Below are 56442 nucleotides of genomic sequence, written 5' to 3'. Positions count from 1 at the left end.
CAGGGCCGCCACGCCACCCGCCGCTCGCCCAGATGTGCCAGCACCGCGTGGTTCGCCTCCCAGCCGTCAGGGAACTTCACGACCGTCCCCAGCTGCACCGGCTCGGTCGACGGATACTCGTCCAGCAGGTCGCTCACCCCGGCCCGGCAGACCACGATGCAGGCGTGCCGGTGGCGGGAGGTGAGGACGCAGAGCCGTCCGGTCTCCAGATGGAACGCGGTCGCGTCGGGGCGCCCGGACAGGGGATGGAGGATGACTGTCACGTCGTACTCCCGCCCCTGGAGCCGGTTCGCCGTGTCCACGGTGACGTCGGCGACGCCCAGCTCGCCCAGCGCCGCCCGTACCGCCGCCGCCTGGTCCCGGTGTGCCGTGCCGACCGCGATCCGGTCGGCGGTCAGCGGCGCCGGTCCGTCCGACCGCTCCGACGTGGCCGCACCGCCCCGGTCCAGCAGCCGTCGTACGACCGTCGCCACCGCCCGTACCGCCTCCGGATCGGTGCGCGGAGTGCGCCGGGCGGGCAGCTCCAGCAGGCCCCAGCCCGATGCGGCCGCCTCGTCGATCACCCGGTCGGGGCCGGAGCCGTCCGAGGGGACCGCGAAGCTCAGCCGCCGGTCACCATGGTCCGTGCCGCTGCGGAACGGCGTGTACGGGTAGAAGGCGTCCGAGACCAGGGGCGCGGCGGATGCCGGGAGCCGCCAGGAGACCGGGAGGCGGTGTTGCGGCAGCTCGGGGTTGTGCGCGAGCAGTGTGGTCACGGCTGAGCCGGACGGGTCGTACGACAGGCCCGCCCACTGCTCACTGCCCACGATCGAGAACGGGTCCAGCTGCCCCGGATCGCCCACGAACAGCGCCCGCTCGAACAGCCCGGCCACGGCGAGCAGCGCGTCCGAGCGCATCTGGTACGCCTCGTCGACGATCGCGTGCCGCCACGGCTCGTCGGCCTTGACGTGCGCCCACTTGGCGGCCGTCGAGATCACGACCGGGAAGCCGGTCAGCTCGGCCGCCTTCGCGGACTTCCGTACCTGCGGCAGATCGTCCAGCGCCTTGTCGTACGGGTCGGTGTCGCTGCTGTGCAACCGGCCGACCGGCAGCTCGGGGTTCTTCTCGGCGAGCCTCAGCACCAGGTCGTCGACCTGGGCGTTCGTCTGCGCCACCACCATCAACGGGCGCCCGGCATCGGCCAGTTCAAGCGCCGCACGGACGACGAGCGTGGACTTGCCGGCGCCGGGCGGGGAGTCGACGACGACGCCCCGAGCGGTGCCGTGCAGGGTGTCGGCGAGGATCGCGTCGGTGGCGCGGGCGGCCTCCGCACCGGGGTCGAAAGCGGCCTGGGCCGTCACAGCACGTCCTCCGCGGTCATCGGGTCGGCCTCGGGGAGGACCACCTCGCCGGGCGGCCCGCCATGGGTCCAGGGCGTCTGCTCCGGGTCGGGCAGCTTGGCGCCGCCCCGCTGTTCGTGCTCGAAGAGCGTGAAGCAGACCGCGTCGCCCTTGTCCGGCACCGAACCTTCCTCCGGCACCTTGCCGCGGCCCATCTTGTCGACGATCCGCAGCACGATCAGATCGTCCCCCGCGCGCTCGACGAACTCCGCCGCCTGTGGCTTCCCGCCCAGCGACCGGTACACCCTGACCCGCTCACCGAGATGCGGCCGGTCGCCGGTGCGGACCGTGATCAGCGGGCGCGGGCTGGGGCGCTTGCTCTCGCTGTACGCCATGACGACGTCCGTGACCTCGCCCGCGAACGCCTCTCCGGACAGCCGCCGCCCGGCCATCACCAGCGGATCGTCGAGCGCCTCCTGGGCCTCCAGCCGTGCCTGTTCCCGCTCGCGCGCGGCGAGCTTGTTGGCCGCGGTGACCGCGTCGTCGCGGCGCGGCTGCGGGGGTTCGCCGGCCACGATCCGGTCGCGGTGGGCGGTGAAGGACCAGCGGTCGCGCGTCCACCGCTCCTCGGTGTGCGCGCCGGCGGGCAGGGCTCGCAGCAGGTCGAGGCCCTGCCAGACCTTCTGCCAGGTGGGCAGCGTACGGCTCAGCACCAGATCACGGATCTGCCGCTCGGCGGCGGTGAGTTCACCGAGCCTGTCGTCCGCCTCCAGGCCGTCCTCGGCGGTGGCGAGGGCGGTGCGCGCGCGGTCGTAGCGCTCGATGGCGGGCGCGAGCAGCTTGTTGTCGAACGCCGGGTCGGTGGCCGGACCGGCGGGCGGGCACAGCAGCTGGCCCTGCCGGTCCCGCGCCAGCTCGGCTCGCAGCGCGGCCTCGGCTCCCGATTCTTCGTCCTCCGGGGGGTCGATCCACGCGAGCAGCGCGCCGAGGTGCTGGTCCTCGAGGCTGGACTGGCCGGTCGCCCAGTGCCGGGCCAGCACGTCCGTCATGGCGAGCAGCAACGAGGAACCGGGAACCCGGGCTCGCTCCCCGAAGTGGGTCAGCCACCGGCCGAGCAGCGGGACCCGGGGCGGCGCGGGGTACGGGGTCTCCGGGTCCTGTTCCGCCGTGCGCCGAAAGCGCATGGAGCGCCCCAGAAGTCGTACGAAATCGACGCCCGCGCGGCTCGGGACGATCAACTGCGGGGCGTCCGCGCACAGTTCGACCTCGACCTTGACCCGCTTGCCGGTCTCGGGGTCCGTCTCGGAGCGCTCGGCGGCCTCGACCGCCTCGGCGTACCCGTCGACATACGGCAGCACGACATCCGCCAGCTCCGCCAGGAACGCGAACCTGAGGTCGCGGTCGCGCGGCTGCGGTACGACCAGCAGGCGCGGCGCGTCCCGGTCGGTGCCCACCAGCGCGCCGAGCGGGGCGCCGGCCTCACCGGCCGTGGTGAGCGGCACGAAGACCAGGGGACGGTCGGACAGCTGCCGGTGCCGGACCGTGGCGGCGGGCTGGGCGTGACCGGTGGCGACGGCTTCGAGGCGGGCGAGGGTGGAGATCAGCGACACGGGGCGGCCTCCCCCACACGCCGGTCGAGCGCCTCCGCCCGCAGCTCCGCCGCCCGGCGCAGCGCCGCCACCGCCGGGTCGTCCGGGTCGCCGGCGTCTCCGTAGGCCGCCGCGAGCACGTCCCCGACCGTCGTCAGACCCCCCAGCTCGGCCCGCACCGAGCGGCCGAGGGAGGTCACCGCTCCGGCCGCGCGGGAGCGGTCGCGGCAGTGGAAGGCCAGCTCGCAGGCGGACAGGCACTCGGGCGCGTAGGTCGCCGGAACCGACTCGACGGCCGCGGTCAGCTCGGCGGCGGGCAGCTCGGGGGAGAAGCAGGTGTTCTCGGGGAGCGCGTCGGCGATGTCCTGGATGCGGGTGAGCCGGGCCAGCTGGCGGCCGGTCACCGCCCGCTGCTTGCGTACGTCGACGGCGGACGCCGTGGGCAGGTTGGAGAAGTCCTTCGGGCAGACCAGCAGCACCCGATGGCGTACGCGCGGGACGGGGGTGAGGCGGGCCGCGACCTGCTCCAGCGCCAGTACGTACACCGCGGCCTGGCGGGCTGCCGCGCCCACCTTCGCCGGGTCCGCCGAGCCGTCCAGCATCGGGAAGGACTTGATCTCTACGACCGTCCAGCTGCCGTCCGGGTGCACGACCACCGCGTCCGGCTCCAGGAAGGCGGGCGACCCGGCGACGTCGAGGGCGAGCATCGGATGGTCGAGCAGCGTCCAGTCGCCGGCTTCCCCGGCCTCGCGCAGCGCCAGCGCCGTACGCGCGGACCGCCCCTCGGGGCCGATCGCGGACAGGTCGGGCACGTGCGCGCGTGCGGGCGGTTCGGCGCCTCGGTCCAGTTTCTCGTGCACCAGCCGCAGCAGCTCCGCACCGCCGTCGGCCTTGACCTTCGCCTCGAACGCGTTGCCCCGGACGAACGCGAACTGCGACTGCCCGAAGGCCGACGGGGCGCCCAGCGCGCTCGCCAGCGCCGCCTTGTTCACCCCGGCGCCGTCGAGGATCGCGCGCCGCTTGCAGCCGGGGTTGGCGGCGAGTGCGGCCAGGGCACGGGCGTCCAGTGCCTTGGCCGGTACGTCGGGGCCGCGCAGCTCAGCGAGCCGGTGCCGGAGTGCTGTCCCCCGCGTCCTGGGGGGCGGCACTCGGCTCGGCTCCGGATCCGATCCGGGACTCGCGCTGCCGTGGAATTCGCTCACCCGTGGAAGTCTGGCATCCGCCACTGACAATTGAGGCCGGTGCGTCGGCAGTGCCCGCTGTGGCGGCCACGACCCGCGCCACCAGCCGGGTCCGGACCAGGTCGGCGACCCGCAGCACATACGGCGTCAGCAGGAACCCGGCGCCCATCACGGCCGCGCCCGCGACCGCGTCGAGGAAGTAGTGGTTCGCGGTGCCCATCACCACGATCGTCGTCACCAGCGGGTAGACGACGGCGGCGACCTTGGTCAGACGCGTCCCGCCGTACCGCCAGAGGATCACGCCGCACCACAGCGCCCAGCCGCAGTGCAGACTCGGCATCGCCGCGTACTGGTTGGTCAGGCCGCCCAGCCCCTTCGGCGCGCTCGCGTCGCCGCCCCACCAGCCGTACGAGCTGTACTGCGCCATCGTGTCGATGAAGCCGTGGCTGGCGTCGAGCAGACGGGGCGGGCAGGTCGGCATCAGGGTGAAGCCGATCAGGCCGATGAAGGTGGACGTCATCAGCCAGGTGCGGGCCGCTCGGTAGAGCCGGGAACGGGACCGGAAGAGCCAGATCAGGATCGCGGGCGTGACGGCGTAGTGCAGCGACGCGTACCAGAAGTCGGCCGGGACGCCGAGCCAGGGCTCGCGGGTGAACAGGCGGTTGAGCGGATGCTCCGCGTTGAGATGGAGGACCTTCTCGATCTTCAGGATCGCCAGGCCGTGGTCGACGGCCTTGGAGACATCGCCCCCGACGAGCAGCCGGCCCGCGGAGTAGCAGGCGTACACCAGCACAATCAGCGGCAGTTCGGTCCACCAGCGCAGGCGGGGCCGTGAGGCTGCCTCGGTGCCCAGTGTCTCGGCGTGCGGCATCCGATCGCCCTCCCCCTTCTCGTCGCGCGGCCCGCGCTCCGGACGTGCCACTTTACGGTGTATGCGCGAGCCCCCGAGGGGCGCCCCCGGCCCTGATAGACGCAGAGATCGCCCTGCGGGTTGCCCCTGTGCGCCGTAGGCGATGATGAAGGGGTCCGCCTCGATTCCTCCTGGAATCCCTCTGGAAAGGTCTTCCATGGCACCGCGCATCCTGCTGGCCCGGCACGGACAGACGGCGTGGTCGCTGTCCGGCAAACACACCGGCAGGACCGATGTCCCTCTGCTCGAGGAGGGCCGCCGCGGCGCCAAACTGCTCGGCGAACGGCTGCACCGGGCACCGTACGACGGTCTCCCCGGCGTCGAGGTGCGCACCAGCCCACTGGCACGCGCGCGTGAGACATGCGAACTGGCCGGGTTCGGGGAACGCGCGCGTGCCTGGGACGTGCTCATGGAGTGGGACTACGGCGCCTACGAGGGCATGACGCCCGACGAGATCCAGGCCGGCCGGCCCGGCTGGCTGATCTGGCGCGACGGGGTGCCCGACGGGGAGAGCCTCGCCGAGGTGACGGCCCGTGCGGACGAGGTCGTCGCCTGGGCGCGGGCGGCGGACCGGGATGTGCTGGTCTTCGCCCACGGGCACATCCTGCGGTCCATCGGCGCGCGATGGCTGGGCCTGCCGCTCGATTTCGCGGCTCGGATACGGCTCAATCCCACGTCGCTGTCGGTGCTCGGGTGGGCGTACGGGGAGCCGGCGATCGAGAGCTGGAACGACCTGGGGCACCTGGGCGGGTAGGGCCTGCGGGGCTGCTCATGCCGTACGCGGGAGCGACGCGTGTCGCTCCAGGAAGGTCGACACCTCTGAGGCGCGGCGGTGCGGGAGCAGCACGCGCGCGGTTCCCGCCAGCATCGTCTGGATCCGGGACGACTGGACCTGGTTGAGGAGGTCCAGGACGCGCATGCCGGCCAGGGCCGCCTCGTCGGGGTGGCCGCCGCGGGCGAGGTCGTCGGCCAGTTCGGCGGTGTACAGGGCGATGTTGCGGGTGAAGTGCGGGTCCTGGAGCTGGGCCGCGCGCCGGGCGTGGCGGGCCGCGCGGGGCCAGTCGCCCAGGGTGGACCAGCACTGCGCCTCCAGGCCCTCCAGTTCGGCCTCTCCGTAGAAGCTCATCCACTCGGGGTCGTCCTCCGAGGGGCCGCGCTCGTACAGGGCCTGCGCGCGGGCGAGTGCCTGCTCGCAGCCGGTGCGGTCGGCGAGCCCCGCCCAGCCGCCTGCCTCACGCAGTGCGAGCAGCGACATCAGGCGGGCGGAGCCCAGTGGGCGTGCGACGCGTTGCGCGGCCTGCGCGGCGCGCAACGCCTCCCGCGGCCGTCCCGCGTCCCGCGCGAGGAACGCCGTGTTGCAGAAGGCGTGCGCCTCAAGGCCGGGGTCGCCGGACATCCGGGCGGTCGCGAGCGCCTCCGCGTAGTGCGAGCGCGCGTCGTCGAACCGGCCCGAGTCATGGGCCAGCCAGCCCACGGAGATGGCCAGCTCACCGGCGCCCGAGTGCAGGCGGTCCGCGGTCGTCTGCCGGGTCGCGCCGGCGTCGAGCAGCGCGTACGCGGCGCGCAGCGGGGCCGCCGCGCGCTGGTAGAGGCCGTCCGCGCCGTGCCGGTCGTCGAGCAGCCGGATTCTGCGCACGGCTGCCTCCAGGGCATCCGCCTCGCCCGCTCCGGAGCGGCGGGCCGGGCGCTGTGCGGCCGATGCGTCGACGGCGAGCCCGATGGGGCCCAGGGCGGCGGCCACCGTGGCGCCACCGCCGGTCATGAATGCGCGACGTAGCACGTCGCTCTCCTCGTCGTTCTCGTGCGTCTCGTAGGGGTTCTGCGGGTCATACGGCTCGTACGCCCTCTCCGTCTCACCGGGTTCGTACGCCGGGCTTGTGGTGTGCAAGGGGGGCGTGTCCTCAGGGTTTCGCGCCCCGCGTCCGCGCACGGATGCGCGGGGCGCGAAGCCCAGGTCGGTGAGCGTGCGGCCGGGGAACATGTGCAGGAACACCCGCTCGTACGCGTAGTTGGGGCAGCGGATCTCACCCGCCTCGACCCGACCGATGTAGCGCGCGTCACAGCTGACCCGCTCACCGATCTCGCGGGCGGCTCGCCGGACCGCCGCGGCGAACTCGGCCGGCGAGCGCTGGGCGCGCAACTGCCGGAACGCGAGATTCGGCCGCGGTGGCCGGGGAGACTGAGACGAGGTCACCTTTGACGACGCCATGGCCGGGTCCTCTCGTGCGAACCGTCGAACCATGCCGGATATAGGGCTGGTTGTCCGTGAGGCACCCCTGTGTCCGGCGGGCAAGAACGTACCTGCTGTGTCGGAGCCAGTACGCAGTGTTTGGCTACAAACCGGATATCTCATCCGTGATCTGCCATGAACTGCCATCCTTTGCGGCTGACTTCTCGCGTAGCCGTTGACGCGGCGACGCGTTGGACTCTGTGGACCGGGAGCCGCCCGACTCCCGACCTGCTCGTCCTAGGAGGGGTTCCGTGGTGGAGGCCGGGATGGAGACCAGCCAGAGCGTCGAACCGTGTGTGCCGTGTGTGCCGAGTGCCCTGGTGACGACGGCGGGGCATGCACCGACTCCGGAGAGCAGCGCGACGCCGTTCGCCGCCGACGCGGACGGATGCGACCTGGTGACCGTGCCCGCTCGGCAGGGGCTGGAGGCGGTCGACATCCTGCGGCGAGGGGCCGGGGACTCGGTGGGGCCGGTGCTGCACGACGACGGCTGCGACACCCTGGGCTTCGTGGTGCCGGCCGGGACCGCGGCGGGCTGGGATGTCCCGGGAAGTACGTGTACGGAGACGGACGGGCGGGGGTCGTGTCTGAACCCCGAGCCGCCGGTGGAGGGGTCGGACTGGCTGCTGCCGCCGGGGGAGGCCGACCTGGCGACGGATCCCGCGGTGCTGCGGGCGGCGCTGGGGGAGGCGGCTCGGTTGATCGAGGCGGCGGACAACTGTCGGTGACGGGCGTTGTGCCCGCAGGCTGGGTGGGTCGAGTGCGCCGATAATGGCCCAATGGGAAAGTCCAGGAGCTCGCGGCGGCGTGGTGTGGGGGATGCGGCTGTCGTCGAGGCCGTGGACGGAGGGCTGGCCGAGCTCATACCGGATCGGGATCGCACCCGGGGCTGGACGTTGCTCATCGACGGGGCGCCGCAGTCGTATGTGGACCTGGACGACCCCGCCCATCTCTCCTTCGAGTACCAGCGGCGGCTCGGACACGTCGTCGACCTGGTCGCCCCGCCCGGCAGCCCCGTTCACGTCGTGCATCTCGGCGGTGGGGCGCTGACGCTGGCCCGCTATGTCGCGGCCACCCGGCCCCGGTCGACCCAGCAGGTCGTCGAGCGGGACGCCACCCTCGTACAACTGGTGCGCAGGCAGCTGCCGTTGGAGCCGGGGGCCCGTATCCGGGTGCGGTCCGTGGATGCGCGGGAGGGGCTGGCCAAGGTGCCCGACGGATGGACCGACCTGATCGTGGCCGATGTGTACAGCGGGGCCCGCACACCCGCCCACCTCACCTCGACCGAGTTCCTCGACGAGGTACGCAGGGCGCTCAGACCGGGAGGCTGGTACGCCGCCAACCTCGCGGACGGCCCGCCGCTGACCCATCTCCGGGGCCAGATCGCCACCGCCGCCGCCCGTTTCGCGGAGCTGGCACTGGTGGCCGACCCAACGGTGCTGCGGGGAAAGCGCTTCGGCAACGCGGTGCTGGTCGCCTCCGACCACCCCCTCCCGATCCCCGAACTGACCCGCCGAGCCGCCTCCGACCCCCACCCGGCCCGAGTCGAACACGGCAAACCCCTGACCGACTTCACAGGAGGAGCCACACCGGTGACGGACGCGGTGGCGGTAGCGTCTCCGGCACCACCGCCTTCGGTGTTCCGCTGAACGCCGGTGAGGTAAAGCGCCCCGATAGGGGCGCGGGGAACTGCGCGACAAGCCCCCACGAACCCGCAGACGAACCAGCCCAACCAGCGGAGCTAATACGTACCGATTTCCACCCGAGGCGCACTGTCGTGCCAAGTACAGAACACCGACACCCGATCCGCCCCCTTCGCGAACTCCACCCGAATCCACGTCTCCGTCTTCCACACCTGCATCGACCACCCCGCGGCCGGCGAAGCCGACACCAGCGTCGCGGAAGAATCCCCCAGGTCGAAGACCGCCCGCCCGCCCTCGGTGTCGTAGCTCTTGACCCGGCCGGAGGCGGTGGGCGACGGGCTGGGCGCTTGCGTCGACGCCGAAGCCGAGGGCGTCGCACGCGGCTTCGGCGTCGACGGCTGCTCGCTCGACGGAGTCCGCGTCCGCTCCGCCCGCGCCGTCGAGGAGGCCAGCGGCTTCGACTCCTGCGTGGTCGCGTCGCCGGACGTGATGGGGAGGGCGCGCGGCGGGTCGTACGCCGTGCCCGCCATCACCGTGTGGACACCCCACCACGACAGCGTGACCGCCGCGCCCGTGGCGAGCGTCCACGCGAGTACGTGTATGAGACCCCTGCGCATCGCGGGCCATACTGCCTCACGCGCCCCACCGGTGTCGCCCGGAGGCACACCGCCTGGAGTTATCCACAGGCGCCGGACCGGTGTCCATCGCATGGCGTACGGTGCGGCGCATGGCAAGTGTGCTCGTGGTCGAGGACGACCAGTTCGTACGCTCGGCCCTCATCCGGCATCTGACCGATGCCGCGCACACCGTGCGCAGCGTCGGCACCGCGCTTGAGGCGCTGCGCGAGGTCGCCCATTTCCGTTTCGACGTGGTCATCCTCGACCTCGGTCTGCCCGATCTGGACGGGTCCGAGGCGCTGAAGATGCTGCGCGGCATCACCGATGTCCCGGTGATCATCGCCACCGCGCGGGACGACGAGACGGAGATCGTCCGGCTGCTGAACGCGGGCGCGGACGACTACCTGACCAAGCCGTTCTCGGTCGACCACCTCTCCGCCCGGATGGCCGCGGTGCTACGGCGGTCCCGTGCGGCGGCGGGGGAGGCACCCCCGTCCACCGTGATCCGCGTCGGCGGGCTGACCGTGGATCCGCTGCGCCGCCAGGCAGAGCTGGACGGCGTACGCCTCGACCTGACCCGGCGCGAGTTCGACCTGCTCGCCTTCCTGGCCGGGCGGCCCGGTGTCGTCGTCCCGCGCAAGGAGCTGCTCGCCGAGGTGTGGCAGCAGTCGTACGGCGACGACCAGACCATCGACGTCCATCTGTCGTGGCTGCGCCGGAAACTGGGGGAGACGGCGGCGCGACCGCGTTATCTGCACACCCTGCGCGGGGTCGGTGTGAAGCTGGAGCCACCAGGGGTGGAGCCGTGAGGTGGGCACTGGTCAAGGTCTCGCTGGCGGTCACCGCGATGGTCGTGGTCGCCTTCGCGGTGCCGCTGGGCCTCGTGATCAAGGAGATGGCCCGGGACCGCGCGTTCTCCAACGCCGAGCGGGAGGCCGCGGCCGTGGCCCCGGCGCTGTCCATCACCACCGACCGCGACCAGCTCGAGCGCGTCGTCGCCTCCGCGGGCTCGGATGCCGGGATGGCCGTGCACATACCAGCCTCCGACGGTGCCGCCGCCGTCGGCCTGGGCAAGCAGCGCGCCGCCGACGAGGACATCGCGACCGTACGGAAGCTGGGCCGCGCCTCCACCACCGAGGTGCCCGGTGGCTCCACGCTGCTCCAGCCGGTCGCGCTGAGCTCCGGTGAGATCGCCGTGGTCGAGGTGTACGTCCCCGAGTCCGAGGTGACGAACGGCGTCGACACCGCCTGGGCCGTGCTCGCCGCGGTGGGCGTCGCGCTCATCGTCGGCTCGGTCGCGGTCGCCGACCGGCTGGGCGTACGCATGGTGCAGCCCGCGCAGCGGCTGGTCGAGGGCGCGCATGAACTGGGGGAGGGGAAGCTGGGCTCCAGGGTGCCGGAGGAGGGGCCGACCGAACTGCGGCTGGCGGCGGTCGCGTTCAACTCCATGGCCGACCAGGTCGTACAACTGCTGGCGAACGAGCGGGAGTTGGCGGCTGATCTGTCCCACCGGCTGCGCACGCCGCTGACCGTGCTCCGCCTCAACGCCGCCTCACTCGGGGACGGGCCCGCCGCCGAGCAGACACGGGCCGCCGTCGCGCAGCTGGAGCGGGAGGTCGACACCATCATCCAGACGGCACGGGAGGCCAAGCCGCAGACCGCGGCGCCAGGTGCCGGGGCCGGGTGCGACGCGGCCGAGGTGGTGCGGGAGCGGATGGGGTTCTGGTCGGCGCTCGCCGAGGACGAGGGGCGCAAGGTGCGGGTGGCCGGAGTCGACCGGCCGGTGCGGATACCCGTGGCCCGGGCGGATCTGGCGGCCGCGCTGGACGCCCTGCTCGGCAATGTCTTCCGGCACACCCCCGAGGGCACGGCCTTCGCGGTCGACGTGCACAACGGCGAGGACGCGGTGATCGTGCTCGTCTCCGACGCGGGCCCCGGCATCATCGACCCCGAGGCCGCGATGGCCCGCGGGCGCGGCTCGGGAAGCGCCGGCTCGACCGGCCTCGGGCTCGACATCGTGCGGCGCCTCGCCGAGTCGACGGGCGGCGATGTACGCATCGGCTCCTCGGTGCTCGGCGGCACGGAGGTGCGGATCTGGATCCAGCTGGACGGGCGGGCGCCGGAGCGGAGAGGGCATCGGGGGACGGTACGGCGGCGGAGGCGGTCGGCTTCCGTGAAGTGAACGTCCGTCGGCTCTCATGGGGACGGGCTGGCTTGCCCTTTGGGGGTGGGTTGGCCTTGTCCTTGGGGGGTGGGTGGTCTCGGCCTTCAGGGCCGGATTGGTCTCGACCTTTAACCGTCCCCGATCCCCTCCTTAAGCGAGTCCTAAGATCCCCAACCCCCGTCCGGATCAGGCGCTTTGCCCGATTCCGGATCGCTAGCGTGCTGCCGCACCCCCACCCCGTGAACAGCGAAGGCAGGCACGCGCATGAGCAGCACGCACCGGCGCAAGATCAGTGGCAGGAACAAGGCGATCGGCGGTCTGGTCGCGGCGGCCGTGGTCGGTGGCGGCGCGGTCCTGTTCACCGGGACCGCGCAGGCGGCTGGTGTCGGCGCTGCCTACACCAAGACCAGCGACTGGTCGACGGGCTACACCGCGCAGTACGTCGTCACGAACAACAGCGGCGAGGCGAAGAGCGACTGGGCGCTGGAGTTCGACCTGCCGTCCGGCAGCAAGCTCAGCTCGCTGTGGAACGCCGAGTCGAGCGTGAGCGGTCGGCGCGTCACCGTGAAGCCGCCGTCCTGGGACAAGGACGGGCTCGCGGCCGGCGAGTCGATCACCGTCGGCTTCGTCGTCAACGGCACCGGCGCCCCGACCGGCTGTCTGATCGACGGCGCCAAGTGCTCCGCGGACGACGGTGCCACGCCCGAGCCGAGCGGACGCCCGACGCAGACCTCCACCCCCACGCAGAGCCCGACCCCGACGGCCAAGCCCACCCAGACCGCCACCGCCACTGCCTCCCCCTCGCAGAGCACCGGCAACGGCACCACCGCCGGCTCCGGTTTCGCCCCGTACGTGGACACCTCCCTCTATCCGGCCTTCGACCTGGTCGGCACCGCCGAGGCCACCGGCGTGAAGGACTACAACCTCGCCTTCATCACCGACGGCGGCGGCTGCACACCCAAGTGGGGCGGTGTGAGCGACCTGGCGAGCGACGCGGTGGCCGCGCAGATCGGCGACCTGCGAGCGAAGGGCGGCGACGTCCGGGTCTCCTTCGGCGGCGCGGCGGGCTCCGAGCTGGCCACGACCTGCTCGTCGGCGGACGCACTGGCGGCGGCGTACGGCAAGGTCGTGGACGCCTACAAGCTCACCAAGGTCGACTTCGACGTGGAGGGCGGCGCGCTGCCGGACAAGGCGGCGAACACGCGCCGCGCCCAGGCCATCGCCAAGCTCCAGCAGGCCCACCCCGACCTGGACGTGTCCTTCACCCTCCCGGTGATGCCCGAGGGCCTGACCCAGCCGGGCGTCGACCTCCTGTCCGACGCCAAGCAGAACGGCGTCGACATCAACACGGTCAACATCATGGCAATGGACTACGGACCGGCGTACAGCGACGACATGGGCACCTACGCCGAGCAGGCCGCCACCGCCACCCAGGCCCAGGTCAAGAGCGTCCTCGGGCTCTCCGACAGCGCGGCCTGGAAAACGGTCGCCGTCACCCCGATGATCGGCGTCAACGACGTCGTGTCCGAGATCTTCAAGGTCGACGACGCCACCCAGCTGGTGAACTTCGCCCAGTCCAAGGGCCTCGGCTGGCTGTCGATGTGGTCCGCGACCCGCGACAAGCAGTGCCCGGGCGGCGCCAAGCCCGCCGCCGACGCGACCTGCAGCTCGATCGTCCAGGACGAGCACGCGTTCTCGAAGGCGTTCGCCGCGTACAAGTAGCGGTTCGGTCAGGAAAACACCGGCGTGATTTCACGGGCGCGGCACTCCACGGGGTGCCGCGTCAGGGTGTGTGCACCAACGGTGCGCACCTGGGGGAATCGCTGGGTGCGGCGGGTTGTGGGAATTCCTCCGCCTCCTTCACCCCGACGTTCGCTCCGGTGACATTCACGCTCGACGGCTCCGGAAAGATCACCGTTTCGGTGGCGAAAAACTTCGTGCAGGGCGGCATTTTCCGCCTTGACGCCACGGACACCGAGCCGGGCGAGACCACCGAGCTGGAGCTGCCGGAGGTGTCGGCCGGGGACGCCGTCGCGGATACCGTGGCCGAGCCGGAGGACGGGACGGTCGTACGCGTGGAGATCCGCGCGGGCGGCCACGGTCCATGTGGCGGCCACTCCCCAGGAGCCGTCCCCGACGGACACCGCCACCGCTCCGCCGCCGACAGAGACCGCCCCCACCGCGCCCACGGACTCCCCGCCCCCCTTGCACCACGACCGTCCACGGCGCGGCCTATGCCCCCGTGCGCTCGGACCCCAGTCGCACCGGCGTTGAGGTGAGCAACATCGACGCGGGCTTCGACTACGACGCCCTGTGCGCCCAGCGCGGCGAAAACGTCACCGCGCACGGCAGGACCAGCGACATCTGGATCAAGCTGCTCCGCACGAACGGGGAGACGGGCTGGGTCACCGCAACGGCACTGACCGGCGACGCCGAGACGGTCGTCACGACTGCGTGCTTAGCCGCGCGTCCCATACGTCCCCCTATGGGTCCCCTGTCGGTCACCCATGGGGCGCCCGGTGATGTCGATTACGTTTCGACAACTGGGGCCACAAACCCTTGACGCATGACCGGACATACGGCTGTTATTACGCCACCCATGTTCGGTCAAGTTGGTTTCTGAGTGATTACGACGGAACTCGATGCGGCTCGCTCATGGTCGAACCCTCACCCCTGGAGCCGTTCATGCACGATCTCTCCCCCTCGGGCCTCGCCCTCCCCACGCCCAGCCGCCGCACCCTGCTGCGCGGCATAGGCGGCGCGGCCGTGCTCGGTGCCGGCATACCCCTGCTCAGCGCGTGCGGCGGCAGTGGTACGGCCGCCGACCCGAAGACGGTGTCGTTGGGCTCGAAGGCGTCGGACCCGGTGCCGAAGAAGGCGTTCGCCGACATCTACGCGGCCTACAAGAAGAAGTCCGGCATCACGGTCGACGTGAACACCAAGGACTCCAACACCTTCCAGGAGCAGATCAACTCCTACCTCCAGGGCACGCCGGACGACGTGTTCACCTGGTTCGCCGGGTACCGGATGCAGTTCTTCGCGGCCAAGGGCCTCGCCACCCCGATCGACGACGTGTGGCAGACCATCGGGGCCAACTTCCCCGAGGCGATGCAGAAGCTCAGCAAGGGTGAGGACGGCAAGTACTACTTCGTGCCGCTGTACTCGTACCCCTGGGCGGTCTTCTACCGGAAGAGCGTCTTCCAGCAGTACGGCTATGAAGTCCCCACCACCTGGGACGACTTCGTCGCGCTGTGCAAGCAGATGCAGAAGGACAAGCTGGTCCCGATGGCCTTCGGCGACAAGGACGCCTGGCCCGCGCTCGGCACCTTCGACCAGATCAACTTCCGCCAGAACGGCTACGACTTCCATGTCGAGCTGATGGCGGGCAAGGCGTCCTGGACCGATGCCAAGGTGCGCAAGGTCTTCGACCTGTGGGCCGAGATCCTCCCCTACCACCAGGAAGGCGCCGTCGGCCGCACCTGGCAGGACGCCGCCCAGACCCTGGCCTCCAAGAAGGCCGGCATGTACATCCTGGGCACCTTCGTGGCCCAGCAGTTCACCGACAAGGCCGCCCTCGACGACCTCGACTTCTTCGCCTTCCCGGAGATCGACCCGGCGTACGGGCAGGACACCGTCGAGGCGCCGACCGACGGCTTCATGATGAGCAAGAGCCCGAAGAACAAGGCCGAGGCCGTCAAGCTGCTGGAGTACCTGGGCACCCCGGACGCCGAGGACATCTACCTCAAGTCCGACCCGAGCGTGGTCCACGCCTCCACCAAGGCCGACACGTCGTCGTACACCGCCATCCAGAAGAAGGCGTACGACATGATCTCCGGCGCCAAGTCCCTGACGCAGTTCATGGACCGCGACAGCCGCCCGGACTTCACCTCGACGGTGATGCAGCCCGCGCTGCAGAAGTTCATCCGTGACCCCAAGGGCGTCGACAGCCTGCTGTCCTCGATCGAGCGCCAGAAGAAGACGATCTTCGCCCAGTCATGACAACCGAAACCACCAAGGAGATCCCGGAGGCGGCCGCCGTGCCGCCTTCGGGCGTTGCCCCCGCACCCCCCAAGGCCCCCCACGGCCACCGCCGTCTGCTCACCCGCCGTGACCGGATCACCCTCGGTTTCATGGCGGGTCTGCCGACGATCCTGCACATCGCCCTCGTCTGGGTCACCGCCCTCGCCTCGATCGCGCTGGCCTTCACCACCTGGGACGGCATCGGCTTCGACTCGATCCAGTGGGTCGGGCTGCAGAACTTCAAGGAACTGTTCGAGCAGAACCCGCAGTTCTGGCCCGCCGTCCAGCACAACGTCATCTGGTTCGTCGTCCTGATCGCGATCCCCACGCCGCTGGGCCTGTTCCTGGCCGTGCAGCTGGACAAGAAGATCCGCTTCAGCCGCGTCTACCAGACGGCGTTCTTCCTGCCCGTCGTCATGTCGATGGCCGTGATCGGCTTCGTCTGGCAGCTGATCTACAACCCCGACACCGGCCTGATCAACAGCATCATCGGGGCCAACGAGCCGGGCAAGTACATCGACTGGATCGGCGACCCGGACCTCAACCTCTGGGCCATCCTCATCGCCGCGTCCTGGCGCCACACCGGCTACATGATGATCCTCTACCTGGCCGGCCTGAAGGGCGTCGACCCCTCCCTGCGGGAGGCGTCCGCACTGGACGGCGCCAACGAGTGGCAGACGTTCAAGAACGTCATCTTCCCGACCCTGCGCCCCACCAACACGGTCGTCCTCGTCGTCACCATCATCGAGGCCCTGCGCGCCTTCGACCTGGTCTTCGTCTTCAACAAGGGCGCCGAGGGCACCGAGCTGCTCTCGATCCTGGTCACCAACAACATCATCGGCGAGTCCAGCCGTATCGGGTACGGCTCCGCGATCGCGGTCGTGCTGCTGCTGATCTCCCTCGTCGTGATCATTCCGTACCTGGTGGCCACCTTCCGGAAGGAGCGGCGCGCATGAGCACCACCGTCGTGACCAAGCCCCGTACGCCCATCCGCCCCGCCCGGATCCTGCTGCACCTGTTCCTCGCGGGTGCCTCCCTGGCCTGGCTCGCGCCGCTGCTGTGGGCGCTGTACTCGGCGATGCGGCCGTACGCGGAGACGAGTGAGAAGGGATACGTGTCCTGGCCGGACACGCTGAACTTCGACAACTTCACCAACGCGTTCACGCAGTCGGACATGGGCCACTACTTCGTCAACACGCTGATCATCGCCGTGCCGGCGGTGCTGGTGACGCTGTTTTTGTCGTCGATGGTCGCCTTCTACGTCAGCCGCTTCGACTTCCGCCTCAACATCGCGCTGCTGCTCGTCTTCACGGCCGGCAACCTGCTCCCGCAGCAGGTCATCATCACCCCGCTGTACCGGCTGTACCTGCTCATCGACCTGCCCGGTATCACCATGTCCGGCAAGCTGTACGACTCCGCGCTCGGCCTGGTCCTCATCCATGTCGCGTTCCAGTCCGGCTTCTGCGCCTTCGTGCTGAGCAACTACATGCGCTCGCTGCCGCACGAGCTGACCGAGGCCGCGCTGGTCGACGGCGCCTCGGTGTGGCGCATGTACTGGCAGATCGTGCTGCCGCTGTGCCGTCCCGCGATGGCGGCCCTGGCGACCTTGCTGTCCATCTGGATCTACAACGACTTCTTCTGGGCCCTCGTCCTGATCTCCACCGGCGAGAACATGCCGATCACCTCGGCGCTGAACAACCTCACCGGGGCGTACTTCACCGACCCCAACCTGGTCGCCGCCGGCGCCCTGCTCACCGCGATCCCCACGCTGATCGTGTACTTCGTGCTCCAGCGGCAGTTCGTCAGCGGCCTCACCCTCGGCGCCAACAAGGGCTGACCCCCTCCCGAAAGAGAACCCCGTGCACAACCCCTTCACCCCGGTCGCCACCGTCCCCGTGGACCCGCGCACCGCCCGCGTCCACGAGGAGGGCTGGCAGTCCTGGAGCCCCAGCGGCGCCTACGCCCTCGGCGACACCCCCCACCGCCCGACCAACGACAACTGGGCGACGGTCTGCTACCGCCCCGGCGTCACCGTCCCCGCAGGGACCTTCCAGGGCGAGGGGCTGCTGGCGCTCGACCCGGGCGACGGACCACCGGTCCGGCTGTGGGCGGCGCCGGACCCGCAGCACTCGGTCCCGTCCATCCGGCTGACCGTCCAGGGCGACCAGGCGGAGATCAGCGCCGACGGCCCGGTGAAGCTGCTGACCGGGACGTCCATACAGTCCGTGCTCGCCGACTGGGCCGAGGGTCTGGACGTACGGGCCCCGCGCCCGGCGCCGACCGTCTGGTGCTCCTGGTACGAGTACTTCACCGACGTCACCGAGGACGACATCCACGAGAACCTCCGTGCGATGGACACCCTCGACCTGCCCATCGACGTCGTCCAGATCGACGACGGCTACCAGAGCAAGCTGGGCGACTGGCTCACCCTCTCCGGCCGCTTCCGCTCCCGCGAGGGCATAGCCGACGCGATCCGCGCCCGGGGCCGCCGGGCGGGCATCTGGACGGCACCCTTCCTGGTGGACCCGAGCAGTGAACTGGCCACCACAAAACCCCACTTGCTGGTGCGCGACGCGGACGGCGCGCCCCTGCACGCGGGCGTCAACTGGGGCCACGACCTGTACGTCCTGGACGTCACCCACCCGGAGGCGGCGGCCTACCTGATCGACGTGTTCACCACGCTGCGCGCCGAGGGCTACGACTACTTCAAGGTCGACTTCCTCTACGCGGGCGCCCTGGACGGCGTACGGCACTCCGGCGCGGACCCGCTCACCGCGTACCGCGAGGGCATCACCCTCATCCGCGAGGCGATCGGCAAGGAGGCATACCTGCTGGGCTGCGGCGCCCCGATCCTCCCCTCCATCGGCCTGTTCGACGCGATGCGCGTCAGCGCGGACACCGCGCCGTACCGCCGCCCCAAGGCCGACGACTACAGCCAGCCCGGCCAGGACGCCGCCGAGTTCACCGGCGTCGGACGGCAGTGGCAGCACGGCCGCCTGTGGATCAACGACCCCGACTGCCTGATGGCCCGCCCGGCGGTCGAGACCCGCGAACGCTGGGCGGCGCACGTGGAGGCGACGGGCGGCCTGATGGCGTCCAGCGACCGGCTGCTGTCGCTCGACGAGTGGGGCGTGACCACAACACGCCGTCTCCTGGGCGGAGTTGCCCGATGACCAAGCGTGCACTGAACGTCCCGGGCATCGCCTACGGCGGCGACTACAACCCCGAGCAGTGGCCCGAGGAGGTCTGGGCCGAGGATGTACGTCTGATGGGCGAGGCCGGCGTCAACATGGTCAGCGTCGGCATCTTCTCCTGGGCGCTGCTCGAACCGTCCGAGGGCGTGTTCGACTTCTCCCGCATGGACAAGATCCTCGACCTGCTCCACGCGGGCGGCATCGCCGCCGACCTGGCGACCCCGACGGCCGCACCCCCGGCGTGGTTCTTCCGCAAGCACCCGGAGACGCTGCCCGTCGACAAGGACGGGCGCAGGCTGTCGTACGGCAGCCGCCAGACGTTCTGCCCTTCGAGCCCCGCCTACCGTGAGGCCGCCCTGCGGATCGCGGGCGCGCTGGGCGAGCGGTACGCCGACCATCCGGCCGTGGTCATGTGGCACGTCCACAACGAGTACGGCTGCCACAACGCGGAGTGCTACTGCGACGGGAGCGCGGCGGCGTTCCGCGTATGGCTGCGGGACAAGTACGACGACGACCTGGCTGCCCTCAACCACGCCTGGGGCACCACCTTCTGGAGCCAGTGGTACTACGACTGGGACGAGATCATCCCGCCCCGCGCGACGGGCGCCGTCCCCAACCCGACCCATCAGCTGGACTGGCGTCGCTTCTGCAGCGACGAGCTGCTGTCGCTGTACAAGGCGGAACGGGACGTCCTGCGGGAGGCAGCCCCGTCCCTGCCGGCCACCACCAACTTCATGGTGATGTACAACTTCGACGCCCTGGACTACTGGCGCTGGGCCCCGGAGCTGGACGTGGTCTCGAACGACCACTACCTCCGCTCCACCGACCCCGAGTCGGAGATCGACATCGCCCTCAGCGGCGACCTGATGCGCTCCCTCGCGGGCGGCCCCTGGCTGCTGATGGAGCACTCGACGGGCGCGGTGAACTGGCAGCCGGTCAACCGGGCCAAGACCGCGGGCGAGTCGCGCCGCAACGCCCTCGCCCATGTCGCCCATGGCGCCGACGGCATCGCCTACTTCCAGTGGCGGGCCGCCAAGGCGGGCGCCGAGCAGTGGCACTCGGCGATGCTGCCGCACGCGGGCACGGACAGCCAGATCTGGCGTGACGTCGTCCGGCTCGGCGCCGACCTCAAGGCACTGGCGGAGGTACGCGGCAGCACGGGCACGGCGGACGTGGCCGTCGTGTGGGACTGGGACGCCCGCTGGGCCCTCGAACTCCCCTCCCAGCCCAGCGAGATGGTCCGCCATCTCGACCTCGTCCGCTCCTGGTACGAGCCCCTGTGGCGGGCGAACGTCGCCGTGGACTTCGTACGCCCGGACGCGGACCTGTCGTCGTACCGCCTGGTCCTCGCCCCCAGCCTCTACCTGGTCGACGACGCGGGCACCGCCAACCTCACCGCCTTCGCCGAACGCGGCGGCACGCTGGCCGTCGGCTTCCACAGCGGGATGGTCGACGAGCACTGCCATGTACGGCTGGGCGGTTACCCCGGCGCGTTCCGCGAGGCCCTCGGCGTCCGCACGGACGAACTCTTCCCGCTGCTGCCGGGCGAGAAGGTCGGCCTCGGCGGCGACGCGACCGCCACCCTGTGGTCGGAACGCGTCCGCCTGGAAGGCGCCGAGGCGGTGGCGTCGTACGCGGACGGCGCCCTGGCCGGTGTCCCGGCGGTGACCCGCAACTCCCACGGCACGGGGACGACCTGGTACGTCTCCACCCGCCCCGACCCCGACACCCTCGCCGCCCTCCTGGACCGCATCCGCGACGAGGCGGGCGTACGGCCGGTGCTGGACGCCGTCCCCGAGGGCATCGAGGCGGTGCTGCGACGGGGCACGGACGCCGACTACCTCTTCCTCATCGATCACGCTGGAAAGGGAGCCGACGTCCCGGTCTCCGCCGACGCCACCGAACTCCTCACGGGGAAGCCGGTCACATCGGGCACGGTCGAGGTGCCGCCGGGAGAGATCGCGGTGGTACGGCAGCCCCACTGAAGGCAGCCCCACTGAACAGACCGGGGCGCGGCATGCCCCCACCGCATGCCGCGCCCCGCCCCCCCCGCTCAGTCCCCCTGTATGGCCGGCAGGCTCCCCGTGCGCGCCGCTTCCCCGTACCACAGGGCGCTCGACTTGGGCGTCCGCTCCAGCGTCGAGTAGTCCACGTAGACCGCGCCGAAGCGCTTGCCGTAGCCGTAGGCCCACTCGAAGTTGTCCATCAGGGACCACAGGTAGTAGCCGCGGACGTCGGCGCCGGCGGTGATCGCCTGGCGTACGGCGGTCAGGTGGCCGTGGAGGTAGGCGATCCGCTCGGGGTCGTGGACGCGGCCGTCGGGGTCGGGCTTGTCGTCGTACGCCGCGCCGTTCTCGGTGACGTACAGGGGCAGACCCGGTGCCTCGCGCGTGTAGCGCATGATCAGGTCGTGCAGGCCGGTCGGGTCGATCGTCCAGCCCATCTCCGTGCGCTCGCCCGGGGTCTGGTGGAAGGCGACGTCGTCCGCGGCCGGCCAGGGCGAGAACGAGCTTGCTCCGTGGCCGTCCGCGCGCGGGCCGCTCGCGTCCGCCTCCCTGGCCGAAACCAGCGCCGGTGTGTAGTAGTTCAGGCCCAGCGCGTCCAACGGCTGGTTGATCAGGGCCAGGTCGCCGTCCAGGACGTACGACCAGTCGGTGAGCGACGACGTGGCGGGGAACAGCGTCTACGGGTAGGTGCCGTGCAGCATCGGGCCGTGGAAGACGCCGTTGGCCAGGTCGTCGATCTTCTGCGCTGCCGCCAGGTCGGCCGGGTCCTCGGACACCGTCCTGACCACCGAGGAGTTGAGGCTCACCGCCACCGAGTTGCGGGCGGGCATCGCCGTACGCAGAGCGGACGTACCCAGGCCATGCGCCAGGTTCAGGTGGTGCGCCGCCTTCAGCGACGCCGCCGCGTCCGTGCGGCCCGGCGCGTGGACCCCCGACGCGTAGCCGAGGAACGCGCTGCACCAGGGCTCGTTGAGGGTGATCCACTGCTCCACCCGGTCGCCGAGCGCCTCGCCGACGATCTGCGCGTACTCGGCGAACCGGAATGCCGTGTCCCGCTCCGGCCAGCCGCCCGCGTCCTCCAGCTCCTGCGGCAGATCCCAGTGGTAGAGGGTGAGGGCCGGTTTGATGCCGGCCGCCAGCAACTCGTCCACCAGCCGGCGGTAGAAGTCCAGGCCCTTCTGGACGGCCGGGCCCCGGCCTGTCGGCTGCACCCTCGACCAGGACACCGAGAAGCGGTACGCGGTCAGGCCCAGGTCGGCCATCATCGCGACGTCGTCGCGGTACCGGTGATAGTGGTCGACAGCGATGTCACCGTGCTCACCGCCGGCCGTCTTGCCCGGCGTATGACTGAACGTGTCCCAGATCGAGGGCGTGCGGCCGTCCTCCCGCACCGCCCCCTCGATCTGATACGCGGAGGTCGCCGCGCCCCAGAGAAAGGCGGGAGGAAAGGAGACGGGCGTTTCGGGCTCAGGCATGGAAGCGCTCCCAAGACGGGTCGTGAGACCGGAGTAGGGGGAAGGGGGGAAGGGGGTCGAGACGGCGGTGACTCGGCCCCCGAGCTGAGCTGTAGCGCCCCGTCAGGGGCGCGGGGAACTGCGCGACAAGCCACGACGGCGCCGCAGGCGAAAAACGACACATCCCGGCACCACCCAGCGGAGCGTTACCCCTTGATCGCGCCCTGCATGATGCCGCCCACGATCTGCTTGCCGAACAGCAGGAAGGCGATCAGCAGCGGCAGCGTGCCGAGCAGCGCGCCCGCCATGATCACTGCCTGGTCGGGGACATAGCCGGTACCGAGGGAGTTGAGGGCGACCTGCACGGTCGGGTTCTCCTGGTTGAGCGCGATGATCGGCCACAGGAAGTCGTTCCAGGCGAACACGAAGGTCAGCAGGCCGAGTACGGCCATCGCGGGCCGCGCCGCCGGGAAGACCACGTGCCACACCACCCGCAGACTGCTCGCCCCGTCCACCCGCGCCGCCTCGATCAGCTCGCTCGGCAGCGCCTGCACCAGGTACTGCCGCATGAAGAACGTGCCGAACGCGGTGCACAGCGTGGGCAGGATGACCGTCTGCAGCTGGTTCGACCAGCCGAGGTCCGCCATCCACAAGTACAGGGGTACGACCGCCAGTTGCGGCGGGATCATCATCGTGCCGATGGTCAGCAGGAGCAGCACACCCGAGAACTTGAACCGCAGCTTGGCGAAGGCGAACCCGGCGAGCGTGGAGAACAGCACCGTGGAGACGGTGATCGTGCCCGCCACGAACGTCGTGTTGAACATCGCCGTGCCGAGACCCGCCTCCTCCCACGCCGTCTCCATGTTCTTGAACAGGTTCCCGCCGAACCACAGCGGCGGCGGGGTCTCCGCGAGCCGCCGGTCGGTGCGCGAGGCGGCGATCGCCGTCCACACCAGCGGGGCCAGCGAGACCAGCGCGAAGACGGTCAGGACGATGTAGGTGACCGGCCCCGCGTGCAGTTGCTTGCCGGCGCCCATGATCCGGGAGCGCCTTCGCCCGTCGCTCTTCACCGGTGTCTGAGGTCGCGTCAGTTCACTTGTGGTCATTGGGACTTCCTCAGACGTCGGGTGATCAGCAGGTTGATCACGGCGATGATCACGAGGATCAGGAACATCGACCACGCGATGGCGGACGCCTTGCCGAGGTTGCCGATGATCCAGCCCTGGTCGTACATGTACAGACCGAGCGTCTGGTACTGGTGGTCGGAGCCGCCCTTGGAGCCGCTGACCCCGCCGAAGAGCAAGGGCTCACCGAAGAGCTGGGTCGCGCCGATCGTGGAGACGACCACCGTGAACAGGATCGTCGGCCGCAGCTGCGGGATCGTCACATGGATGAACTGCTGCCAGCGGTTCGCGCCGTCGATCGACGCCGACTCGTACAGGTCGGCCGGGATCGCCTGCATCGCGGCCAGGTAGATCAGCGCGTTGTAGCCGGTCCACCGCCAGATCACGATCGACGACACGGCGAACTGCGAACCCCAGTCCGACTCACGCCAGTTGATCGGGTCGATGCCGATGCCGCCGAGCGCCCAGTTGATCGCGCCGCCGTCCCAGGAGTACAGCAGCACGAACACCAGCGTCGCCGCCGCCACCGAGGTGGCGTACGGGGTGAGCATCACGACCCGCCACATCGTCGAGCCGCGCAGCCGGTAGTTGAGCAGGTGCGCCAGGCCGATCGCCATCATCAGCTGCGGCACGGTCGAGATCACGCCGATGGTGAAGGTGTTCCACAGGGCGTTCCAGAAGAAGTCCGAGGACAGCAGGTTCTGGTAGTTGTCCAGGCCCGCCCACTTCTGGTTGTCCAGGTCGGACAGCTGCACGTTGTGCAGGGAATACCAGGCCGTGTAGAGCAGCGGGATGAGGCTGAACGCCCCGAAGACGATGAAGAAGGGGGCGATGAACGCGTACGGCGACGCCTTCATGTCCCAGCGGTACAGCCGGCTCCGCCAGGAACCAGGGCCCGGGGGCGGCGTACCGCGACCGTGAGCGCCCCGGGCCGCGCCCGGCTTGTCGCCGGGCGCGGCCTCGGCACTCGACGCGGTGTGCGCGAGAGCCTGCTTGGAGCTTGTCACTGGCCGAGCACGTCCTTGATCTCCTCGGACGCGGCGTCCCAGCCCTCATCGGGCGAGGCGCCCTTCTGCTCGACCTGGAGGATGCCGATGTCGGTCAGCGCGGTGTTGATCGGCTGGTCCTTGACGCCGAAGATCTGCGTCGGGATGGTCTCGGCGGAGGCCGAGAAGATGTCCGTGATCGGCGCGCTGGAGAAGAACGCCTGGGTCTCGGCGGCCGGCTTCAGACTCGAGTACGCCGACGGGGTCGACGGGAAGCTGGCCTGCTTGGCGAAGACCTTCGCCTGCTGCTCGGGCGCTGTCAGCCACTTCGCCAGCGCGACGGCCTCCTTCTGGTTCTTGCTCGCCGTCGGTACGCCGATGAACGAGCCGCCCCAGTTGGACGCGGTCGGCGCCGCCGCCACGTCCCACTTGCCCTTGCCGGAGTCACCGGACTTCTCCTGGATGTAGCCGATCATCCAGGCCGGGCAGGCCACCGTCGCGAAGGTGCCGTTGGCGTAGCCCTGGTCCCACGGCTTGTCGAACTGCTTCAGCTTCGCCGACATGTTGCTCGTCGCCACCTCCATGGCGACGTCCCAGGCGTTCTTCACGCCCGAGGACTTGTCCCAGACGACGTCCCCGCCCTTGTCGTAGTACCGCTCGCTCTCACCGTTGAGGACCGCGTTGTAGACGGAGGAGGCGGAGTCCACGAACTTGGTGCCCTTCGGCGCCTTCTCCATGTACTGCTTGCCCAGGTCGACGTACTTGCTCCAGTCGCCCTTCCACTGCTCGGCGAGCTTGGCGCGGTCCGTCTCCAGGCCGGCCTTCTGGAACAGGTCCTTGCGGTAGCAGATCGCCATCGGGCCGATGTCGGTGCCGAGCCCGATCAGCTTGCCGTCCGCGGTGGTGGCCTGCGCGTTCTTCCAGTCCAGCCACTGCGACTTGTCGACCTCCTTGCCGAGGTCGACGAACTTGTCGCCCTGCGTCTGCACGGCCTCGGTGACGTTGCCGACTTCGATCGCCTGGATGTCGTCGGTGCCGGAACCGGCCTGCAGCCGGGTCAGCGTCTTCGGCCAGTAGACGTCGGTCCGGGTGGTGACGTTCTCCTTGATCTTGATGTCGGGGTTGAGCTTCATGTACTCGTCGTAGAGTCCGGCCTGCTTGTAGCCGAAGACGCCGAACGTGCCGACGGTCAAGGTGGTCTTGCCCTCGGAGTTGCCACCGCCCTCGTTCGAGCCGGGGTCGTCCGAGTCCTCGGCGCAGCCGGCCAGCAGGCCCGTAGTCAGCGCGGCGGCGACCGCGAGGGCCGACAGCCTGCGGGACCGGCGGGTACTCGTGCGCATTGCGTCCTCCTGTTGCCTGACGTGCCGACCCCCCGGCCAACTGCACTGTTGGGCCCGTTGGTTCTCGCTGCGGCTCGGGCGGGGAACGTGCGGGATGTGTATGTGTCAGGTACTGTGGGAGCGCTCCCACAGGTGATGTGTTGAAGACTCGTCGGTCCGAGCGGGGGTGTCAAGGGAGCGGGCGCGGAGAGATGCGTTCAGTTATCGGGACGTTAACTGGACCTCGGCGGAGGGCCCGGCCCGTCGGGGCGGCGGCTCGGAAGGTCACCATCCCAGCCGGGACTGTTAGATTCCAGGCCGGCGCGGTGACGGCGGAAAGGCGGAGCCACATGGCAATCCATGGAGCGCGGGGCCGGAGCGGTGGCCGGCCCACCCTCGAAGAGGTCGCCGCCCGCGCCGGAGTCGGCCGGGGCACGGTCTCCCGGGTGATCAACGGCTCGCCCCGGGTCAGCGACGCCACCCGTGCGGCCGTCGAGGCGGCGGTCGCGGAGCTCGGCTACGTCCCGAACACGGCCGCCCGCGCCCTCGCCGCGAACCGGACGGACGCGATCGCCCTGGTCGTCCCCGAGCCGGAGACACGCTTCTTCTCGGAGCCGTACTTCTCGGACATCCTGAAGGGCGTCGGCGCCGAACTCTCCGACACCGAGATGCAGTTGCTGCTGATCTTCGCGGGCAGCGACCGGGAGCGTGCCCGCCTGGCCCAGTACCTCGCCGCCCACCGCGTCGACGGCGTCCTGCTGGTCTCGGTCCACGCGGACGACCCGCTGCCCGACCTGCTCGCCCAACTGGAGATACCCGCGGTCATCAGCGGCCCCAGGTCGGCCGCCGAGACGCTCACCTCGGTCGACTCCGACAACTACGGCGGCGCCCGCTCAGCCGTCGAGCACCTCCTCGCCGGCGGCCGCCGCACGATCGCCCACATCACCGGCCGCCAGGACGTCTACGGCGCCCAGCGCCGCGTCGACGGCTACCGCGACGCCCTGCGCGACGCGGGCCACGAAGCCGACGATCGCCTCATCGAACCCGGCGACTTCACGGAGGAGGGCGGCCACCGGGCGATGGCCGCGCTCCTCGACCGCTGCCCCGACCTCGACGCCGTCTTCGCCGCCTCCGACGTCACCGCGGCCGGCGCCCGCCAGGTCCTCCGCGAGGCCGGCCGCCGCATCCCCGACGACGTCGCCCTCGTCGGCTACGACGACTCCGCCATCGCCCGCCACATGGACCCACCCCTCACCAGCGTCCGCCAGCCCATACAGGAAATGGGCCGCACCATGATCGACCTCCTCCTCACCGAAATAGCCGACCGCCGCCCGCCGGCCTCCCGAGGCCTGGAGCGCCGCCAGTTGGTCCTGGCGACGGAGCTGGTGCCGCGTACGTCGTCGTGACGTCATCGGTGCGGGGAGAGCCGCCACCGCATCTCGCCGTCGTGTTCCTCGTCCGTGGGAGACAGGCCGGCGGCCCTGGCCACGGCAGCGGAGGCGTGGTGGGACGGGTGGATGTGGGCGATCACCGTGAGCGCCGGGGACCGCTCCCGTAGCCGGCTCACGAGCCCTCGCGCCGCCTCGGAGGCGTAACCGCGTCCCTGCCATGGCGTGCCCACGACCCAGGCGATCTCCGCGGTCGGTCCCGTGACCGTGGCCTGGACCGTGCCCATGAGGTGGGAGTCGGTGCGGTGGCGCAGGACCCAGTTGCACCAGGAGACGGCCGGGTCGGGGGAGCCGGCGACGAGGCGTTCGTAGCGGGTGCGGAGGGCTTCGGGGGTGCTCGGGGTGGAGCCGATGAAGGTGTGCAGGGCCGGGTCGGAGAGTGCGGCGGCCATCTCGGGTGCGTGCTCGACGCGCAGGGGGAGGAGGTCGAGGCGGGCGGTGCGGATCGGTTCGCTGTACAACAGGCCCCCCGGAAACGGAACCAGCCGGTGACTTCGATTTCTCGAAGTCACCGGCTGATTGCTCAGGGTGAGTGACGGGACTCGAACCCGCGGCATCCTGGACCACAACCAGGTGCTCTACCAGCTGAGCTACACCCACCATGACCGGCGGTTCGACGAGTTTTCTCCCCGACCGGCCGAGAAAAAGTGTACAGGGTCCGAAGGGGTGCTCGCGCCTGGCTTTCGCGGCGCCCCCCTCAAGGCCCCTGACCTGCTTACTGAGCAGGCAGAACGTGCTTCGCGGCGATCGTCTTCGCCGTGTCCGAGTCGGGACCGGGCTGAGGGACGAAGATGGCCTCGCGGTAGTAGCGCAGTTCCGCGATGGACTCGCGGATGTCGGCGAGGGCGCGGTGGTTGCCGTTCTTCTCGGGGCTGTTGAAGTACGCCCGCGGATACCAGCGCCGGGCCAACTCCTTGATCGACGACACGTCGACGATGCGGTAGTGGAGGTACTCCTCGACCTTCGGCATGTCCCGCAGGAGGAAACCGCGGTCGGTGCCGACGGAGTTGCCGCACAGCGGGGCCTTGCCGGGCTCCTTGACGTGTTCCCGGACGTAGGCGAGCACCTGCTCCTCGGCGTCCGCCAATGTCGTACCGGCCGGGAGCTCGTCGAGCAGTCCGGAGGCGGTGTGCATCTGACGCACCACGTCCGGCATCGTCTCCAGCGCCGAGTCCGGCGGACGGATGACGATGTCCACACCCTCGCCGAGCACGTTCAGTTCGGAGTCGGTGACGAGGGCGGCCACTTCGATGAGCGCGTCGTCGGACAGCGAGAGGCCGGTCATCTCGCAGTCGATCCACACCATACGATCGTTCATGCGACCACCCTAAAGCCGACCTCCGCTTATGAGGGCCCCGCGGTGGCGCCAGGCTCGCGCCGGGCGCGATGGTGAGGGGCGGAAACCCCCAGGCGTGGAGATTCCCGCCCCTCACCACCATCGGACATCGGCCTACGATCCGCTGCGCTGCCCCGGCAACGTCGCCCGGCTTCCCACGTACGCCTCACGGACGTGCTCGCCGGACGCGGTCGCCGCCATCGACGGCGACGGTCCGACCGCGCTCGCCGCCGCCGTACGGCGGGTCTGCATCGGGACCGGGCCGGGGCCTTCCGGATGGAGCGCGGGTGCCGGGCTCGCGGAGCCCGGTGAACCGGTCGAAGCCGGCGCTCCGTCGGTGTCCACCGGCTTCTCGCCCTGCGGCCTGCGCGCCCGGTACGCGGCCCGGTACGCCGCCGGCGACGAGCCGAGCTGGCGGCGGAAGTGCCCGCGCAGCGCCACCGGCGAACGGAAGCCGCAGCGGCCCGCGACCTCGTCCACCGAGTAGTCCGACGTCTCCAGCAGACGCTGCGCCTGGAGCACCCGCTGCGTGATCAGCCACTGCAGCGGGGCGCTTCCCGTCAGCGAGCGGAACCGGCGGTCGAACGTACGACGGCTCATGTACGCGCGCGCGGCGAGCGTCTCCACGTCGAACTGCTCGTGGAGATGTTCCAGCGCCCAGGCGACGACCTCGGCCAGCGGGTCGGCGCCGATCTCCTCTGGTAAAGATCGATCGAGGTAGCGCTCCTGCCCGCCGCTCCGGCGCGGTGGGACCACCAGGCGCCGGGCGAGCGCGCCCGCCGCCTCATTGCCGTGGTCCGTCCGCACGATGTGCAGGCACAGGTCGATTCCGGCCGCGGTGCCCGCGCTCGTCAGTACGTCGCCGTCGTCCACGAAGAGTTCCCGTGGGTCGACGTGCACCGACGGATAGCGCTTGGCCAGCGTCGGCGCGTACATCCAGTGGGTGGTCGCGGGGCGGCCGTCCAGCAGGCCCGCCGCCGCCAGTACGAAGGCGCCGGTGCACAGCCCTACTATGCGGGCGCCCTCTTCGTGTGCCCGGCGGAGGGCGTCGAGCGCCTCCTCCGGTGGCGGGGAAGTGATCGAGCGCCAGGCAGGCACGACGACCGTGCCCGCCCGCGAGATCGCTTCCAGGCCATGCGGTGCGGAGAGCTCCAGGCCCCCCGTGGTCCGTAGCGGTCCTTCTTCGCCACCGCACACCAGCAGTCGGTAGCGCGGTACGCCGGCGTCCTGACGGTCAATTCCGAACACCGACAGCGGTATGGAACTCTCGAAGATGGGGCCGCCGCTGAACAGCAGCACCGCGACGATCTCCTTGCGGCGTCGCCCGGAAAGTTTCCGGGCCGCGGCTTCCGGCGCGGCAGTGGAGTCGTGGCTCATACTGCTAAGCCCCCCTCGGTGGTCGCGGCTCCTCGGTTGTGTCGCTCCTGCACGTTTCCCCTCGGTCCTGCACGAGTCCCCCGCCGTAAGACAGTCAAGATCGAATCTACTGCGTCCCGTGGTGCCGGGGTGACCAGTTCATCACCCGGCACATTGTCGACTTGGCAACTTGGCGTGAAGCATTCGATCACGAAGCGTTGCACTCGCGGGGCGTGCAGGGAAGTGCGCCTCGTCGCAGTGGCCAATCCCTGTAGGGTGCGCACGCCCTTCGGGGCCCTTTCCGTGCAGGTGGAACGGGGCGTGGGGGGTGCTTCGGGCAAGGGGCGTGCGGTGGCCAGAAGTTGGCTGAAAAGAAGCGGTTCCGGGTGCGGAAACCGGTCAGTCGACCGGTGAGTTTCCCCCAGTGTGACGTCCGCCTCTGTGGGCCCCCGTCCCGCTCCTGTGGTGACGGCCCCGGTGCGGTGCGGGTTCGTCGGTGAGCGGCCGGGCGGCGCTGCGCTCGGACTGGCGCAGCAGCACCCGGCAGACGGCGGTGACGGCCGCCAGGCCGAGGGCCGTACCCGTGGCGCCGGCGAGGGAGGTGCCGTACACGAGAAGGACGACGGGGACGAGTACACAGCTGAAGGCCGCCCAGCGGACCACGTCGGTCGCGGTGTCCTGGGAGTGGGGGGCCTCGGGGGTGGGACGTGGGCCGGACATTGCGTGCTCCCGGGGTTTGGTCGGTCGCCGGGTTCAACGCGTGTTCGAGGTGTCGGTCACTGTACGTGCTGACCCGGCCCCGCGCAGGCCGGGTAAGTGAATGCTGTGCAAACCGCCTGTACGGCGCAGCAACCATTGCGTTACGGGCGTGGCCTCGTGCATGCTCCCTGGAACCCCCGCGGAGGTTGCGCGGGATCTGGGCTTAAGGAGGCGTGCCGCCGTACCCTTGGGGGTATGGGGTTGGGAAGATGATTCCCGGACACAGCTCCGCCGCACACTGTCGTCCCTCCCAAAAGGATCACAACGCCGAGACAGCCATGGCCGGTCACGAATTCTTCGAACCCGCGGACCGCAAGCGGCCGGTCGCCGATCACACGGCGGCCGATCCCCTGGCGGCGGAAGAGTCACGCCATTCCTGCGATCCCGCTTTCAAGCACGGCGTCGTCGTCGGCTTCGACGGCTCCACCTCGAGTGAGCGCGCCCTCGCGTACGCCATCGGCATGGCCCATCGCTCCGGGTCGGGCCTGATCATCGTCCATGTGGCCAACCGGCTGCCCACCACCGTGTGGGCCGGCTGCGAGCCACCCGTCTTCGTCGACGTCCCGGACCATCGCACCGAGGTGCTCGGGCTGGAGCTCGCCTGCGCGGACTATCTCGCCGAGGTGCCCTGGATCCTCGTCGAGCGCGGCGGCGACATCTGCCATGAACTCGAAGAGGTCGGGCGGGAGTACGAGGCGGACGCGATCGTCGTCGGGTCCACGCAGGGCATCGTCGGACGGCTCTTCGGGTCTGTCGCCGGGAGGCTCGCCAAGCGGGCGAAGCGGCCCGTCGTTGTCATTCCGTAACGTGCCGTTGTCCCAGGTGAGATGTGGAGTTGGCGCGGCCGGACCCCCTTTGTGCAGAGCGTAAAACTACTCGTGCGTAGAGGTGTTTGTGCCCTTGTGAAGGGCATATATCGGTCACCGCACAACTGCACATGCATGAAGGGAGCCCGCCGTGGACAACGACGTCTCTGCGGGAAGCGGAATCACTACCGTGGTCGGCCGACTCGCCCTGGGAATCACCCTGTTGGCCTTCGGGCTGGGGTACACCGACGTGATCGACGGTGTGTCGGCTGCTGATGCCGTATCAATCGCCCAGTATGTGGGCGGTGTTGCCCTCTTCGTCGCCGGCCTCATGGCCTTCCGGGACAGGGACTCCGTCGGTGGTACGGCGTTCTCGGCGCTCGGTGCGCTCTGGTTCACCTGGGCCGTCTCTGCTGACGCCCAAGTCTCCGCCAACGCGGCCGGGTTGTTCCTGCTGCTGTTCGCCCTTGTGGCGCTGACGCTCACCCTCGCGGGTGGGGATCAGCTCGGTCAGGGGATGTACGGGTTGTTCTTCGTCGCCCTGGTGCTCATGGCTGTCGCCAACTTCGCCGACAATGACGGGCTCACCAAGGTGGGTGGGTGGTTCGCTGTCGCGGCCGGTGCGGTGGCTTGGTATGCGGCGACTGCTGCGCTGGCTCACTGGCCGACGGCGCTGCGAGGGCGTGCTGCCGGTCGGGGCGTGACGGCCCACGGCTGAAATGGCAGCCGACGTCGGGGTATTGGGCGGCCCCGGCGATCTGACGGACCCCCCGTGCGTTGGTGGCAGCACGTGGGGGTCCGTTCTGTTGTTTGGCCTCTGCGGGTGTGTGGGGGCTTGTCGCGCCCACGCGGCGGAGCCGCAAATTGATACAGCCCCGCGCCCCTAAATGCCTTTACTCGACCGTTACTGACTTGGCGAGGTTCCTGGGCTTGTCGATGTCCCTGCCCAGTGCCAATGCCGTGTGGTACGCCAGGAGTTGGAGAGGGATACCCATCAGGATCGGGTCCAGTTCGTCCTCGTTCTTCGGGACTACGATCGTCTGGTCGGCCTTCTCCTGGTGCTGGTGGGCCACGGTGAGGATCTTGCCGCTGCGGGCCTTGATCTCCTCCATGGCGGCACGGTTCTTCTCCAGGAGGTCGTCGTCGGGGACGATGGCGACCGTGGGGAGGGCGGGCTCGATCAGGGCGAGGGGGCCGTGCTTCAGCTCTGAGGCGGGGTAGGCCTCCGCGTGGATGTAGGAGACCTCCTTGAGCTTCAGGGAGGCCTCGCGGGCGACCGGGTAGCCGCGGACGCGGCCGATGAAGAGCATCGAGCGGGCCTCGGCGTACTGCTGGGCCAGCTTCTCGATCTCGCCCTCGTGCTCCATGATCTCGCCGATCTGGGCGGGGAGCTTGCGCAGGCCCTCGATGATGCGCTTGCCGTCGCGGACCGAGAGGTCGCGGGTGCGGCCCAGGTGCAGGGCGAGGAGCGCGAAGGCGACCGTCGTGTTCGTGAAGCACTTCGTCGAGACCACGCAGACCTCGGGGCCGGCGTGCACGTAGATGCCGCCGTCCGCCTCGCGGGCGATCGCCGAGCCGACGACGTTCACCACGCCCAGCACCCGTGCGCCCTTGCGCTTCAGCTCCTGGACGGCGGCCAGGACGTCGTACGTCTCACCGGACTGGGAGACCGCGATGTACAGGGTGTCGGGGTCGACGACCGCGTTGCGGTAGCGGAATTCGGAGGCGGGCTCGGCGTCCGCGGGGATGCGGGCCAGCTCCTCGATCATCTGGGCGCCGATCATGCCGGCGTGGTACGAGGTGCCGCAGCCGAGGATCTTGACGCGGCGGATCTGGCGGGCCTCGCGGGCGTCCAGGTTCAGGCCGCCGAGGTGCACGGTGGAGAAGCGGTCGTCGATGCGGCCGCGCAGGACGCGGTCCACGGCGTCGGCCTGCTCGTGGATCTCCTTGTGCATGTAGGTGTCGTGGCCGCCCATGTCGTAGGAGGCCGCTTCCCATTCGACGGTGGTGGGCTCCGCCGTCGTACGCGTGCCCTCCGTCGTGTACGTGCGGAAGTCGTCGGCCTTGAGGGTGGCCATCTCGCCGTCGTCCAGCGTCACTATCTGCCGGGTGTGGGTGACCAGGGCCGCGATGTCCGACGCGACGAACATCTCCTTCTCGCCGATGCCGAGGACGACCGGGGAGCCGTTGCGGGCGACGACGATGCGGTCGGGGAAGTCGGCGTGCAGGACGGCGATGCCGTAGGTGCCCTCGATGACGCGGAGGGTGTCGCGGACCTTGTCCTCGAGCTTCTCCGCCTGCGAGCGGGCGATCAGGTGGACCAGGACCTCGGTGTCGGTCTCGGAGAGGAACTCGACGCCGTCGGCCTCCAGTTTGCGGCGCAGGTCGGAGGCGTTGTCGATGATGCCGTTGTGGACGACGGCGACCTTGCCCTCGGCGTCGAGGTGCGGGTGGGCGTTGACGTCGGAGGGGGCGCCGTGGGTGGCCCAGCGGGTGTGGGCGATGCCGGTGGTGCCCTTGAAGCGGGCCGGCACCTTGGCTTCCAGATCGCGGACCCGGCCCTTTGCCTTGACCATCTTCAGGCCTGAGGACTTGGGGGTGGTCACGACGATGCCGGCCGAGTCGTAGCCGCGGTACTCCAGACGCTGGAGTCCCTCCAGGAGCAGAGGGGCGACGTCACGCTTGCCGATGTATCCGACAATTCCGCACATGTAGAGGTATTCCTAGCCGTAGACGATGCGGCGCAGCTGCCGGAGGGTGAGCTCCGGGGGTGCGACCGCCCTGTATGTGAGGTCCGCCTCGATCCGTTCGAAGATCTCCGCGTTCACCAGGCCGTGGGCCTGCAGCTCACGGTGGCGGCGACGGACGTAGTCCTCGGTCGTCTCGTCGAAGTAGGCGAGCACGTCCTGGATCACGCGCAGCGCCTCGCCCCGGCTGAGGGGCGTGGAGCGCGTCAGATGATCTACGAGTTCGTCGTGCACCCGGTAGATCCTGGGGTACCGGCGGCGCTTTCGCAAGAATCCTGCCCGATATCGGGCATTGACCTGTTGGAATTCTTTGGGAGAACGCTGAAACTGTCATGAGCAGCTGTTCGTGAGCTGTCCATCCGGGAGCACTCGGCTCGTTGCCCAAGGGGACGAGTTTCAGTCGCCATGGACATTCCTCGCATGGGAGTACCGGAGCGGCTGGCCGAGCGCATGAGCATGGCCGAGCAGCACGCATACCTGCGCACGCGTTTCTCGCGGCGCACGATGATCAGAGGCGGCGCCGTCACGCTCGGCGCCGTCGCGGGTGGCGCGTTCGTACCGGGTGCCACCGCCCAGGCCGCGGTGCCGACGCAGCGGACGAGCACCGAGACCGTCGACGGCGCGCTCGTCGCCCCCTTCGGCCGCCACCTGGCCTACGGCAACGACGCACGCACCGAGATGACCGTCTCCTGGCAGGTCCCGGTCGCCGTCAAGAAGCCGTTCATCCGCATCGGCGCCCGCCCCTGGGACCTCTCCCGCAAGATCGACGCCGAGGTGCGCACCCTCTACACCCCGGCCGGAGTCGGCGTCAGCGCCGATCACACCCAGTACTACGTGCACGCCAAGCTGACCCGTCTGCGCCCCGGCAGGACGTACTACTACGGCGTCGGCCACGACGGCTTCGACCCGGCCGAGCCGCATCTCACCGGCACCCTGGGCACCTTCACCACCGCGCCCGACCACAAGAAGCCGTTCACCTTCACCGCCTTCGGCGACCAGGGCGTCAGCTACCACGGCCTCGCCAACGACAGCCTGATCCTCGGCCAGGACCCGGTCTTCCATCTGCACGCCGGCGACATCGCCTACGCCGACCCGGCCGGCGCGGGCAAGAGTGCCGACACCGGCTTCGACTCGCGAGTGTGGGACCAGTTCCTCGCCCAGACCGAGTCGGTCGCCAAGTCCGTGCCGTGGATGGTGAGTTACGGCAACCACGACATGGAGGCCTGGTACTCGCCCAACGGCTACGGCGGCGAGGAGGCCCGCTTCACCCTCCCCGACAACGGGCCCGACAAGGCGAATCTGCCGGGCGTGTACTCCTTCGTCTACGGCAACACCGCGATCATCTCGCTCGACCCGAACGACGTGTCGTTCGAGATCCCCGCCAACCTCGGCATCTCCGGCGGCACCCAGACCACGTGGTTCGAGGCGCAGCTGAAGAAGTACCGGGCCGCGCACGACATCGACTTCATCGTCGTGTTCTTCCACCATTGCGCCTACTGCACGTCCACCTCGCACGCCTCGGAGGGAGGCGTGCGCCAGGAGTGGGTGCCGCTGTTCGAGAAGTACACGGTGGACCTGGTCATCAACGGCCACAACCACCAGTACGAGCGCACCGACGTCATCAAGGGGAACAAGGTCGCCAAGAAGCTCGCCATCGGCGACACGGCCTACCCCGAGACCGAGGGCGTCGTCTATGTGACGGCCGGCGCGGCGGGCCGCAGCCTGTACGCGTTCAGCGCGCCGGACTCCTACGAGGGGCACCCGCACGAGGTCGACTCCGTGGCCTCGTTCGTCAACACCAAGGACGGCAAGGTCGATGAGACCGTCGCCTGGTCCCGGGTGCGCTACCTCAACTACTCCTTCCTGCGCGTGGACGTCGAGCCCGCCCCGCGCGGCCACTACGCCAGGCTCAACGTGTCCGGCATCGCCGAGACCGGTGACCGGATCGACCACTTCACGGTGGCGCGCAGGGCGAAGTAACTCCCCTCGGGTTACATCCGCTTGAGGATCGCCTGCTTGGCCACGGTGAACTCCTCGTCCGTCAGCACGCCCGACCGGTGCAGCTCGCCGAGTTCGCGCAGCCGGCGCAGGAGGGCGTCATGGTCGTCCTCGGCGGAGGCCACCGGAGGAGAAGGCACTTCCGGTCGTGCGTCATGTACGTCGATGGCGGCGGCCTGGGCCGGATGCGGAAGTCTGGCCTGGACCGCCGCCGCGACCAGGGCCATCAGCGGGTCCTTCTTGAAGCCCCACAGCTCGACGGAGTTGGGGTCGTACTTGGGCGGGGCCTTGGTGGGGGCGTTCTTCACGGTGAAGCGGAGATAGCCGTTCTCCAGGCCGGCCGCCGGGTGCCATTCGACGGCGGTCAGGTCGGACAGGGTGAGCGTGCGGGTGCCGGCGGCGGCCTTGGCGTCCTCGGTCTTCCAGTTCCACTCCAGGCGGATGCGCTCGCCGTCGAAACTCGCGGTGCCGTCGCCCGCGGAGACCGACAGCGGGACCGCCGGGCCCGGCAGCAGATATTCGGAGACGGGGTCGGACGGCACCTCGTCCAGGAGCAGGGCGTTGCGGACCTCGTCCGTGAAGTACTCGGCGACGCCGTAGCGGTCGGAGTCGACGATCAGCTGATAGGGGTCGTGGGGTTCGGCCAGCCGTCCGCCGGTGGCGTGCAGCAGCGGGTCGGCGCCGTCGCGCAGCCGGAGCCTGAGCCGCCCGGTCTTCCTGCCCTGCTCGAAGGAGATGCCCGCCAACGCTCCCAGGGGGACGACCAGTTCACCCAGGGTCTTGCGGAGCAGGCTGACGTTCTTGTCCCGTCCTGGGGTCAGTCGCAGGGCGTCGCCGTCGAAGGCCCAGGTGCCGTCCTTCTGGATGATTTCCGCCATGAGAGGGATTGTTTCATCGCTTCTGCGAGAGAGTGGTCTCTACCAATCCTGACGGTCATCCTGAGGGCAATCCTGAAGGGAGCGCATGTGAGACGGCACCACAGAACGACTCCCCGTATGTTCCGGCTCCTCGGTTCGCTGCTGCTGGTGACGGCGGCCGGAGCCTTCGCGGTCGGCGCGGCACCGGTCCCGCGGGCCGCCGCGACGCCGCTGGACCGGGTGATCCCGGCCCCCGCCTCGGTCGACGCGGGCGGATCGCCGTACCGCATCACCGACGCCACCCGCATCCGTGTCGACGGCTCGCGCGAGGCGCGCAGGGTCGGCGAATATCTGGCGGACGTCCTGCGTCCCTCGACCGGTTATCGACTGCCGGTCACGACGTACGGCTCCGGAGGCATCCAACTCCGGCTCGGCAAGGGCTCCTTCGGTGCGGAGGGCTACCGCCTGGACAGCGGGCGCAAGGGCGTCACCATCACGGCGGCTGGGCCCTCCGGGCTCTTCCACGGCGTCCAGACCCTGCGGCAGCTCCTTCCCGCCGCCGTCGAGAAGGACTCCGTGCAGCCCGGGCCGTGGCTGATCGCGGGCGGCACGATCAAGGACACCCCGCGGTACGGCTGGCGCGGCGCGATGCTCGATGTCTCCCGGCACTTCTTCACCGTCGACCAGGTCAAGCGCTACATCGACCAGCTCGCCCTGTACAAGATCAACAAGCTGCATCTGCACCTCAGCGACGACCAGGGCTGGCGCATCGCCATCGACTCCTGGCCGCGGCTGGCGACGTACGGCGGTTCCACGCAGGTCGGCGGTGGCCCCGGTGGCTACTACACCAAGGCCGACTACAAGGAGATCGTCCGGTACGCGGGCTCCCGCCATCTGGAGGTCGTCCCCGAGATAGACATGCCCGGCCACACGAACGCCGCACTGGCCTCGTACGCCGAGCTGAACTGCGACGGTGTGGCTCCGCCGCTCTACACCGGCACGGAGGTCGGCTTCAGCTCGCTGTGCGTGGACAAGGAGATCACGTACGACTTCGTGGACGACGTGGTGCGGGAGCTGGCGGCGCTGACGCCGGGGCGGTATCTGCACATCGGTGGGGATGAGGCGCACTCCACCAGCCATGAGGACTACGTGAAGTTCATGGATCGGGTGCAGCCGATCGTCGCGAAGTACGGGAAGACCGTGGTGGGTTGGCATCAGCTGACAGGGGCCACTCCGGCGAAGGGGGCGCTTGCGCAGTACTGGGGGCTCGACTCCACCAGTGCGGAGGAGAAGGCGCAGGTCGCTGCGGCGGCGCGGAACGGGACGGGGCTGATTCTGTCGCCGGCCGACCGGATCTACCTCGACATGAAGTACGACGCGAATACTCCGCTGGGGTTGGCGTGGGCGGGGTACGTCGAGGTGCGGCGGTCGTATGACTGGGATCCCGGTGACTACCTTGCGGGGGTGCCTGCGGCGGCTGTTCGGGGTGTCGAGGCGCCGTTGTGGAGCGAGACGATCACCAAGTCCGCGGATATCGAGTACATGGCGTTTCCGCGGTTGGCGGGGGTGGCTGAGTTGGGGTGGTCGCCGGCCTCGACGCATGACTGGGATGGGTACAAGGTGCGGCTTGCTGCGCAGGGGGCGCGGTGGGATGCGATGGGGATTGGGTACTACCGGTCTCCGCAGGTTCCGTGGGGATCGGTGTCGTGATTCGTCTGCGGGGCGGTGGGGGCTGGTCGCGCAGTTCCCCGCGCCCCTAGGGAAATTGCGCTGACGGGCACCCCGGAGGACCGTACTCCGGGGTGCCCGTCGGTCTGTGGGCGCCTATAGCCCCGCGATGGGGTTCTTCAGGTTGCCGATCAGCTGGAGTGCGCCCGCCGGGTCCGTCAGGTCCACCATCTGCTTGTTGTTGCGGAGTTGGAGGCGGTTGAGGCAGGAGAGGGCGAACTCGGGGGCGAACATGTCGTACTGCTTGAACTTGTCGGCGAGTTCGGGCACCGAGTGCTGGTAGTCGCGGGTGACTTCGGCGACCGTGCGCCAGAAGGCGTCCTCGTCCAGGATTTCCTCGGCCGCCAGGTTCGCGGCGAGGAAGCGGAAGAAGCAGTCGAAGACGTCCGTGAAGATGGAGAGGAGCTTCTTCTCCTCCGGGACCTCCACGCGGAGCCGTTCGACCGTCGGCGGCAGGACCGCCTCCGGGTCCATGACGGCGATCTCCTCGGCGATGTCCTTGTAGATCGCGCGTTCCACTACGCCGTCCTTCAGGACGAGGATGACGTTCTCGCCGTGGGGCATGAACACCAGGTCGTAGGCGTAGAAGCTGTGGAGGAGCGGGGTGAAGTACGCCCGCAGGTAGCGGCGCAGCCACTCCGTCGGGGTCAGGCCGGACTGGGCGATCAGGGCGCCCGCGAAGGACGCGCCCTCGTGGTCGACGTGGACGAGGGAGGCCATGGTGGCCAGCGACTCGCCGTCCTGGAGGGATGCGACCGGGCTCTCGCGCCACAGGGCCGCGAGCATCTTGCGGTACGGCGAGTAGCGGTCCGTCGCCTTCTCGTACTCCAGGTGCCGGTAGCCGACGGCGGCGCGCTCGCGGATGATCGACAGGCCGGTGGACTTGAGGACCGGGTCGTTGTCGATGAGCTGGGCGAGCCAGTCGTTGATGGCGGGGGTGGCCTCCATGTAGGCGGCCGAGAGTCCGCGCATGAAGCCCATGTTGAGGACCGAGAGCGCTGTTTTGACGTAGTGCTTCTCGGGGGTGGTGCTGTTGAAGAAGGTGCGGATCGATTGTTGGGCCAGGTATTCGTCGTCGCCCTCGCCGAGGCAGACCAGGTGCTTCTGGGCGACTTCGGCGGCGAAGGTCACCGTCAGCTTGTTCCACCACTGCCAGGGGTGGACGGGGATGAGGAGATAGTCGGCGGGGTCGAGGTGCTGGTCGCGCAGGACGTCGTAGAAGCGCTCCACGGTCTCCTCGCCCAGTTCCTGCCGTACGAAGGACTCGTACTCGATGCCGACACCGGCCGTGAACGCGGCGCGCGAGCGGTGGGCCGCGAGCCAGACCAGGCGGACCGGGCTCGCGGTCTCGGGGGCGTACGAGTGGTACTCGTGGATGCCGAAGCCGAGTCGGCCGTTGTTGGCGACGAAGCAGGGGTGGCCCTCGGTCATGCCGGTCTCGATGGCCTGGAAGCCGCTCTTCGCCAGCTCGGCGGAGGTCGTCTGCGGCTTGGTGAGCTTGTAGCAGGTGCCGGAGAGGGTGGAGGAGATCTCCTCCAGGTAGACCGGCAGGACCTCGTCGCTCAGACCGAGTGACTTCTTCAGCTCGATGAAGAAGTCGAGGGCGGCGAGGGGGAGTTCGGCGCCGTCGCGGCGGCGGGAGATGGAGTCGGCGTCCACCTGCCAGTGGTCGAGGGCGCGGACCACTGCCGAGAAGGTGTACCGGGTCAGGCCGTCGTCACTGCGTACGACGTACCGGTCACCGTCCTTCTCGGGGGTGATCAGCCGCTCGTGCGCGAACTCGGCGAGTGCCTTGCGGATGAGGAGGCGGTTGGCCCGCTCCCAGCGCTCGGGGGAGAGGTGGGCCGTGGCGTCGGCGAGGGTCATCCGTGCACCGCCTTCTCGAAGTGGTCGCGCGTGCAGAAACTCAGCAACGCCTTCTTCTCCGGCTTCTGTATCTCCCGCTCGGGTATGAACCCGACGGCTTCGTTCAGGGCGTGGACGGCCTTGTTGGCGCTGTCCGGCTCGACGACGACGCGGGCGGTGCGCGGGTCCTCGAAGAGGTGGGCCATCACGGCGGTGATGACGGCCTTGGTGAAGCCGTGCACGGGCCGGTCGGTGGCCGGCACCAGGAAGTGCATGCCGACGTCGCCGGGCTGCGGGTCGTACAGGCCGACCAGTTCACGGTGCGCGGGGTCGTAGTACTCCATGAGGAAGGCGGGTTCGCCGCCTTGCAGCCCGAGCAGGGCGTGATGGTGCTCGTCGGCCGCGATCTCCATGTAGGCGCGCTCGACGTCCTGCAACTTCGCGTCCTGCATCATCCAGTAGGCCGCCTTGGGGTGGGTGACCCAGGTGTGCAGCAGCTCGGCGTCGTTCAGGGGGTCGAGCGGGCGGAAGGTGAAGGTCATGGGGTTCATACGGCGAACTCCTGGAACGCGATGGTCTTCTCGACCGGGTAGTACTCGCTGCCGAGCAGCTCACGGATGATGTAGCTGTTGCGGTACGCGCCCATGCCCAGGTCGGGGCTGGTGATGCTGTGGGTGTGGACGCCGGCGTTCTGCAGGAAGACGCCCCGGCCGGTCGTGTCGATCGAGTAGTTGCGGGCGACGTCGAAGTTGCCCTGCGCGTCGTAGACCAGCCGGTCGCGCACGGGCTTCAGGAACTCCGGCTCGGCGTAGTGGTAGCCGGTGGCCAGGACCAGGCCCTGGGACGCGATCTCGTACTCCTTCTCCTGCTCCTCCTGGCGGAAGGAGAGGGTGTACGTGCCGTTCTCGTACCGCGCGCTGTTCAGCGAGGAGTTGGTGAGCAGGCGCGTGGGCACCGGGCCGCCGAGGTTCTTCTGGTACAGCAGATCGAAGATCTCGTTGATCAGGTCGCCGTCGATGCCCTTGAACAGGCCCTTCTGCTGGGCCGTGAGGCGGTAGCGGGTGGCCTCGGGGAGCTCACGGAAGTAGTCGATGTACTCCGGCGACGTCATCTCCAGCGTGAGCTTGGTGTACTCCAGCGGGAAGAAACGCGGGGAGCGGGTCACCCAGTTCAGCCGGTAGCCGTGGACGTCGATCTCGCTGAGGAGGTCGTAGTAGATCTCCGCGGCGGACTGGCCGGAGCCGACGAGCGTGATCGACTCCTTCTTCTGCAGCTCCGCCTTGTTCTGCATGTAGCGGGAGTTGTGGAAGAAGTCGCCGTCCAGGCCGCGCACCGCCTCGGGGTAGTACGGCGAGGTGCCGGTGCCGAGGACCAGGTGGCGGGCGCGGAAGGTGTCGCCGGCCGCTGTCTTTACGACGTAAAGACCGTCCTCGTACGTCACTTCCGTCACCGTCGTGCTGAAGCGCACGCTGCTGAGCTTGTTCGCGGCCCAGCGGCAGTAGTCGTCGTACTCGACGCGCAGGGGGTAGAAGTTCTCGCGGATGTAGAACGAGTACAACCGCCCTTGCTCTTTGAGGTAGTTCAGGAAGGAGTACGGCGACGTCGGGTCGGCGAGGGTGACCAGGTCCGACATGAACGGGGTCTGGAGGTGGGCGCCGTCCAGGAACATGCCCGCGTGCCACTCGAAGCTCGGCTTCGACTCCAGGAAGATCCCGTCGAGGTCGTCGATGGGCTCCGTCAGACAGGCCAGGCCGAGGTTGAAGGGGCCGAGGCCTATCCCGACGAAGTCGAGGGTCTTTTCAGAGGCTTCAGGAAGCGCGGACAACGGTCTCTCCCAGGTACTGCTCGGCGTGGCCGGCGATCAGATCGAGGACGGCGGCGATGTCGGCCGCCTGCGTCTCGGGGTTGAGCAGGGTGAACTTCAGGTAGTGGCGGCCGCCGACCTTGGTGCCCGCGACCACCGCGTCACCGGAGGCGAACAGGGCCTTGCGGGCGTACAGATTGGCCCGGTCGATCTCGGCGGGGTCGGTGACGGCGGCCGGGATGTAGCGGAAGACGAGGGTGGAGAGCGACGGCTCCACGACCACGTCGAAGCGCGGGTCGGCGGCGAGCAGCTGCCAGCCCTCGACGGCCAGGTCGCAGACCTCGTCGAAGAGCTGGCCGATGCCGTCGGCGCCCATCGTCCGCAGTGTCATCCACAGCTTGAGCGCGTCGAAGCGGCGGGTGGTCTGCAGGGACTTGTCGACCTGGTTGGGTATGCGCTCCTGCACCATCCGGCGCGGGTTGAGGTACTCCGCGTGGTAGGTGGCGTGCCGCAGCGTGGCGGCGTCGCGGACCAGCACGGCCGATGAACTCACCGGCTGGAAGAAGGACTTGTGGTAGTCGACGGTGACGGAGTCGGCGCGCTCGATGCCGTCGATGCGGTCGCGGTACTTGATCGACGCGAGGAGTCCACAGCCGTAGGCGGCGTCGACGTGCATCCAGGTGTCGTACTGCTCGCACAGCTCGGCGATCTCGGGCAGCGGGTCGATGGAGCCGAAGTCGGTGGTGCCGGCGGTGGCGACGACGGCCATGGGGACCAGGCTGTCCTTCTTGCAGCGCTCCAGCTCATGGGCGAGCGCGACGGTCTGCAGGCGCTTGTCGTGGTCGACGGGGATCGAGACGACGGAGTCGGGGCTCAGGCCGAGCAGCTTCGCGGACTTCTTCACGCTGAAGTGGCTGACCTCGGAGGCGAAGATGCGCAGTTTGGCGAAGGAGTCGGTCTTCGCCTCCTCACGGGCCAGTAGCAGCGCCTGGAGGTTGGACTGGGTGCCGCCGGAGGTGAACACCCCGTCGGCGGCCGGGCCGAGGCCGATACGGGCGGTGGTCCAGTCGATGAGCTTGCGCTCGATGAGGGTGCCGCCTGCCGACTGGTCCCAGGTGTCCAAGGAGGAGTTGACGGCGGAGAGGACCGCCTCGCCGAGCACGGCCGGGATGACGACCGGGCAGTTGAGGTGGGCGAGGTAGCGGGGGTGGTGGAAGTAGATCGCGTCCCGGAGGTAGACGTCCTCCAGTTCGTCGAGGACCGCGGCGGTGTCGTGCAGCGGCCGGTCGAGGTCGATCGCGTCGATACGGGGGGCGAGGGCGTCGACCGTGACGCCGGTGAACGGACGGTCGGTGGTGGCGAGTTTGGCCGCCACCCGCTCGATTCCTTCGGTCACGGAGCGGCGGTACCGCTCCGCGGTCGTGTCATTGAGCAGGTGCGAGCGCATGTGGGGGTCCTCCGGTGGGGACGATCCGTGGCGGGTCGAGAAGAAGTGGAGTCTGAGCTTCAACTTAGGTAAGCCTAACCTAACTTCACCGAATGTAACGCATGAGAAACCCACCCCCACCCGTGACAGTGGTCACTCCTGTCGCTGTCTCACTACTCGCCGCGCTCGCGCAGCTGCTCCTCGGTCAGCCCCTGCCGCCAGTAGCCCACGAACGTGACCCGGCGACGGTCGATCCCGCGCTCGCCCACAAAATGCCGGCGCAGCTGCTTCACGCAGCCGGACTCACCCGCGATCCAGACGTACGGCCGCTCTGCGGGCGGGAGTTGGTCGGCCCGTACGGCGTCGAGGGCCATGGGGGACCCCTCGGCGCGTACGAGCCACGTGATGTCGGCGTCCGCCTCCGTCACCAGGTCCTGGATGTCACCGGCATGGTGCACCTCCAGCCAGACCCGGGCACGGGTGCCGGCCGGCAGCGACTCGACGATGGCGGAGACGGCCGGTACGGCGGTCTCGTCGCCCCAGATCACCACCAGATCGGTGTCGGCAGGCGGCCGGAAGCGAATGGCCCGGTTGTCGGCGACGGCCGGCCCGAGCAACAGCACCCGGTCCCCGGCACACGCCCGCGAGGCCCACCGCGACGCCGGCCCGGCGGGCACCGCGGCGCCCGGCTCGACCCCGTGCAGCACAAAGTCGATGTCGATCTCATCGGGCTCCCGCCGCAACGCCCGCAACGTGTACGACCGCATCACGGCCCGCACATCATCCGGCAGTTCCCGCCACCCCTGCCACCAGCCGTCCCCGAGCTCGATGGGCACGGCGGGTTCGGTCTGCCCCGGATGCGGCAGGAACAGCGACAGCGACTGGTCACGCCCGTTGGAGTGGAAGTCCCGCAACTCGTCCCCGGCAAAGGTGACCCGGACCAGAGACGGCCCGAGCCGCAGAGTCCGTACGACATGCAGAGAGAAGAACCGGAACGGGGCGGCGACGGCGGTAGACATGGGTAACTCCTGAATCGGCGTCAGGGGAACTAACCCAGGGGCGCGGGGAACTGCGCGACCAGCCACATCCGGCCCGCAGTCGCCCCGCAAAGCTCAACCACCCCTGATCAGCTGACCTTCTTCGCCTTCTCAAGAGCCTCCGCAAGGTTCTCAAGAAGCGGCGTGCACTTGTCGTAAGACAGAATCGGCTCCGGCGACCGAGCGATGACCTGCCCAGCCTTGACCGCCGGCAACTGCTTCCACGTGCCCTCAGTGATGTCAGCCGGCTGAATCGTCGAAGACCGGTCATCCATCATGATGACGTCCGCCCCGTACTTGTCGACGTTCTCCCAGCTGAGGCTCTCGAACCAGCCGCCGGTCGCTTCCTTCGCCTTCTCCGGGGGCTCGACGAAGTTCACGCCGAGAGCCTTGAAGTACTCCAGGTCGATGGAGAGGTTGGTACCGGAGACGTAGAACAGCTCCGTGCTCGCGGAACCGGCCAGCACCTTGATGTCGGGCTTGGCCTTGGCGGCCGCGCGCAGCCGGGCGGCCGCGTCCTCGAACTTCTTCTTGGACTGGACGACCTTGTCGGCCTTCATGTCGGCGCCGAGCGACTCGGCCAGCGCCCACATGCGGCCGAGCGGCGCGGTCAGCTGGCGGTCGTAGACGGAGATCGCGGCGCTCGGCGCGAGCTTGGCGATCTTGTCCTTGGACGCCTCGGGGACGTACCAGAGGGTGCCGGCGCTGTCGAAGGTCGTGGAGATGAGGACGTCGGGCTGGAAGGCGGCGTACTGCTCGACGTTGAACGCGTCCCAGACATTGCCGAAGATCGTCAGCTTGCTGACGTCCATGTCGCCGGCCTGCACATCCGCCTTGCCGGACTTGGTCTTGGTCGGGCCGAAGACGCCCTTGACCTCGATGCCGTAGTCGTAGAGGGCGGCGGCGACACCGGTGAAGGCGACGATCTTCGTGGGGACTTCGTCCAGCTTCACGGTCGTACCGCGGTCGTCCTTGAACGACCAGGGGCCGGTAGCCTTCGCGGAGGCCGTCGACTCAGAGCCACCGCTCTTCGCGTCGTCGTCTCCGCAGGCTGCGAGCGCGGCACCGAGGCCGAGGGCGCCACCGGCGGCGAGTATGCCACGGCGGGTGAAGTGGGTGGCTCTGGCGTTGGACATGGTGTGACTGCTTTCGAACGGGGCGAAGCGCCCGCCGGACAAGTTCGAACGTAGGTTAGCCTAACCTCACCACTTGTCCAGGGGTGGGCCGCCCCCCGGTCCGAAGCCTGTGCGCACCCTGTGACCTGCGGTTTCAGCTTGTCAGCCCCAACTCCCTTGCGATCAGCATCCGTTGGACCTCACTGGTGCCCTCACCGATCTCCAGGATCTTCGAGTCGCGCCACATGCGTGCCACCGGGTATTCGTTCATGAAGCCGTAGCCGCCGTGGATCTGGGTCGCCTCGCGGGCGTTGTCCACCGCGATCGTCGACGAGTAGAGCTTGGCCAGGGCCGCCTCCTTCTTGAAGGGTTCCCCGGCGACCAGGCGGGAGGCCGCGTCACGCCAGGCCAGGCGGGAGGTGTGGGCCTTCATCTCCATGTCGGCGAGCTTGAACTGGATCGCCTGGTTGGCGCCGATCGGGCGGCCGAAGGCGTGGCGCTCCTTCGCGTACTTCAGGGACTCGTCCACGCAGCCCTGAGCCAGGCCGGTGGCGAGGGCCGCGATGGCGATACGGCCCTCGTCGAGGATGTGCAGGAACTGGGCGTATCCGCGGCCCTGTTCGCCCAGCAGGTTCGCGGCCGGGACCCGGACGTCGGAGAAGGACAGCTCACGGGTGTCGGAGGCGTTCCAGCCGACCTTCGAGTAGGGCGGGGCGACCGTGAAGCCCGGGGTTCCCGACGGGACGATGATCGCGGAGATCAGGGGCCTGCCGTCCGGCTTGCGGCCCGTCACCGCCGTGACCGTCACCAGACCCGTGATGTCCGTACCGGAGTTGGTGATGAAGCACTTCGTGCCGTTGATCACCCACTCGTTCGTCTCGGCGTCCAGCCGGGCCGTCGTCCGCGTCGCGCCCGCGTCGCTGCCGCCGTCCGGCTCGGTCAGGCCGAAGGCGCCGAGGATCTCGCCGGTGCAGAGGCGGGGGAGCCACTCGCGCTTCTGCTCCTCGGTGCCGAAGAGGTGGATCGGCATCGCGCCGAGCGAGACGCCGGCCTCCAGGGTGATGGCCACCGAGGAGTCCACGCGGGCGAGTTCCTCCAGGGCGATGCCCAGCGCCAGATAGTCGCCGCCCATACCGCCGTACTCCTCCGGGAACGGCAGCCCGAACAGGCCCATGCGGCCCATCTCGCGGACGATCTCGTACGGGAATTCATGGTGCTCGTAGAACTCGCCGATCTTGGGGGCGACCACGTCGTGTGCGAACTGCTCGACCGTACGCCGGAGTTCTTCGAGTTCGGGGGACAGGCGGTGGTCCATGGCAGATCACTGCTCCTTGTGGGGCTGTGGTGTTGTACCGAGTGCGCGAACGGCGCGGGACGGGCTGGGTCGGCCCAGGTGGGCGGCCATCCAGACGCTGGTGGCGACGAGACGGCCGAGGTCTACTCCGGTGTCGATGCCGAGTCCTTGCAGCATCCACACGAGGTCTTCGGTGGCGAGATTGCCGGTGGCGGACTTGGCGTACGGGCAGCCGCCGAGGCCGCCCGCCGAGGCGTCGACGGTGGTGACGCCGTGTTGCAGTGCGGCCAGGGTGTTGGCCAGCGCCTGGCCGTACGTGTCGTGGAAGTGCACGCCCAACGCGCTGGTCGGGACGTGCTGTTCCTTTAGTACGCCGAGGAGTTCCAGGACATGGCCCGGGGTCGCCACGCCGATCGTGTCGCCGAGGCTCAACTCGTCGCAGCCCATGTCCAGCAGGGCCTTGGCGACATGCACGACCTGCTGGACCGGGACCGGGCCTTCCCACGGGTCGCCGAAGCACATCGACAGATAGCCGCGTACGTGGACCTGCTCGGCCTTCGCCCGCGCGACCACCGGCTCGAACATGGCCAGCGCCTCGTCGACCGTCCGGTTGAGGTTGGCCTTGGCGAAGGACTCGGTGGCGCTGGCGAAGACGGCGACGCGGGTGGCGCCGAGGGACAGCGCCCGGTCCAGTCCGCGTTCGTTCGGTACGAGCACCGGGAGCGCGACCGGCAGCTCGCTCACGGCGGGGAACAGCTCTTCCGCGTCCGCGAGTTGAGGCACCCACTTGGGGTGGACGAAGCTGGTCGCCTCGATCGTCGTCAGGCCCGAGTCGGCCAGCCGGCGGATGAACTCCGCCTTGATCTCGGTCGGCACGGTCGACTTCTCGTTCTGCAGTCCGTCGCGCGCGCCGACCTCGTGGATCCGCACCCGGGTGGGCAGACCCTGGGCCGGTACGGCCATGGGGAGTCCCTGAACTGTCATTCCTCCGCCTCCTCGTGCGGTGCGACGACCGCCAGTACCTGGTCCATGGCGACCGTCGTGCCCGGCGCCACATCCAGCTCGGCGACCGTGCCGGCGTGCGGGGCGGAGACGACGTGCTCCATCTTCATCGCCTCGACGACCAGCAGACTCTGACCGGCGGCCACCTCGTCACCGACGGCCACCTTCACGACCGTGACCGTCCCCGGCATCGGCGCGGTGAGCGAGTCGGCACCGGAGTACGCGGCCCGGTTGAGCGAGGCCGCGACCGGGTCGTGGTCGCGGACGTGCCAGGCGTCGCCGTCGCGGCCGATCCAGTCGGCGGCTCGGTGGAACGTGTGCCGGACGCCGTCCAGCAGCACCGACACCTCGTCATCGGTGACCGTGTGGGTACCGCGCGGGACGTACTCCACGGCGTCGTGCACCCGGAGGTGGAAGCCGACCGGCTTGGCTGCCCCGCCCAGCCGCCAGCCGCTCGGCACCGAGAACGGGTCGGTCCAGCCGTCGCCGTGCGGCCGCAGCGCTTCCAGGCGTACGGCCGCCGCCGCCTCGTAGACCTCCTCGGGTACGTCGGTGGAGACGAGGTCGGCCACGACCCGTTCGACCAGCCCTGTGTCCAACTCGCCCGCCACGACCGCCGGGTGGGCCAGCAGCCGCCGCAGGAACCCGGCATTCGTCTGCACGCCCAGCGTCACCGTCTCCCCGAGGGCGGCCCGGAGCTTCCTGAGCGCGGTCGCGCGGTCGGGGCCGTACGCGATCACCTTGGACAGCATCGGGTCGTACAGGCTGCCGACCTCGGTGCCCTCGCTGAGCCCGGAGTCGGTGCGGACGCCGTCGCCCTGGGGCTCGCGCAGGTGCAGGACCGTGCCGCCGGACGGGAGGAACCCGCGCGCGGGGTCCTCGGCGCAGACGCGGGCCTCCACCGCGTGCCCGGTCAGCCGGATCTCGTCCTGCGCGAACGGCAGTCGCTCACCCGCCGCCACCCGCAGCTGCCACTCCACCAGGTCCAGGCCCGTGATCAGCTCGGTCACCGGGTGCTCCACCTGGAGGCGGGTGTTCATCTCCATGAAGTAGTACGACGACGGATCGACGCCCGGGACGATGAACTCCACCGTGCCCGCGCCGACGTACCCGCAGGAACGCGCCGCCTGGACCGCCGCCTCGCCCATGGACGCGCGCGTGGCCTCGTCCAGCAGGACGGAAGGCGCCTCCTCGATGATCTTCTGGTGGCGGCGCTGCAACGAGCACTCGCGCTCGCCCAGGTGGATCACATTCCCGTGGGCGTCCGCCAGGACCTGGATCTCGATGTGCCGGGGCCGGTCGATCCACCGCTCGACGAGGAGCGTGTCGTCGCCGAAGGAGGCCGCGGCCTCGCGCCGGGCCGCCGCGATCTCCTCGTCCAGCACGGCCAGGTCCCGCACCAGGCGCATGCCCTTGCCGCCACCGCCGGCGCTGGGCTTGAGCAGCACGGGGGCGCCCAACTCGCGGGCGGCGTCGGTGAGTTCCGGGTCGCGTCCGCCGGGCACCACCGGCACCCCGGCCGCCTGCACCGTCTCCTTCGCGCGGATCTTGTCGCCCATGAGGGAGATCGCCTCGGCGGGCGGCCCGATGAAGGCCAGGCCTGCCTCGGCGCACGCGCGCGCGAACGCGGTGTTCTCGGCGAGGAAGCCGTACCCGGGGTGGACCGCCTGGGCGCCGGTTCGGGCGGCGGCCTCCAGGATGCGCTCCACGGACAGATAGCTCTGTGCCGCCGGGGCGGGACCGATCCGTACCGCCGTGTCGGCCTCCCGGACGTGCCGGGCGTCGGCGTCCGCGTCGGAGAAGACGGCGACCGAGCGGACGCCCAGCGTGCGCAGCGTGCGGATGACCCGGACGGCGATCTCGCCCCGGTTGGCCACAAGCACCGTGTCGAACATGGTCGTAAGGTCCCCTCACATCCGGAAGACGCCGAACTGGGGGTCACCCAGGGGCGCATTGGCGCACGCGGTCAGGGCCAGGCCCAGCACCTGACGGGTCTCCAGCGGGTCGATGACGCCGTCGTCCCAGAGCCGGGCGGTGGCGTAGTAAGCGTTCCCCTGACGCTCGTACTGCGCACGGATCGGCGCCTTGAAGTCCTCTTCCTCGCCCTCGGGCCAGGACTCCCCGCGGGCCTCCAGCTGGTCCCGCTTGACGGTGGCGAGGACGGAGGCGGCCTGCTCGCCGCCCATGACGGAGATCTTGGCGCCGGGCCACATCCACAGGAAGCGGGGGGAGTAGGCCCGGCCGCACATCGAGTAGTTGCCCGCGCCGTACGACCCGCCGACCACGACCGTCAGCTTCGGCACGCGCGTGGTGGCGACCGCCGTCACCATCTTGGCGCCGTGCTTGGCGATGCCCCCGGCCTCGTAGTCCCGGCCGACCATGAACCCGGAGATGTTCTGCAGGAACACCAGCGGGATCCCGCGCTGGTCGCACAGCTCGATGAAGTGGGCGCCCTTCTGGGCGGACTCGGAGAACAGGATGCCGTTGTTGGCGACGATGCCGACCGGGTGGCCGTGGATCCGGGCGAAGCCGGTGACCAGGGTCTGCCCGAACTCGGACTTGAACTCGGAGAAGCGGGAGCCGTCGGCGATACGCGCGATGATCTCGCGGACGTCGTACGGGGTACGGGGGTCGGCGGGCACGGCGCCGTACAGCCCGTACGGGTCGACCTTCGGCTCCGCGGCGGGCACCACATCCCAGGGCAGCGGCCCGCGCGCGGGCAGCGTGGCGACGATGTTGCGCACGATCCGCAGCGCGTGCGCGTCGTCCTCCGCGAGGTGGTCGGTCACGCCGGACACACGCGCGTGGACCTCGCCGCCGCCGAGCTCCTCCGCGGTGACGACCTCGCCGGTGGCGGCCTTCACGAGTGGGGGCCCGCCGAGAAAGATGGTGCCCTGATTGCGGACGATCACGGCCTCGTCGCTCATCGCGGGGACGTACGCCCCACCGGCCGTGCACGAGCCGAGGACGGCGGCGATCTGCGGGATGCGCGCCGCGGACATCCGGGCCTGGTTGTAGAAGATCCGCCCGAAGTGCTCACGGTCGGGGAAGACCTCGTCCTGCATGGGCAGGAAGGCGCCGCCGGAGTCGACGAGATAGAGGCAGGGCAGCCGGTTCTCCAGGGCGACTTCCTGTGCCCGCAGATGCTTCTTCACGGTGATGGGGTAGTACGTGCCCCCCTTCAGGGTGGCGTCATTGGCGACGATCACGCACTCGCGTCCGCCGACCCGCCCGATCCCGGCGATGACGCCGGCCGCCGGGGCCTGTCCGTCGTACATCCCGTCGGCCGCGAGCGGGGCCAGCTCCAGGAAGGGCGAGCCGGGGTCGAGGAGGGTGTCGACCCGGTCGCGGGGCAGCAGCTTGCCGCGTGCGGTGTGGCGGGCACGGGCTTTCTCGCCGCCCCCGAGCCGGGCGGCGGCGAGCTTGCCGCGCAGCTCCTCGACGAGCGCCAGCTGTGCCGCCTCATTGGCCCGCCAGGCCTCCGACGCGGGGTCCGCCGCGCTGTGGAGCTCCGGTGCCTGTTGCATCCCGCGGTCCCCTCACCTTGTTAATGAGCGTTAACGCATTTCCTCCAGGTTAACGACCGCTAACCTCCCTGTCTAGAATTGGCTTCATGGCCACCAGAACCGACGCCCCCACCCGCCGTGAGCAGATCCTCAAGGAAGCGGCTCGCCTCTTCGCCGAGCGTGGCTTCCACGGGGTCGGAGTCGACGAGATAGGGGCCGCGGTGGGCATCAGCGGCCCCGGCCTCTACCGGCACTTCGCGGGCAAGGACGCGATGCTCGCCGAGTTGCTCGTCGGCATCAGCGGCCAGCTCCTGACCGGCGGGAAGCGCCGGGTCGCCGAGGCCGACGGCAACGCCGAGGCCGTCCTCGACTCCCTCATCGAGGGCCACATCGACTTCGCCCTCGACGACCGCCCCCTCATCACCCTGCACGACCGCGAGCTGGACCGCCTCCGCGACAGCGACCGCAAGCTCGTACGGCAGCTGCAGCGGCAGTACGTCGAGCTGTGGGTGGAGGTGGTGCGCAAGGTCTACCCCGGCCTCACCGAACCGACGGCCCGCTCCGCCGTCCACTCGGTCTTCGGCCTCCTCAACTCGACACCGCACCTGGGACGGCCGGGGTCCCTGCCGGGGCGTGCGGCCACGGCCGAGCTGCTGCACCGGATGGCCCGGGGGGCGTTCGCGGCGGCGGAGGCGTGACGAGCGTTACGTAGGGGCCGGTCTGGACGCGGCTTCGTACTCGCCGGTACCTTGAATGAGCAAGCGCTTAGACAGGTACCGGTGGAGGAGGACGGCGTGCGCCGTACGGTGTTCAACGAGGATCACGAGGCGTTCCGGGAGACCCTTCGCGCCTTCATCGAGGCCGAGGTCGTGCCGGTCTACGACGAGTGGTTCGCGGCCGGTCAGGCGCCGCGCGACTTCTACTACAAGCTGGCCGAGCTGGGCGTCTTCGGTATCCGCGTGGACGAGGAGTTCGGCGGCGCCGGCATCGACTCGTACAAGTTCGAAGCCGTGATGTACGAGGAGACGGCCCGCGCGGGTGTGCAGTTCGGCGGCTCCGGTGTGCACGTGCTGCTCGGTCTGCCGTACATCAAGATGCTCGCCACCGACGAGCAGAAGAAGCGGTTCCTGCCGAAGTTCGTCTCCGGTGAGGAGATGTGGGCCCTGGCGATGACCGAGCCGGGCACCGGCTCCGACCTCGCGGGCATGAAGACCACCGCCAAGCTCAGCGAGGACGGCACGCACTACGTCCTCAACGGCGCCAAGACCTTCATCACGGGCGGCGTCCACGCCGACCGCGTGATCGTCTGCGCCCGGACGTCCGCGCCCACCGCCGAGGACCGCCGCTTCGGTATCTCCCTCTTCGCGGTGGACACCAAGTCCGAGGGCTACTCGGTCGGCCGCAAGCTCGACAAGCTCGGGCTGAAGACCTCCGACACCGCCGAGCTGGCGTTCGTCGACGTCAAGGTGCCCGTCGAGGACCTGCTCGGCGAGGAGAACAAGGGCTTCTACTACCTCGGCCACAACCTGGCCTCCGAGCGCTGGGGCATCGCCTTCGGCGCCTACGCCCAGGCCAAGGCGGCCGTCCGGTTCGCCAAGGAGTACGTCCAGGACCGCACCGTCTTCGGCAAGACCGTCGCCTCCTTCCAGAACACCAAGTTCGAGCTGGCCGCCTGCCAGGCCGAGGTGGACGCGGCGGAGGCCGTCGCCGACCGCGCCCTTGAGGCCCTCGACGCCGGTGAGCTGACCCCGGCCGAGGCCGCCAGCGCCAAGCTGTTCTGCACCGAGGTCGCGCACCGCGTGATCGACCGCTGCCTCCAGCTGCACGGCGGCTACGGCTTCATGAACGAGTACCCGATCGCCCGCCTGTACGCGGACAACCGCGTGAACCGCATCTATGGCGGCACCAGCGAGATCATGAAGTCGATCATCGCGAAGGACATGGGCCTGTAAGGTTCCCGAAATTACCGGCCAGTAGAAAAGGTGCCATGAACCAGGCACTACAGGGTCTCCTCGATCTGCTCGACATCGAGCAGATCGAGGAGAACATCTTCCGCGGCCAGTCCCGCTCCGCCGTCGTCCCACGCGTCTTCGGCGGACAGGTCGCGGCCCAGGCGCTCGTCGCCGCCGGGCGTACGGTCCCCGAGGACCGCCTCGCCCACTCCCTCCACGCGTACTTCCTGCGCATCGGCGACGCGGGCGCGCCCATCGTCTACAACGTCGACCGGATGAACGACGGCCGTTCCTTCACCACGCGCCGCGTGGTCGCGGTCCAGCACGGGCAGCCGATCTTCGCGCTCTCGGCCTCCTTCCAGAAATACGAGGAAGGCTTCGAGCACCAGACCCCGATGCCGGCCGCCCCCGACCCGGTCAGCCTGCCCACCGCCGAGGAACGGCTGCCGGCGTACGACCTCGCCCCCGAGGTCGTCGAGAAGATGCTGGAGGCGCGGGCCGCCGTCGATCTGCGCTACGTCGACGACCCGCCGTACGGCCGCTACGGAGAGCCCCGCGAGCCCCACTCCCAGGTCTGGTTCCGCACCAACGGCAAACTGGCCGACGACCCTCTGCTCCACGTCGTCCTCGCCACCTACGTCTCCGACATGACCCTCCTCGACTCCGTCCTCCTCGCGCACGGGCGCGGGGGATGGGCGGTCGGGGACGTCGTCGGGGCCTCCCTGGACCACGCGATGTGGTTCCACCGGCCCTTCCGCGCCGACGAATGGCTCCTGTACGACCAGGAGTCCCCGTCGGCGCACGGCGGCCGTGGCCTCGGGCAGGCCCGCATCTACACGCAGGACGGACAGCTCGCGATATCGGTGATCCAGGAGGGCGTGGTGCGCGCCCCCCGGCCTAGGTGAGCCCCGCCTCGGACAGCAGATACGCCGTCAGCGGGTCGTAGTACCGCGGGCTGAGGACGTGGTCGTCGAGGGGGACCGCCACCTGGAGGGTGCCCTCGGACTCGGCGAGGAAGAGGGCCGGGTCGTTGCTGTCCGCGTACCCCACGGAGTCGACGCCGTGCTGGGCGGCGTATCCGGCCCAGCCGTGGTCGGCGACGACCAGGTCGGGCAGCGGGCGGCCCTCCTCCTCCAGGGCGGTGAGGATGGCGCGCATCGGGGCGCCGGAGTGCGTGTGCCACAGCGTGGCGCCGTGCTCCAGCATCGCCACGTCCGCGAACTGCATGACGTATCCCTCGTCCGTCTGCAACCCGTCCGGGATCACGACGATCTCGCAGCCGGCCGTGCGCAGCGCGGCGGCCGTGGCGCGGTGCACGTCGAGCAGGCCGCCGGGGTGGCCGGTGGCGAACAGCACCCGCTGCTCGCCGTCGGCCGCCTTGCGCAGCCGGGCCGCCATCCGCTCCAGGGCGTCGACCGTCAGCTCGGGGTCGATCGTGTCCTGGCCGTACCGGTACTCCGGGTCGTCGTTCACACCCACCCGCTCGGTCATCACCGCGAGCACGTCCTGCTCGTCCGTCCAGCGCTCGCCGAGCTCGAGGCCGAGCCAGTAGTGCCGGTCGCCGTTGGCCAGCTTGCGGTAGTGGGAGAGGTTGTTCTCGCGAGGCGTGGCCACGTCGCCCGCGATACGGGTCTTCACGAGGTGGTCGACGAGCTCGGCGCGGCTGGGGGTCCCGGATATCGGCATGGGAACCATTGTGAGGCAGACCGCAGGGCGAACACCCGGCGTCCCGCCCGCTGGGACACGCGTCACTCACCGTTCCCGCAGCGCGAACCACAACTCCATGCGTACGTCGGGATCGTCCAGGTCGGCGCCGAGCAACGCCGCGCACCGGGCGATCCGCTGCCGCACGGTGTTGCGGTGCACGGACAGCGCGACGGCCGTACGGTCCCAACTCCCGTGCAGGGAAAGCCAGGTGCGCAGGGTCTCGGTGAGGGCCTCAGCGGCGGCGACGGGAGCGAGGAGCGCGCGGGCGTGCGCCTGAGCCTCTTCCTGCGGGAGGAGTTCGGCGAGACCGGTGCGGGCGCCGTGCCGGACCAGGGCCGCTCGGGTGGCACGCGCGCGTGCCAGGGCGCGGGCCGCCTGAGTGTCGGCCGACGGCCACTCCTGCGGCGCGGCGGGCGCGCTGACCCCGAGCGTCCAGCCCGGCTGCGGCTCGATCTCGCGCAACGGCACGAGCACGCGTACGACATCCTGGGCGAGGTCCACCAACGGCGAACCGAGCGCCGCGCCCAGGGCGGAGGCCGCCATGGCGTCGGGGCGCTGCGCGTCCGGCCGCGCGTGCACGACCAGCCAACGGTCGGCGCCCAGCAGCGGCGCGACCTCCTCGGGCGGGGCGCCCAGCAGCAGCCGTACCAGCGCGGAGGACCGGGCCGCACCCGCGCCGCTGTGGTGCTCGCCGGTGAGGAGGGTGAGCAGCACGGCGGCGACGGAGGCGATGGTGTGGTCTCCGGGGTCGCGTTGCGGGGCCGCGATGCCCAGGACGAAGCCCTGGCCGGCGCCGAGGGCGTAGGCGGCGAGGTGGGTGCCGGCGACGGTGTCGGTGGCGGAGGTGGGGGAAGCGCCGGAGGTACGGGCGGGCCGTACGACCTCGGCCAGCTCCGCCAGCGCCTCGTCCCCCAGCCCTCGCCCCGCCGCCGCGATCTCCCCGCCGTCCGGCCCGAACAGCAC

The 56442-nt window shown here is 69.9% G+C and carries 49 protein-coding genes, 1 tRNA gene and 1 pseudogene (1 of these 51 only partly in view); 21 read left to right on the top strand and 30 right to left on the bottom strand.

Going from position 1 to position 56442, the window contains the following annotated elements; translation table 11 throughout:
- The 4 genes in view from ACTWQO_RS33235 to ACTWQO_RS33220 are tightly spaced (each overlapping or abutting the next) and all read right to left on the bottom strand, a layout consistent with a single transcriptional unit that may run on beyond the window.
- Positions 1–1340, bottom strand: partial view of an AAA domain-containing protein gene (locus ACTWQO_RS33235; protein ID WP_443241086.1) — the 5' portion only. 1 nt of this gene lie to the left of the window's left edge; the window shows 1340 of its 1341 coding nt (coding positions 1–1340); it begins with the start codon at positions 1338–1340; only part of the stop codon is in view: it crosses the left edge, with 2 bases visible at positions 1–2.
- Positions 1337–2929 (bottom strand): hypothetical protein, encoded by a 1593-nt coding sequence (locus ACTWQO_RS33230; protein ID WP_443241085.1) that lies wholly within the window; start codon positions 2927–2929, stop codon positions 1337–1339. Before ACTWQO_RS33230 ends, ACTWQO_RS33235 begins: the two co-directional genes overlap by 4 nt.
- Positions 2920–4056: a hypothetical protein gene (locus ACTWQO_RS33225; RefSeq protein ID WP_443241084.1), complete on the bottom strand. Its 1137-nt coding sequence runs from the start codon at positions 4054–4056 to the stop codon at positions 2920–2922. Before ACTWQO_RS33225 ends, ACTWQO_RS33230 begins: the two co-directional genes overlap by 10 nt.
- Positions 4007–4960, bottom strand: a complete 954-nt coding sequence (locus tag ACTWQO_RS33220; protein ID WP_443241112.1) for a phosphatase PAP2 family protein — start codon at positions 4958–4960, stop codon at positions 4007–4009. Before ACTWQO_RS33220 ends, ACTWQO_RS33225 begins: the two co-directional genes overlap by 50 nt.
- 196 nt (positions 4961–5156) lie before the next feature.
- Between ACTWQO_RS33220 and ACTWQO_RS33215 the strand changes: the two genes are divergently transcribed.
- Positions 5157–5753, top strand: coding sequence for a histidine phosphatase family protein (locus tag ACTWQO_RS33215; RefSeq protein ID WP_443241083.1), 597 nt, complete (start codon positions 5157–5159; stop codon positions 5751–5753).
- A 15-nt stretch (positions 5754–5768) separates the two neighbouring features.
- Here the strand turns inward: ACTWQO_RS33215 and ACTWQO_RS33210 are convergent, their stop codons facing one another.
- Positions 5769–7208: a hypothetical protein gene (locus tag ACTWQO_RS33210; protein ID WP_443241082.1), complete on the bottom strand. Its 1440-nt coding sequence runs from the start codon at positions 7206–7208 to the stop codon at positions 5769–5771.
- A 272-nt stretch (positions 7209–7480) separates the two neighbouring features.
- On the opposite strand from ACTWQO_RS33210, the gene ACTWQO_RS33205 reads away from it, so the two are divergent.
- Positions 7481–7957 carry a hypothetical protein gene (locus ACTWQO_RS33205; RefSeq protein WP_443241081.1) on the top strand — a complete coding sequence of 159 codons (477 nt, stop codon included), beginning with the start codon at positions 7481–7483 and terminating at the stop codon, positions 7955–7957.
- A 51-nt stretch (positions 7958–8008) separates the two neighbouring features.
- A complete protein-coding gene (locus ACTWQO_RS33200; protein WP_443241080.1) occupies positions 8009–8878 on the top strand; it encodes a spermidine synthase in 870 nt (289 codons plus the stop codon).
- Between the two features lie 92 nt (positions 8879–8970).
- Here the strand turns inward: ACTWQO_RS33200 and ACTWQO_RS33195 are convergent, their stop codons facing one another.
- Positions 8971–9489 (bottom strand): hypothetical protein, encoded by a 519-nt coding sequence (locus tag ACTWQO_RS33195; protein ID WP_443241079.1) that lies wholly within the window; start codon positions 9487–9489, stop codon positions 8971–8973.
- Between the two features lie 110 nt (positions 9490–9599).
- Here ACTWQO_RS33195 and ACTWQO_RS33190 point away from each other — a divergent pair, with 110 nt between their 5' ends.
- From ACTWQO_RS33190 to ACTWQO_RS33145, 10 genes are all read left to right on the top strand, one after another.
- Positions 9600–10298: a response regulator transcription factor gene (locus ACTWQO_RS33190; RefSeq protein WP_301981285.1), complete on the top strand. Its 699-nt coding sequence runs from the start codon at positions 9600–9602 to the stop codon at positions 10296–10298.
- Positions 10295–11671 (top strand): ATP-binding protein, encoded by a 1377-nt coding sequence (locus ACTWQO_RS33185; protein WP_443241078.1) that lies wholly within the window; start codon positions 10295–10297, stop codon positions 11669–11671. The genes ACTWQO_RS33190 and ACTWQO_RS33185 overlap by 4 nt, the downstream gene beginning before the upstream one ends.
- A 246-nt stretch (positions 11672–11917) precedes the next feature.
- Positions 11918–13375, top strand: a complete 1458-nt coding sequence (locus ACTWQO_RS33180) for a glycoside hydrolase family 18 protein (RefSeq protein ID WP_443241077.1) — start codon at positions 11918–11920, stop codon at positions 13373–13375.
- 158 nt (positions 13376–13533) lie between these two features.
- A complete protein-coding gene (locus tag ACTWQO_RS33175) occupies positions 13534–13932 on the top strand; it encodes a hypothetical protein (protein WP_443241076.1) in 399 nt (132 codons plus the stop codon).
- Positions 13929–14216 (top strand): SH3 domain-containing protein, encoded by a 288-nt coding sequence (locus ACTWQO_RS33170; protein ID WP_443241075.1) that lies wholly within the window; start codon positions 13929–13931, stop codon positions 14214–14216. The genes ACTWQO_RS33175 and ACTWQO_RS33170 overlap by 4 nt, the downstream gene beginning before the upstream one ends.
- A 122-nt stretch (positions 14217–14338) precedes the next feature.
- Positions 14339–15652: an ABC transporter substrate-binding protein gene (locus tag ACTWQO_RS33165; RefSeq protein ID WP_443241074.1), complete on the top strand. Its 1314-nt coding sequence runs from the start codon at positions 14339–14341 to the stop codon at positions 15650–15652.
- The gene (locus tag ACTWQO_RS33160) at positions 15649–16629 is read left to right on the top strand and encodes a carbohydrate ABC transporter permease (RefSeq protein WP_443241073.1); all 981 of its coding nucleotides are present in this window, start codon (positions 15649–15651) and stop codon (positions 16627–16629) included. Before ACTWQO_RS33165 ends, ACTWQO_RS33160 begins: the two co-directional genes overlap by 4 nt.
- Positions 16626–17510 (top strand): carbohydrate ABC transporter permease, encoded by an 885-nt coding sequence (locus ACTWQO_RS33155; RefSeq protein ID WP_443241072.1) that lies wholly within the window; start codon positions 16626–16628, stop codon positions 17508–17510. The genes ACTWQO_RS33160 and ACTWQO_RS33155 overlap by 4 nt, the downstream gene beginning before the upstream one ends.
- A 22-nt stretch (positions 17511–17532) precedes the next feature.
- On the top strand, positions 17533–18846 hold the full coding sequence (locus ACTWQO_RS33150; RefSeq protein WP_443241071.1) for a glycoside hydrolase family 36 protein: 1314 nt from the start codon (positions 17533–17535) through the stop codon (positions 18844–18846).
- Positions 18843–20852 carry a beta-galactosidase gene (locus tag ACTWQO_RS33145; protein WP_443241070.1) on the top strand — a complete coding sequence of 670 codons (2010 nt, stop codon included), beginning with the start codon at positions 18843–18845 and terminating at the stop codon, positions 20850–20852. Before ACTWQO_RS33150 ends, ACTWQO_RS33145 begins: the two co-directional genes overlap by 4 nt.
- A 68-nt stretch (positions 20853–20920) precedes the next feature.
- On the opposite strand, the pseudogene ACTWQO_RS33140 reads toward ACTWQO_RS33145, so the two are convergent.
- From ACTWQO_RS33140 to ACTWQO_RS33125, 4 genes and pseudogenes are all read right to left on the bottom strand, one after another.
- Positions 20921–22348 (bottom strand): annotated as a pseudogene (locus tag ACTWQO_RS33140) (GH1 family beta-glucosidase).
- 185 nt (positions 22349–22533) lie between these two features.
- A complete protein-coding gene (locus ACTWQO_RS33135; protein ID WP_443241069.1) occupies positions 22534–23433 on the bottom strand; it encodes a carbohydrate ABC transporter permease in 900 nt (299 codons plus the stop codon).
- Positions 23430–24458, bottom strand: coding sequence for a carbohydrate ABC transporter permease (locus ACTWQO_RS33130; RefSeq protein WP_443241068.1), 1029 nt, complete (start codon positions 24456–24458; stop codon positions 23430–23432). The genes ACTWQO_RS33135 and ACTWQO_RS33130 overlap by 4 nt, the downstream gene beginning before the upstream one ends.
- The gene (locus tag ACTWQO_RS33125; protein ID WP_443241067.1) at positions 24455–25777 is read right to left on the bottom strand and encodes an ABC transporter substrate-binding protein; all 1323 of its coding nucleotides are present in this window, start codon (positions 25775–25777) and stop codon (positions 24455–24457) included. The genes ACTWQO_RS33130 and ACTWQO_RS33125 overlap by 4 nt, the downstream gene beginning before the upstream one ends.
- A gap of 329 nt (positions 25778–26106) precedes the next feature.
- Between ACTWQO_RS33125 and ACTWQO_RS33120 the strand changes: the two genes are divergently transcribed.
- The gene (locus tag ACTWQO_RS33120; protein WP_443241066.1) at positions 26107–27162 is read left to right on the top strand and encodes a LacI family DNA-binding transcriptional regulator; all 1056 of its coding nucleotides are present in this window, start codon (positions 26107–26109) and stop codon (positions 27160–27162) included.
- Between the two features lie 2 nt (positions 27163–27164).
- Here the strand turns inward: ACTWQO_RS33120 and ACTWQO_RS33115 are convergent, their stop codons facing one another.
- The 5 genes from ACTWQO_RS33115 to ACTWQO_RS33095 form a co-directional block, all read right to left on the bottom strand.
- On the bottom strand, positions 27165–27665 hold the full coding sequence (locus ACTWQO_RS33115; protein WP_443241065.1) for a GNAT family N-acetyltransferase: 501 nt from the start codon (positions 27663–27665) through the stop codon (positions 27165–27167).
- Positions 27666–27731: 66 nt separating this feature from the next.
- A tRNA-His gene (locus tag ACTWQO_RS33110) sits at positions 27732–27804 on the bottom strand.
- A 115-nt stretch (positions 27805–27919) separates the two neighbouring features.
- On the bottom strand, positions 27920–28522 hold the full coding sequence (orn, locus tag ACTWQO_RS33105) for an oligoribonuclease (RefSeq protein WP_443241064.1): 603 nt from the start codon (positions 28520–28522) through the stop codon (positions 27920–27922).
- Between the two features lie 132 nt (positions 28523–28654).
- A complete protein-coding gene (locus ACTWQO_RS33100) occupies positions 28655–29917 on the bottom strand; it encodes a helix-turn-helix domain-containing protein (RefSeq protein WP_443241063.1) in 1263 nt (420 codons plus the stop codon).
- A gap of 378 nt (positions 29918–30295) precedes the next feature.
- Positions 30296–30616, bottom strand: coding sequence for a hypothetical protein (locus ACTWQO_RS33095; protein WP_443241062.1), 321 nt, complete (start codon positions 30614–30616; stop codon positions 30296–30298).
- A gap of 317 nt (positions 30617–30933) precedes the next feature.
- Here ACTWQO_RS33095 and ACTWQO_RS33090 point away from each other — a divergent pair, with 317 nt between their 5' ends.
- Positions 30934–31461, top strand: coding sequence for a universal stress protein (locus ACTWQO_RS33090; protein ID WP_328364102.1), 528 nt, complete (start codon positions 30934–30936; stop codon positions 31459–31461).
- Positions 31462–31612: 151 nt separating this feature from the next.
- Positions 31613–32179 carry a GPR1/FUN34/YaaH family transporter gene (locus tag ACTWQO_RS33085; protein ID WP_443241061.1) on the top strand — a complete coding sequence of 189 codons (567 nt, stop codon included), beginning with the start codon at positions 31613–31615 and terminating at the stop codon, positions 32177–32179.
- A gap of 175 nt (positions 32180–32354) precedes the next feature.
- Here ACTWQO_RS33085 and glmS read toward each other — a convergent pair whose 3' ends face one another.
- Both glmS and ACTWQO_RS33075 read right to left on the bottom strand, forming a co-directional pair.
- Positions 32355–34172, bottom strand: coding sequence for a glutamine--fructose-6-phosphate transaminase (isomerizing) (gene glmS / locus ACTWQO_RS33080; protein WP_443241060.1), 1818 nt, complete (start codon positions 34170–34172; stop codon positions 32355–32357).
- Positions 34173–34184: 12 nt separating this feature from the next.
- On the bottom strand, positions 34185–34442 hold the full coding sequence (locus tag ACTWQO_RS33075) for a hypothetical protein (protein ID WP_443241059.1): 258 nt from the start codon (positions 34440–34442) through the stop codon (positions 34185–34187).
- A gap of 186 nt (positions 34443–34628) precedes the next feature.
- Here ACTWQO_RS33075 and ACTWQO_RS33070 point away from each other — a divergent pair, with 186 nt between their 5' ends.
- Complete coding sequence (locus ACTWQO_RS33070; RefSeq protein WP_443241058.1) at positions 34629–36188, top strand: purple acid phosphatase family protein; 1560 nt, start codon at positions 34629–34631, stop codon at positions 36186–36188.
- Positions 36189–36199: 11 nt separating this feature from the next.
- Here the strand turns inward: ACTWQO_RS33070 and ACTWQO_RS33065 are convergent, their stop codons facing one another.
- Positions 36200–37084 carry a DUF4429 domain-containing protein gene (locus tag ACTWQO_RS33065; RefSeq protein WP_443241057.1) on the bottom strand — a complete coding sequence of 295 codons (885 nt, stop codon included), beginning with the start codon at positions 37082–37084 and terminating at the stop codon, positions 36200–36202.
- A gap of 117 nt (positions 37085–37201) precedes the next feature.
- Between ACTWQO_RS33065 and ACTWQO_RS33060 the strand changes: the two genes are divergently transcribed.
- Positions 37202–38773: a beta-N-acetylhexosaminidase gene (locus ACTWQO_RS33060; protein ID WP_443241056.1), complete on the top strand. Its 1572-nt coding sequence runs from the start codon at positions 37202–37204 to the stop codon at positions 38771–38773.
- A gap of 114 nt (positions 38774–38887) precedes the next feature.
- On the opposite strand, the gene ACTWQO_RS33055 is transcribed toward ACTWQO_RS33060, so the two are convergent.
- From ACTWQO_RS33055 to ACTWQO_RS33010, 10 genes are all read right to left on the bottom strand, one after another.
- Entirely contained in the window at positions 38888–40657 is a 1770-nt protein-coding gene (locus tag ACTWQO_RS33055; RefSeq protein WP_443241055.1) for an IucA/IucC family protein, read from the bottom strand.
- Positions 40654–41178 carry a GNAT family N-acetyltransferase gene (locus ACTWQO_RS33050; RefSeq protein ID WP_443241111.1) on the bottom strand — a complete coding sequence of 175 codons (525 nt, stop codon included), beginning with the start codon at positions 41176–41178 and terminating at the stop codon, positions 40654–40656. The genes ACTWQO_RS33055 and ACTWQO_RS33050 overlap by 4 nt, the downstream gene beginning before the upstream one ends.
- 5 nt (positions 41179–41183) lie before the next feature.
- Entirely contained in the window at positions 41184–42461 is a 1278-nt protein-coding gene (locus ACTWQO_RS33045) for a lysine N(6)-hydroxylase/L-ornithine N(5)-oxygenase family protein (protein ID WP_443241054.1), read from the bottom strand.
- On the bottom strand, positions 42445–43887 hold the full coding sequence (gene desA / locus ACTWQO_RS33040; RefSeq protein ID WP_443241053.1) for a lysine decarboxylase DesA: 1443 nt from the start codon (positions 43885–43887) through the stop codon (positions 42445–42447). Before desA ends, ACTWQO_RS33045 begins: the two co-directional genes overlap by 17 nt.
- Positions 43888–44039: 152 nt before the next feature.
- Positions 44040–44885, bottom strand: coding sequence for a siderophore-interacting protein (locus ACTWQO_RS33035; RefSeq protein ID WP_443241052.1), 846 nt, complete (start codon positions 44883–44885; stop codon positions 44040–44042).
- Positions 44886–44992: 107 nt separating this feature from the next.
- Positions 44993–46039: an ABC transporter substrate-binding protein gene (locus ACTWQO_RS33030; protein WP_443241051.1), complete on the bottom strand. Its 1047-nt coding sequence runs from the start codon at positions 46037–46039 to the stop codon at positions 44993–44995.
- Positions 46040–46172: 133 nt separating this feature from the next.
- Complete coding sequence (locus ACTWQO_RS33025) at positions 46173–47333, bottom strand: acyl-CoA dehydrogenase family protein (protein ID WP_443241050.1); 1161 nt, start codon at positions 47331–47333, stop codon at positions 46173–46175.
- A 6-nt stretch (positions 47334–47339) separates the two neighbouring features.
- The gene (locus tag ACTWQO_RS33020) at positions 47340–48296 is read right to left on the bottom strand and encodes a hydroxymethylglutaryl-CoA lyase (protein ID WP_443241049.1); all 957 of its coding nucleotides are present in this window, start codon (positions 48294–48296) and stop codon (positions 47340–47342) included.
- On the bottom strand, positions 48293–50209 hold the full coding sequence (locus tag ACTWQO_RS33015; protein WP_443241048.1) for an acetyl/propionyl/methylcrotonyl-CoA carboxylase subunit alpha: 1917 nt from the start codon (positions 50207–50209) through the stop codon (positions 48293–48295). The genes ACTWQO_RS33020 and ACTWQO_RS33015 overlap by 4 nt, the downstream gene beginning before the upstream one ends.
- Before the next feature lie 15 nt (positions 50210–50224).
- Positions 50225–51841 (bottom strand): carboxyl transferase domain-containing protein, encoded by a 1617-nt coding sequence (locus ACTWQO_RS33010; protein ID WP_443241047.1) that lies wholly within the window; start codon positions 51839–51841, stop codon positions 50225–50227.
- An 86-nt stretch (positions 51842–51927) separates the two neighbouring features.
- On the opposite strand from ACTWQO_RS33010, the gene ACTWQO_RS33005 reads away from it, so the two are divergent.
- The 3 genes from ACTWQO_RS33005 to ACTWQO_RS32995 all read left to right on the top strand — a co-directional run bounded on the left by ACTWQO_RS33005 (position 51928) and on the right by ACTWQO_RS32995 (position 54677).
- The gene (locus tag ACTWQO_RS33005; protein WP_443241046.1) at positions 51928–52518 is read left to right on the top strand and encodes an SACE_7040 family transcriptional regulator; all 591 of its coding nucleotides are present in this window, start codon (positions 51928–51930) and stop codon (positions 52516–52518) included.
- Between the two features lie 96 nt (positions 52519–52614).
- Positions 52615–53772 (top strand): acyl-CoA dehydrogenase family protein, encoded by a 1158-nt coding sequence (locus ACTWQO_RS33000; RefSeq protein ID WP_210576800.1) that lies wholly within the window; start codon positions 52615–52617, stop codon positions 53770–53772.
- A 35-nt stretch (positions 53773–53807) separates the two neighbouring features.
- Complete coding sequence (locus ACTWQO_RS32995) at positions 53808–54677, top strand: acyl-CoA thioesterase (protein ID WP_443241045.1); 870 nt, start codon at positions 53808–53810, stop codon at positions 54675–54677.
- On the opposite strand, the gene ACTWQO_RS32990 is transcribed toward ACTWQO_RS32995, so the two are convergent.
- Both ACTWQO_RS32990 and ACTWQO_RS32985 read right to left on the bottom strand, forming a co-directional pair.
- Entirely contained in the window at positions 54670–55458 is a 789-nt protein-coding gene (locus tag ACTWQO_RS32990) for a phosphatase (RefSeq protein WP_443241044.1), read from the bottom strand. The two genes, ACTWQO_RS32995 and ACTWQO_RS32990, sit on opposite strands and share 8 nt — an antisense overlap.
- A gap of 66 nt (positions 55459–55524) precedes the next feature.
- The coding region (locus tag ACTWQO_RS32985; RefSeq protein WP_443241043.1) for a PucR family transcriptional regulator at positions 55525–56442 on the bottom strand (918 nt) is incomplete at its 5' end.

The organism is Streptomyces sp. 4N124, from assembly GCF_052245395.1.
Lineage (GTDB): Bacteria > Actinomycetota > Actinomycetes > Streptomycetales > Streptomycetaceae > Streptomyces.
Note: the sequence above shows the minus strand (reverse complement) of the source record. Positions and strands in the feature narration are given on the sequence as shown.

Bases quoted from the DNA above. Each gene is read 5' to 3' on its own strand.
- ACTWQO_RS33220 (WP_443241112.1), bottom strand. From the start codon at position 4,960: ATGCCGCACGCCGAGACACTGGGCACCGAGGCAGCCTCACGGCCCCGC.
- ACTWQO_RS33215 (WP_443241083.1), top strand. From the start codon at position 5,157: ATGGCACCGCGCATCCTGCTGGCCCGGCACGGACAGACGGCGTGGTCG.
- ACTWQO_RS33210 (WP_443241082.1), bottom strand. From the start codon at position 7,208: ATGGCGTCGTCAAAGGTGACCTCGTCTCAGTCTCCCCGGCCACCGCGG.
- ACTWQO_RS33200 (WP_443241080.1), top strand. From the start codon at position 8,009: ATGGGAAAGTCCAGGAGCTCGCGGCGGCGTGGTGTGGGGGATGCGGCT.
- ACTWQO_RS33195 (WP_443241079.1), bottom strand. From the start codon at position 9,489: ATGCGCAGGGGTCTCATACACGTACTCGCGTGGACGCTCGCCACGGGC.
- ACTWQO_RS33190 (WP_301981285.1), top strand. From the start codon at position 9,600: ATGGCAAGTGTGCTCGTGGTCGAGGACGACCAGTTCGTACGCTCGGCC.
- ACTWQO_RS33180 (WP_443241077.1), top strand. From the start codon at position 11,918: ATGAGCAGCACGCACCGGCGCAAGATCAGTGGCAGGAACAAGGCGATC.
- ACTWQO_RS33165 (WP_443241074.1), top strand. From the start codon at position 14,339: ATGCACGATCTCTCCCCCTCGGGCCTCGCCCTCCCCACGCCCAGCCGC.
- ACTWQO_RS33160 (WP_443241073.1), top strand. From the start codon at position 15,649: ATGACAACCGAAACCACCAAGGAGATCCCGGAGGCGGCCGCCGTGCCG.
- ACTWQO_RS33155 (WP_443241072.1), top strand. From the start codon at position 16,626: ATGAGCACCACCGTCGTGACCAAGCCCCGTACGCCCATCCGCCCCGCC.
- ACTWQO_RS33145 (WP_443241070.1), top strand. From the start codon at position 18,843: ATGACCAAGCGTGCACTGAACGTCCCGGGCATCGCCTACGGCGGCGAC.
- ACTWQO_RS33135 (WP_443241069.1), bottom strand. From the start codon at position 23,433: ATGACCACAAGTGAACTGACGCGACCTCAGACACCGGTGAAGAGCGAC.
- ACTWQO_RS33125 (WP_443241067.1), bottom strand. From the start codon at position 25,777: ATGCGCACGAGTACCCGCCGGTCCCGCAGGCTGTCGGCCCTCGCGGTC.
- ACTWQO_RS33120 (WP_443241066.1), top strand. From the start codon at position 26,107: ATGGCAATCCATGGAGCGCGGGGCCGGAGCGGTGGCCGGCCCACCCTC.
- orn (WP_443241064.1), bottom strand. From the start codon at position 28,522: ATGAACGATCGTATGGTGTGGATCGACTGCGAGATGACCGGCCTCTCG.
- ACTWQO_RS33100 (WP_443241063.1), bottom strand. From the start codon at position 29,917: ATGAGCCACGACTCCACTGCCGCGCCGGAAGCCGCGGCCCGGAAACTT.
- ACTWQO_RS33095 (WP_443241062.1), bottom strand. From the start codon at position 30,616: ATGTCCGGCCCACGTCCCACCCCCGAGGCCCCCCACTCCCAGGACACC.
- ACTWQO_RS33090 (WP_328364102.1), top strand. From the start codon at position 30,934: ATGGCCGGTCACGAATTCTTCGAACCCGCGGACCGCAAGCGGCCGGTC.
- glmS (WP_443241060.1), bottom strand. From the start codon at position 34,172: ATGTGCGGAATTGTCGGATACATCGGCAAGCGTGACGTCGCCCCTCTG.
- ACTWQO_RS33070 (WP_443241058.1), top strand. From the start codon at position 34,629: ATGGGAGTACCGGAGCGGCTGGCCGAGCGCATGAGCATGGCCGAGCAG.
- ACTWQO_RS33065 (WP_443241057.1), bottom strand. From the start codon at position 37,084: ATGGCGGAAATCATCCAGAAGGACGGCACCTGGGCCTTCGACGGCGAC.
- ACTWQO_RS33060 (WP_443241056.1), top strand. From the start codon at position 37,202: ATGTTCCGGCTCCTCGGTTCGCTGCTGCTGGTGACGGCGGCCGGAGCC.
- ACTWQO_RS33055 (WP_443241055.1), bottom strand. From the start codon at position 40,657: ATGACCCTCGCCGACGCCACGGCCCACCTCTCCCCCGAGCGCTGGGAG.
- ACTWQO_RS33050 (WP_443241111.1), bottom strand. From the start codon at position 41,178: ATGACCTTCACCTTCCGCCCGCTCGACCCCCTGAACGACGCCGAGCTG.
- desA (WP_443241053.1), bottom strand. From the start codon at position 43,887: ATGCGCTCGCACCTGCTCAATGACACGACCGCGGAGCGGTACCGCCGC.
- ACTWQO_RS33035 (WP_443241052.1), bottom strand. From the start codon at position 44,885: ATGTCTACCGCCGTCGCCGCCCCGTTCCGGTTCTTCTCTCTGCATGTC.
- ACTWQO_RS33030 (WP_443241051.1), bottom strand. From the start codon at position 46,039: ATGTCCAACGCCAGAGCCACCCACTTCACCCGCCGTGGCATACTCGCC.
- ACTWQO_RS33025 (WP_443241050.1), bottom strand. From the start codon at position 47,333: ATGGACCACCGCCTGTCCCCCGAACTCGAAGAACTCCGGCGTACGGTC.
- ACTWQO_RS33020 (WP_443241049.1), bottom strand. From the start codon at position 48,296: ATGACAGTTCAGGGACTCCCCATGGCCGTACCGGCCCAGGGTCTGCCC.
- ACTWQO_RS33015 (WP_443241048.1), bottom strand. From the start codon at position 50,209: ATGTTCGACACGGTGCTTGTGGCCAACCGGGGCGAGATCGCCGTCCGG.
- ACTWQO_RS33010 (WP_443241047.1), bottom strand. From the start codon at position 51,841: ATGCAACAGGCACCGGAGCTCCACAGCGCGGCGGACCCCGCGTCGGAG.
- ACTWQO_RS33005 (WP_443241046.1), top strand. From the start codon at position 51,928: ATGGCCACCAGAACCGACGCCCCCACCCGCCGTGAGCAGATCCTCAAG.
- ACTWQO_RS32995 (WP_443241045.1), top strand. From the start codon at position 53,808: ATGAACCAGGCACTACAGGGTCTCCTCGATCTGCTCGACATCGAGCAG.
- ACTWQO_RS32990 (WP_443241044.1), bottom strand. From the start codon at position 55,458: ATGCCGATATCCGGGACCCCCAGCCGCGCCGAGCTCGTCGACCACCTC.